Genomic DNA, 47445 nt, shown 5'->3' on the forward strand with positions numbered 1-47445 from the left:
TGGTTATCCATGATGTGCACGATGTTTTTGGAAGAGGTTTTACGTTGAGTTAGTTCACGAAAAGCGTAAAGAAAAGGGTGTAAGATTTTTTTTCTGTGCTGACAGCAAAGCTGTAGGCACGCAAAAAAACTTACACCCTTTTTTTTACGAGTATTCCTTCGTGAATTAGCGCCAACTAGGGGGCCGGTATGGGTTTTTTTGCTGGATTTTTTGGATGGGCTGGTGGAGGACTGGTATGGGTTTTTTTGTAAATTTTAGGTATTGGATGGCATTTAGGAAGGCAGTATGAGTCGGTTTTTTGTGTAGATGTTAATTATTGGAAGGAATTTGGGAGGCAAGTAGGGTGGGGATTTTTGGAAAAGATCGGGTAGAGGAATTTATAGAGGTAGGGTTTGTTTTTTTAAACGATGGGGGTTCGGTTATTGTTGCGCAGGGAGTCGAGGCGACGCATGAACATTTCGGCCATGAGGTTGGCACGGTGGATGGCTTCGGTAGCTTTTTCACCTTCGAAAAGGTTTAGGACGGTTTGGGAGAAGAGTTCGAGCCAGCGTTTGAAGTGCTGGGGTGCGATGGGAAGGCGGGCGTGTTTGGCGAAGGGATTTCCAGTGAATCCTGGTGCGCCGAAGAGGGCGGCATTCCAGAAGCGATACATCTGCTGAAGGTGGGGCTCCCAGTCGGAAATGGCTGCAGAAAAGATGGGTCCGATCAGTTCGTCATGCTGGACTAGTTGATAGAAGTCATCTACCAGAAGCTGGATGTCTTTGAGGTCGCTGATATCACTTTTTGTTGCTGCCATGCCTTGTCTGAGGTTTGTTTAGCTGTTAGATTGAATGGCAAAGATAGGGAGAGCGATACTGATTATCAGCAGATAAGGATTTTATAATTTGTTTATATGAATAAAATTTAGAAATTAGTATAAGCTAACCCTTCAGCCTCCCTGAGGCTGTTCAAGGAACAAAGCGATTATGACTAACCAAAAAAAGCATAGAACGGACCTTTTCAGGTATGAAGTTTCCCTTTCCAGGGAGATGGAGACAACATTTATGATGTATGCTAAACGTGTGGCCGTTCATTACCACTTTGGTTATTTCTCACGCACAACCTGTAAGGACTTTATCAGCTAAGCCCCAAGCCAACAATTGGTTTGGGGCTGTAGGAAATCAATTTTTTACGCCTGATAAAGTATTTATGAAAAAATTCCCGATTCACTCCGCGGCTGGAATCAGCCTATGGCTATTTACGGTCAATATCGTACTGGTTATCGCCTCCTATTTACTGGAAAACACTTGGTTAGCTACAGCAGCAATAACCATGTCATCCATGATGTTCTACCTTCAGATTCGTCTGAGCAAGTCGATGAGCAGCCCCCAGCAGGAACATCTTCAGGAAAGAAAAGAGGCTGGCCAACACTTCAGAGTTTAACCCGCTCTCCCTTCCGTACAGATTCATCACATGCAAATGCAATCCTCAGGCTGTTTACTGCTTCTTCAGTTGCCTCCTGAAGATCTACATCTTCAATAATGGCTTTTAAAAATGCCCGTTGCTCCCTGTTGCACAACTCCTGGTGACCAGGTTCATCACGCATATCTATCCAGGTATCGGGCTTTGCAAAGTGTCCGGCAGCATCTAATTCTGCATGGTGAACTTTAATAGATTCGGTACGGGTATGCGAATCTATATTATCTGAATTACCGGATGCCGCAGCTTCCCGTGCAACGATGGAAACTGCGCCCTGCGGACCAATTACATCTTTGATAAAGAATGCCGTATCACTCATCATCGGTCCCCAGCCAGATTCATACCATCCCACAGAACCATCTTCAAACCTGATCTGCAGCTGTCCGTAATTATAATTACCGGCCGCAATAACATCTGAAAGTCTCGCCCCGATAGCGCTTACTTCAATCGGCCTGGAACGGGTCATCTGACACATAACATCCAGATAATGAACTCCGCAATCAACAATAGGGCTTAAGCTTTTAAGCAGGTTCTGATGCACGGCCCATTTTTCAGCCTGGCTTTGCTGGTTTAGATTCATCCGCATGACCAACGGTTTACCCAACCCTCTGGCAAGCTCAATAAACTTCTGCCAGGAAGGATGATAGCGGAGTATATAGCCCACGAGTAGTTTCTTTTGATACTTCTTAGCAGCAGCAGCAACCCGCTGTGCACCAGCGACCGAATCGGCAAGTGGTTTCTCTATGAATACATGACAACCACTTTCCATCGCCCTGATCGCAAATGCTTCGTGAGTGTCTGGATAAGTGGAGATACAGACTGCATCAGGCCGGGAGGTTTGAATTGCATCCTCAAAATCATCAAACAAGGGGTAATCAGCCCCGAGCTTATCATTTAATTTTCTTTTACTATCCCCTTTCGAGACCAGTCCGCAGATTTCAAATCCATCCAGATGATGGTAGGCGGCAGCATGGGAAGAGCCCATGTTACCACATCCCACGACCAGTACTCTCAGGTTTTTGTTTCCTGTTTCCATGACGGTTATTTTTTAAGTACCAAGGCTCCAGCCTTGACGGTATTCTCTTTTTATATAAGCATTTACGGCATCAAAATTGGTAACTTTCAGCTGGTCTTTATCCCAGATCATTTTAATATCTCTTCCAGGGTACTCAAAACCGCTACCTGCTCTCGCCGTTCTTACATCGGTTCCCCGAATAGCCAGATTTGCAATTAATAAAGTCTCTGTCAGCGGACCTGCAATTTCAAAAGGAGAACTCAGCCTGATTTTTCCATATCCAGCTATAGCTGCTTCCGCCCATTGCCAGTAATGTCCTTCGACACCACCGTTTACCCGCTCGATCTTCTGTTTGGTATGCACCTGTTGGTTGCGTGAAAGAGGCAGTAAACGTGGATTTGAACCATACACGTCACACATCATTTTTCCTTTTGTGCCCTCAAACAAAACACCATTTGCACCAAAAGGTTCATTCGCGCCCAGCTCCTCCGGCCGGCCCGGCTTAATGCCACCATCCATCCAGTGTAACCTCAAATCGCCTTTAGTCTTATTTGTTTTCTTGAAAGTCATTATGATATGACTTGAAGGAGGACAGCTGTCCGGATAATATCCGCGCTTGAACTCATCTTCATAGATACTGCCAACGCTGCACTGCACATCCAATGGCGTATCAAGCCCAAGTACGCGGAAAGGAGGTTCGACCAAATGGCAGCCCATATCGCCTATCGCACCGGTCCCGTAGTCCCACCAGCCTCTCCAGTTAAAAGGAACAAGTTTATCAATGAAGGGTTTATATGGCGCGCTGCCAAGCCAGAGATCCCAATTGAGTTCCTTCGGAATTTCACCATTAATCGAAGGCCAGGTAATACCCTGTGGCCAGAGTGGCCTGTCCGTCCAGCAATAAACTGTATGGACTTTACCAATTACGCCCGCATCGCACCATTCCTGCAGTTGCCGCACACCATCGCCGGAAGAACCCTGATTACCCATTTGGGTAACTACCTGATATCTTTGTGCAGCCTCTGTCATTTTTCGAGCCTCATAAATATCATGTGATAAAGGCTTCTCCACATAAACAGCTTTACCTAACTGCATAGCTGCCATTGTGATCATTGCATGATTGTGATCGGGCGTAGATATGACTACCCCATCAATGTTTTTACTCTCTTTATCTAACATCTCCCGGTAATCCTCATAATATTTTGCCCGAGGATACTTTTTCACCGAATTGGAGGCTCTGCGCCTATCGACATCACATAGAAATGCAATTTCAGATTTACCGCCATTATGGATATTATTCAGATTGGATTCTCCCTTTCCGCCTACGCCGACTCCGGCAACCAATAAACGATCGCTGGGTGCCAGAAAGCCTTTACCACCCAGAACATGGCGCGGCAGGATCATAAATCCTGCTGCAGCCAATGCTGTTGTTTTTATAAAATTCCTTCTTGAATTGTCATTGCTGTCGATGGACTTTCTGTCCACGATCTTTTCTTCAGGAAGTTGATTAGTTTCAGTACTCATGAATAAAAAATTAATGCTGGACGGATTATTTTTTTGCTTTGCTCAGGTCTTTTATCCTGATATTCCGGAAGTCTACCGGAGAACCATGTCCCAGGAATCCGATATAACCCTTATCCCTGGATAAACCAGGGTGTGGCTTACCGTCGGCGGCCCCATTTTTACGTGCCTCCGTCAAATCACCATCAAGAATTACAGTTCCGTTCAGAATTACTTTGATCTTCGGCCCCTTAACGACCACTTCTTCGTAGTTCCATTCTCCGACTGGTTTCAAACCGCCACGTTTCGCAGCCAGCGTACCATATACAGAACCATGGTATTGATATTTCTCCAGCTCTTTATAGATGGGTGCATCATCATCAAGAATCTGCAGCTCCATTCCTTCATACGCAGCATCACCAGTTAAAGGAGCACGGATTCCCAAACCATTATTCGCACCGGGAGTCAATTTAAACTCAAAACGGAAGATAAAATCACCATACTCCTTTTTAGTGAACAGGTTTCCGCCAGACCCTTTTCCAGGAACTGTGCGAATGGCCAGATTGCCATTTTCAATAATATAATCCGTGGTATTTCCCTGCCACTCATGCATGTTGGTTCCGTCAAAAAGAACTTTAAAGCCTTCCTTTTTCTCATTTGCACTTAATACAAACGGCTGAGGTCTCGGGATTTCCCGGATATATAAATCACGATAAGCTATCGGAGATCCATGTGCCTGCAGTTCAATCTGTTCCTCTGCAAAGATGGCCATGCTTCTGTCCCAGTAGTTTTCCAGAATTACATTATCAGTTACGAGTACCCCATTCAGATATACAGTTACACGGTCACCTTTCATAATGATGCGGAAAGTATTCCATTCGTCCAGTTTATTGTCTGCTATTTTTAAGGGTATACTTTCATTAACCTGATTATTGTAAAGGCCACCTGAACCAACCTGCGCACCCACATTAGTCATAGAATTATCCCAGATCTGCACCTGAGGGGAACCCCGCAGATAAATTCCGGCATCACCTTTCTGTTTACCATCATCAATAATTTTCCAGTCTACCAGCATTTCGAAATCACCATATTTTTTTACAGTCGCCAGGTTTTCTCCATGAGCTGTGAACTGAATCTCTCCGTCTTTAACCTTCCAGCTATCCAACATCGCTATATTGGCCTTCTGCTGTGCTGCCGCTAAAGTCTTCGCATTCATTTGTGCACGTTTAACCGGATTTTCAACCAGCCCTTGCCATCCGGTCAGATCTGTCCCATTGAACATAGTTACGAAACCTTCCCCAGCTGGCATTTCAGCCAATAATTTGCGCAAACCTTCTTTTTCATAATCACTATCGCCCCCTGTTAAAAGTCCCATCGTTTTTTCTATCAGATTACGAACAATAGAACCGTTGAGACTTTTGTCTGCGATAGCAATATTCATAATCGCTTGTGCAGCTGCCTGCTGTAGTGCAGGATCGTCCAGGTACTTTCCAGCAAAGACCAATGCATTAAATGTTTTGGCAGAGCCTAGTTGTCTGAGGAATTGCTGTTTTTGTTCAGGCTTAACCGCTACAGCCATTCCCTCACGGACGAGTAATAATTTTTGTTCCGGCGTTACATCCAAAACGCCTATCAACCTGAGGTATCCGCCGATCGCGGTCTGATTAACAGATTCGTCTTTATTTGCAGCTGCGATTTTAATCAGTTCTGTCATTGCCCCCTGATCAGACCAGCCAGCTAGTGCATTCAGGGCAGCTTTTTGCTGATCCGGAGTACCCGAAGTATAGTCCTGCTTCACTGCTGCAAGCGCTTTCTGACCGCCAACACTTGATAAAATATTATAATAAAGAGCTTTTCTGTCAGCTGGTGCTGAATTCATTTCAGTCAAAATCTGATCTGTTTGCTGCTCCCCCTGCACGTTACCTTTTAATGCGGCAATAATACCATCACGCACACTTTCCAGTTCCTGCGGACTGTGACTGGCTTTCAACATTGCAAATAAAGCAGGAAGATTTCCAGAATTAACCGTTGCATTAAGCGTTGCATAGGCGGCTGTCTTCACATCATGATTGCTACTTCCCATCAGCGACTGTATATTGCTCACCTGCGAATTAGCTCTCCTTAAAGCCAGAACCTTGAGTAAAGGAATCTGCACTTCAGGTTTTGCTTTAGGTATGTAAGCAGCAATATCATTAATCAACTGTTCACCCTTGATTTTGTTTAATGCTGCGACAATGGCATCCGTCTCCTGTGCATCTTTTCCCGGTAGTGCATCAAGCAGCGCAGGAACGGCATTTTGTTGTCCCACAATAGCTGCCGTTTGTATAGCTCTATTTCTCAATTGCTGATCCTTACTATTGATCGCTTTCAAAACCACCGGCAATGCATCTGCATTTTTTCCGCTGGCAAATAAAGTCAGCAATTCAGTCTGCCTGGCGGCATCGTATTTATCGAATTGTTTAACCCATGACTGCATATCAGCAGCATTTTTATCATTCATAGCCAACTCTATCACGGCACCACGGTACTGTGCATCCTTTTCTTTCAGAGCCTTTTGTAAGATTTCTGTTTTCTGCTCAGGCTCTGCGATGATTCTGATAGCCAAAGCAGCGGTCCTAAGGTCTATTAAACCAGCTTTTTGTGCAGCTCCGTCTATTTTCTTCACTAAACCAGCAGCAGCTTTTCCATTTCCGCTCCGGGCAAGGTTAGTTGCATAAATTAATAAAGATGAAACAGCGTAACTATCTTCAGATACAAACTGGGCTTGTTTCGCAGCATCCAATAAAACAGTTTCACTGGAAAGGTCTCCGATACGGGCCAATGCAAGCAGACTCATCTTTTTCAGCTGGCTGTCTTGATCTGCAGCAGATTTTGAAATTTCAGCAACTGCAGCCTTAACTTTACGGTCGCCCAAAGCATTTATCACCGCTAATCTGGGCTGACCAGTCGAAGACGCAAGCGCGGTTAGTAAAGCCTGGTCGGCTTCAGCAGATTGAATCTTAACCAACGCACGTGCCGCTGGATCTACCAAATCCTGATCTGTTAAATAAGGCGTTAAAATTGCGATAGCATCATTTTTTGCTACGAGATCGAGCTGGCTGAATAAAAAGGATTTATTCTGCTTATCTTGTAAATTGCCTATTGCGTTCGTAAACGCTGCGACACTCATTTTCCTCGCATTTTCTTGCTTACCACTGCTTGCAAAAGCAGCAAAACCACCGGCAGCATATTCTATTAAAGCATTATTTCCTGCACCGGGAGCTTTCAAACCCATAATTAATGCAGCCAGCCCAACATCTCCGAGCTGTAAGATATCATTCATATTTGCTGCAAGAAGCTTTGCATCATTTGCAGGTAACTGTGTTAACAAATCTGCGATCCGGGTAGATTGCGTACGCTGATCGCCCTGGGCTTTTACCTGCATTGCCGGATTCAAAAGCAATAGTGCAGCTGCCAGGATAAAGTATTTATTTCTTATCATGTTTTTTTTTCAATAAAAGGTTAAGGATTCAGACCGGATCAGATGGTAAAAGGAGCACGCATGACAGGGTTGATTAACCTGTTCGCACCTTCGTCATCAACGAACTCCTGTTTTACGGGATCAAATTTTAATGATCGGCCCAGCCTTAAAGCAGCTAACCCTATATTGATAATATTACATGATCTATGTCCATTTTGCTCATTCAATGCAAATTTCTGTCTGTTACGAACGGCGGTCGAGAAATGAGTGACCTGTTCTTCCGGATCAGGAAAAGCGGCGAGTTTACGCTCCAGATCCGGGATATCCGATTTAAAACCTGGATATAATTTACCATTCGGGCCTTCTATATAAGCCGAATTAACATCTTTACCTTCTCCATCGAGAATGATCTGGCAACCATCAGCGTAGGTATAAGTAATTCTTCTCCAGATTCCAACAGCATCTGTATGTTGCTGAGGAGCATCAATCTCTACAGAAACCGGATTTGTATCATCTTTCCCAAGAAAATACTGAATAGGGTCCAGATAATGCTGGCCCATATCGCTTAGCCCGCCACCATCATAATCCCAATATCCGCGAAAAGTCTGGTGTACTCTATGTGTACTGTATGGTTTATAAGGTGCTGGTCCAAGCCATGAATTATAGTCAAGTTCTGCAGGTACTGGTTCAGGAGGAAGATTATCTCTTCCAACCCAATAGAATTTCCAGTCAAAACCTGTATGCCGACTCACAGTAACTTTTAAAGGCCAGCCCAACATACCGCTGTCGACCAATTTTTTAATCGGTTTAACCGGGGTACCCATCCCATAAAAGGTATCCTCAAATCTAAACCAGGTATTTAATCTGAAAATCCGGCCATGCTGCTGTACAGCCTCCATTACCCTTTTCCCCTCTCCAATAGTATGTGTCATTGGTTTTTCGCACCAGATATCCTTTCCGGCATTCGCCGCATCTACCGCCATAATCCCGTGCCAGTGTGGCGGGGTTGCAATATGGACAATATCAACTTCCGGTAACCGGATGAGTTCCCTGTAATCACTAAAAGTTTTAACTCCCTTATCGAGCATAGGCAACGCCTTATCGATGTGCCTTTTATCCACATCGCAGATGGCCACTACCTGTGTCCCGTCATATGGAAAGTGATTCCGGCCCATTCCCCCTACGCCTATTACAGCTTTGGTTAGTTTATCGCTGGGCGCGATAAACCCATTTCCACCAAGAACATACCGCGGAACAATGGTAAAAGCAGCCGCTCCTACCGCAGTCTTTTTGATAAAGTCTCTTCTTGAGTTGGGTTGATTTGGTTTCATATTTTGTTTAATTAGTTTAAAGCTGGATCTAGGGGGATCCTTTCGGGCTTTAGCTACGGTTTTATTTGGTTAGGTGAATAATTGGTTAATTATTATTCCATGAATATAAGATTATTGGATTAAAAATCACAACCTGTTTATTTACAAATACAAACAAATGGGTTCTTCTTATTTGATACATTTATGTTAATTTCGGTTTTCAAACCACAATAGACTGCCAGATCCACCATACCATTATCCGGTTAAAGGCGTTATGTCTAGTAATTAATATTAAGCAAAGAAATAATCACTTAAAATAATATCAAACAAATGAAATCTATTAAATCAATTCTGATCCCTGTTCTGGCTGTATTAATCTCCCTGTCTTTCTATTCTTGCAAGACTAAAAAGATAGCTGCAAAACCAGCGCCTATGGAGCGTGTTAAACAAGAACCCGCGCCGGTAAAAGAAGAGGCTCCAGTTAAACAGGAACCTGTGCAGGAAAAACCTGCTGAAGAAGCGAAACCGAATTTCAGTTTCAGTGGTGTACATTTTGAATTTAATTCTGCTGTATTGAAAACAGATTCTTTTTCCCTGCTTGACCAGACTGCTGCAGAAATGAAGAAATCACCAGATGCTAAGTTTGTCATTAACGGACACTCCTCTGCAGAAGGTTCAGTAGAACATAATATGTCACTTTCGGTAGATCGTGCGAATGCTGTAAAATCTTACCTGGTTAACGCTGGACTCAACGCTGCGAATTTCACGATCAAAGGATTTGGGGCGTCACAACCGGCAACTAGTAATGATACCGAAACAGGAAGAGCACTGAACAGAAGAGTAGAGATTAAGCCTGCACAATAAAAAAATCAGGTTATAAAAAAAGGGGACAGTTGAACAACTGTCCCCTTTTTTTATAACCTGATTTTTGCCCGAATGGTATAGTTTAAAGAAAGTTCTGTTCAGCTATTATTCGTTTTCTGTTTAAATATGGTCCAATGTTCCTTCGTTCCTGATTGAAGAAACAATGGACAAACAATGAAGGAAGTATGAAGGAAATTGGAACAAACGCAGAGCATCACTAACACAAGACTAGCATTAACTCTTAGTTTATGGATGTACAATTGCCCAGCCATCGTAATGCCTGATAATGATTTCGCCGTTACCGCTGGGTACATAACTGATAAAATCGAAAAGTTCTTCTTTTGCTATCTTTCGCTCTTTAATTGTATTTTCACACTGGGCGAGAATAACTCCTCTGCCTTTCAGATCCAGCAGCGTTTTCTCATAGGCGTTTTCTTTGTTATAAACTGCAACCCCATCACCAAATACAATAAGCTCCACTTCTAATTTCCCCTTGAGCCTGGGATCTTCCAGTGCATTTTTAATATTTCTTAGTGTTCCGGTTATCTTTTTGTCTTCACCACTGTTCAGCACATAAAGCGCCTTATAATGTTTTAGGTTCGCTTTGGCTCCGGTAAACTGTCCGGTTACCTGCTGCGCAGAACTATTAAAGGAAAAGCCAGTACATACTAGCAGGCAGCACACATATACCCATGTCAGTTTTCTCATTTTGTTTTTTTTTAGATTTGCTATCGGCCCGCATGGACCGTATTTATGTTGTTTTTCAGAAAAATTCATTCGCATAGGGGCCACAAGGCGCATTAATAAGTTTGATACTCAAATCAAATATGGGCTTTGTATACATCACAAAGATGAGACATTATTTTTTGGGATATAAAGTCTCTGACATCAGCCTGACACCATTACGATAAGTTGTCGGCCTAAAATCAAAAGCCTTTTCGAATTTCGACGAATCCAGGTTATAATCATGGTCATACTGATAATACAACTCTACTGTTCCAGCTGCAGTCTTTTCAAATAATCCGGCCAGCCGCAGCAGAAACTTGTTAATGTTAAAAGCGCGGGGCTGCACATTGTAAATCTCTGCGGCCAGCTCGATAAATTCATTACCGGTTAAAGGAGCTGCAGTTGGCAGATGCCAGATCTGATTACCAGATTCCGGATTTTTGCCCAGCAAATACATTGCTTTTCCGGTATCGGGAATAAAAGTAAAATTATGTAAAACCTTGGGGTCACCAATCCACTGCGCACGCTGTCCGGCTGCATATTTATTCAAAACCATCATATCCAGAAAACTATTCATTGAATCTGTCCCATAAAAATCAGCGGCCCGGACAATCGTCGCCTGTATATTTCCCGCTTTAACTTCCTCCATCAGCTGAGTTGCAATCTTTGCCCTGACTTCTCCCTTCTTACTTAAGGGGTTATAGGGCGTCGTTTCCAGCATCGGCCCTTTAACCAAGCCATACATATAAACATTATCGAAGAAGATAAGCCTGGCACCGGCTTGCTGAGTAACTTGTATCAGGTTTTGCATAATAACCGGCCACTGCTGTTCCCAGATACCTGAATCATAAACCAGGCCGGCGCACATATAGATAACAGTACTACCCTGGCAAGCCTTTAGCAGCTGTTTATAATCCAACAGATCCGCTTGCTTCCATTCTATTTTTTCATCTGTAAATTTGGAAGGTCTTCTGCTTACCAGCCGAATATTCTCACCATGTGCCAGCAGTTCTCTGGTTAATGCATTTGCCGATGGTCCGCCGGCACCTAATATTGTATTCATGTCTTTTTCATTTAATGTCTGAGACAAAATTACAGTGGCAGCCCCATAGTAAACGTTAACAAAAGATATGGGTTTAAAATTTTTAGGTCTCTTAGAAACCTCCTGCGGAATCAGGCATGCATTAAGGTACGTCTTCTGATACGGGAAAGCGATACTGGCGTAATTCCAAGAAAGTTTGCAATATAGTGCTGCGGAATTCGAAGTAAAACAGATCCGTTTGTTTCCAACATTTGCAGATATCGTTCCTCCGGCGTTTGCAGAATAAATGATGTGACGCGGTCTTCGTAACAGCAAAGGTAATGCTCTGCGACCAGACGACCGAAGCGTTCCATTTTACAGCCCAGTAACGGGTTTTCCAGCATAAGCTGCATATTTTGGTAAGAGATCAGTACCAACTGCGTTTCTTCCAGTGCCTGTATATAAGTAATACCGGGCTGCTGCGTCAGATAACTTTTATAGGAACTTACAAATTCATTTTCAAAACAAAAATATCCGGTGATCTCTGTTCCCTCTTTAAGGTGGTAAAACCGCACGGAGCCTTCAACAATAAAACCAAAGTGTTCGCACACTTCCCCGTTTACGGCAAAATGATCTTTCTTTTTAATCGTACAGCTACTCAAAAAAGGAATAGCCGCCTCCCACTCTTTATCAGTAAAATTAACATAAGGAACTATTCCCTGACGAAAGGCTTTCAGTTCATTTACGGAAACAGATTGATGATACTTCATCCGGTGATTGTTTGAGGTTTATGCTAAAATAACATCTGAAGACCACAAAACATATTTCTTTCCCACCATTTTATAGTAACTCCTACATTTGCTCATGAATTTTAATAAAGAGGTAAGACTTGTTGTCGAAGCCAACAACAGCGTTGTACACCATACTAACCGGAAAAAATGAATCAGTTAGAATCTAAGAAAAGTCATAATGATGTGAATGACGAAATGAAATACATTAAAGCTGTAAGATTGTATAATACTCCTGATGGCGGATGCGATTTTGAAATCGGTAAAATTCCGACGGTCACACCTATGGATGTGACTACATTCTGGGTTCAGAATCACATCGATAAATATGAAAAAGCTGCTCACCCTGCACCAAGGAGACAGTATGTAGTAACGTTAAAGGGCTCTCTGGAATTCAAAGTAACCAACGGCAAGGCCTTCCTCATAGAACCTGGCATAATCCTCATTGCGGAAGACACCACAGGCGAGGGTCACACCTGGGAGCTAATTAAAGGGGAGACTTGGGAAAGACTGTATATTCCGCTCGCAGCGAATGCAGAAAATCATTTTATATCGGACTACTGATATTGGCTGACTTCAACCCGGATTTCTGAATCCGATCTATAAATAAAACGAAAGACCGGTTTCTTACAGAGACCGGTCTTTCGTTTTATTTTTGTTCACCATCAGCTATGGCGACGGCAACTCTGGAATCTGCACATCCGTAATACAGCAACCACTTATCCTGATGATAGACCAAACCTTCAATAAACACAGTACCAGCCGGATACTGTCCGCTTTTCTCAAAAGATTCTGTCGGCACAAAGAATGGACGATCCAGCCTCTCTACAAAAACAGAAGGGTCATCTGCACTGAATAACATCTGACCGGCACAATAAGAATTGGCCGTATAGTTCGGGTCGCTGTCCTCACCAGACAAGTTCTTACCGTTATAGAGTAACACAATTCCTTTATCTGTTAAAATTGCAGGTGGGCCACATTCTGTGAGATGGCTGTCGAAATAACCTTTACGCGGAGAAACCAACTCTTTAAGCTGGCCACTTTCGTTGACAACCGGAGTCCAGTCCTTGAGGTTCTCTGAAACCGCAGCATAGACATGGTTCTCTCCCCAGTACATCCAGTATTTGCCCTGATGTTTGGTAATCACCAGTTTCCCATCTTTCAATGTAGTTAATATCGATGCAGATTTTGAAGCTATATCGTGAAATTTACCGTTATAAGCGTCTTGAAAAATTGGCCCGTGTTTTTCCCAATTCACCAAATCTCTGGAAGTCGCCGCACCTAGTCTTGGCAATTTTTTGTTCCATTGTGTATAGAACATTACATAAGTGCCGTCTTCGGTAACCGCTACACGTGGATCTTCACAACCGCCCGGCCATTCGAATTCCCGCTGATCATCTGCTTGAGGGTAAAATACAGGTGTACTTCTTCTTTTCATGGTAATTCCATCTTTACTCTCCGCCAGCCCGATTCTCGAAGTCCGGTGTCCGATACCGACTCCCGATTTATCCTCTGCCCGATAAAGCACATATACTTTTCCATCCTTTACCGCTGCTGCAGGATTAAACGTATCATTACTTTCCCAGTCTACCTTTTTCTTTTGCATCGGGTCATAAAACCTGGTTTTAGCGTCCGGTGAAATAATAGGATTAACTCCCTGCGGACGTACAAAAGGACCGATAGCCCAATCCGGTAAATCCGTTAATGGTTCCTGCGCCCGGACACTGGGCTGTAATAGAAGGAAAAGACAAAAGATAGTCAGTAGTTTTTTCATGCTGGATGGTTTAAGCTGATTCTTGAACTGCAAAATAATGATTTATCATTTGTATTTTAAGAGATAAGCATCTGATTCAGAAAGCACCGCTTTATACAGAGAATCAAGCACAATAATTTTCTGCTTTTCGGCTTTGAAATAAACGGAAGCTTCTTCATTGGATTTCCCATCTATATCTGCCTTAAAGTCATGCATCCAGTCAATCATCTGCTCATCCACGCTATTCAGTTTCCCGATTAGCTGCCCAATCTGCCGCTTTTCTTTTACGGTGTCCGGCACTATTTTTTTACTGAACAGACTATCCATCTGGCGGGAAATTTTGTCAAGCTTCATTTTGCGGGAAATTGCTTTTTCACTATCTACCATCACCTGATCATGATAAGTCAAAACTTCCGTTCTGAAAGTTTTATACTCCTGACCAGACTGGCAGGCTATGCATATAAGTGTCAATGCACTAAAACGTAATATATTTCGCATAATAATAATCATTTAAAAAGGTAAAGAAACATGAACCATTACTCTGTTCCCGGCATTCACACGACCACCGGCTAAATCCTGAGCACGTACATTCTGATAATTCGCACCAAAGGAAATCTTCTTTGCTGCCACTTCAACACCGGCAACAGCGGAAAGGGAGTATCCGCCGGAAACAGCGACGTCGTACTTTTTATTTTCGACATCTTTTGCTGCACGTTCATAAAGTACACCGGCATTAGGTGCAATGGTAAGTGCATCTGCCACCCGGAATTTATAGTATACCAAAACATTCCCGGTAAATTTATTACCGTAACGGTAATCGTACTTATTTTCGGTATTCATCTTATAATTCACATTGGCATTCATACCCAAATCATTATACCGGATATCGTAAGCTGCATTTAAAGTAAAATCTGTACTTGCAGTTCCCAGCTGAAAATTATTAGGTGATTCCACCACGGCCAATCTTTCTGAAGGCTCATATTTACCTGTTGGTGCTTTCACCCCCCCACCAATCCATAAAGACTGGATAAGTAAACGTCCGGCTACCGTTGCAGACTGGTCAAACAACTTATAATAAGCCATCACTGCGACGTCTCCAATACCATTTTTACTTCCGGTCTCTGCCTGACTTTCACGCCGGTTAAAATTATAAGGGACAAATGCGAGGATCCTGAACCTGCTTCCTACATTCCAGCCGCCCCAGACTTCCATACTTTGATAAGTCTCTTCAGAAGTTAGTGGTGTCCGCTCACCAAAAGGACCTAAATGTGTAGTCAGGGACTTATGCTGATATCTCAACCCAATAAACCGCTTGTTGTATTCTGGTAAAATGCCCAGGTAATAGCTGCCAACTCCGCATCCGCAGATATCGCAGGCGAAGGCCGTTGCTGTTGTCAGAAACAACAGGCACAGGCTTATCCATATTTTCTTTTTCATATTCTATATTTTTTACAGGAAGCGGCCAGGCCGCCCCTTGAATTTTTATTGTTCTGATAAACTGATATTCTTAATAAACTCCTCATCATCCAATGTTTTGAGAAATGCAAGCAGATTTTTCTGATCATCGCCGCTCAAAGGAATCCCTACCCTGCCATTCTGCCGAAGTAGCGGATCAAGATTTGGAGTAGGCTGTACCTCCGAATTATAGTGTTCCAGCACGCCTGGCAGTGATAAAAACCGTCCGTCATGCATATAAGGACCAGTATAGGTCAGGTTTCGCAGAGAGGGCACTTTAAATTTATACTTGTCAGTTTCAATTAGCGTGGCCGTATATAAACCCAGATCGTTAACCGGACTAATACCTAGACCATTATTTCTGAATGCACCATCGGTAAATAATGGTTCAGCATGACAGGATGCACATTTTTCTTTAAAAAGATGATATCCATTCAGCTCGGCAGAGGTAAAACTTGCTCCTGCTTCTTTACGCATGATTTTGTCATACCTGGAATTACTACTGATACACATGACCATAAACTGCGAAAGCGCTTTCATAAAAACCGCTGTATTAATCTCCGCAGATCCGAATGCAGATCTAAAAAGTTGCTGGTATTTTGGCATGTCACGAAGTTTACTGTATACATTTCCCAGGCTTTCGTCCATCTCCTCATGCGCTGTAATAGGTGTGACCGGTTGCAGATCAAGATCGTATACTCCACCACCCCACATAAAAGCTTTATTCCAGGCAAGATTCATAATCGGCGGGGAATTTCTGGTACCCAGCCGGTCATCAATTCCGTGACTCACATCGTGTCCGTGCTGCGTGAACGCAGAAGACTGGATATGACAGGACCCGCAACTTATCGTGTTATTTCTGGACAGTCGCGGCTCATAAAAAAGTGCCCGTCCCAATTCAAACCCAGCCTTAGTTACCGGATTAGTTGCAAAATGATACGTCGGATCCGGGAAATTATCTGGTTTGTGAAACCCCAGGAACTGTTCTATTTCCTGCTTTAAGGGATTGTCCTTCTTACAAGCAGTAATGAAGATTCCCATGCACAGCAATACAAGCCAATGTTTTCTATTCATGGCCTTAATTTTCGGTATGATCATGTCTGAACATTCCTGTAAGATTGTTAGCCACCTTAGTGCTATACTCACTAAACATTACATTCGGATGCTCAGCAATCCTAAATGAGTTGGTCCCGTTAAAGACCTTCATGACATCGACAAAGAGGTGAATATTACTCTGACGGTCTTTTCTGACCCGTGCAATTCCTGCAGTCCGCAAGTCCAAAGTAACAGTCTTAATATTGTTAATGGTCGGTGCAGAATAACCTCCGAATCCACCTATATGATATTTAAATTGTTTTTTACCTGTAGGATCGCCATTTGCATCGTCAGAGATCACACTGGAATTACCCTCGAACCTGAAGAAAATATATCCTGAATTCCATCCCCAATACATTCCGCCTGAATCATGGCCGCCAGCAGCCGGGTCCAGTACTCCTGTTCTTTTATCTATAGGCATTGTACTTCTTAAACTATCTACCCCCATTGTAAAAGTCAAAGACGTGTAATCACCTTCAGGAACATTTACTTTAGCAAATCGCGTTGCTTTATCAGCTCCTGAAATCATGAAATAACTACTGTCCTGATTTACCGTATAGCTCTTGCCTTCAGCGGTAGTAACCTTAATATTACTAATAAAATACTGCAGCATAGAAATAGAGAATTTCTCTCCTGCGCCATTAGTGTACGGACTACCGGTGTTGTTGACAGAGAAAGTCCGGTCGCCAACAATGTTATCAAATTCTACAGACAGCGGAGCCAGATTCTGTTCCTGGAACTCTGGAGCAGGATCGCTTTTTTTACTACATGCTGTACTTAATAACAGTGCTCCCAGCATTAGGGAATATGTGATATGATTTAAAATGGTTTTCATCTTTAATTATTTGTATTGAATTCGGGCTTTAAAGGCTTTGGATTTACGGGACATACCAGTCCCCATAGCCAATGAATATTGCCTTTACAACCGGTTTAAGGGTGAATAATAAATTGTTTTAGAATGAATAAAGTCGTCATTAATAGGCAGGGCATAAAAATCCCCATATGCACTGCTAAACCCGCAGGATTAACATGCAAAAAATGACCTTTAATTAAAACCTAGGAAAATAAGGTGGGAGGGGGTACGAGTACTTCAGCATCGCGTACTGGCAAAGCTGAAGAGATTTCTGCAGAAGCACTCCTTTTCTGAGTGTAGGTTAAAGCCGGGAGGGTAACTGTTGTTTTCAGAATGCAATGTTCCTGAAAGCTTTTCTTTTGTCCGTCCTGTTCCTGCTTTTTCTCTTTTTCTTCTGCCTGCTTTAGTTTTTTTGCAAGGTAGCATTTACCATTACAATTCAACTCGGGCTTATCTCTGTTTTCACACAGTGTACTGGAAATGTACTTCTGATTCAGTTCAAAACCCGCGTAAATAAACTGGCGGCTGAATGTTGATAACATCAGGGCCGCGAGCAAAAATACCGCAATCAAGTTTCTGAATCTCATTGCCGCAAAGATATTGTTTAAAACCTTGTTTTTCCTATTCAGGACTAATTCTTTTATCCTCCCGCTGCCGGCTTAAGGGACAGGAGCCTATGCTAACTTATCTTTTTTCATTGTAGACTTCAAATTCTGATATCGTAATCTGTTTACCTGAATCTTTGATTTTCACCCTCACTTTTTCGCCTGTCACCTTATCAAATCTGTTTACTTTTACTTTTTTGCTATTCTCTCCATCATAGACTTTCTTCCAGGTCTTATTCTGATAATACTCTAAAGTATAGTTACTGAAATTAGCATCGTTCTGCGCAATAACAACGGTGTTAAAAGTTGTCGGCTTTCTGAAATCGATTTCGTACCAAGGATTCTTTACTTCTGAATTGGATACCCATGAAGAACGGAAATTATCATCGTTGGCAAAGTCCATAATATTATAATCATCACTCCAGCTGGAATTAGATGGTTTATTTTTAGCCAGGTTAGATGAAATGATTGGAGCTCCGGTCTCTGCAATTTTACCGACTGAACCCTCATTCTTCCAGATTTTACCAATCTCTTTTAACTCAGCCAAAGCATTTTCATCAATCAAACCATTACGGTTAGGCGCAACGTTTAAAATGAAGTTACAGTTAGCATTATTTAAAGGAATCAAAGTTTCGTTAACCAGTTTCGCCGCAGATTTAACAGGCACCTGAGGAAAATCTGTTTTCCAGAACCATGCTGTGTTAATCGGCAGACAAGCAAGAGCCGGCATTTTATTGGTTTCTTTAGATACCTGTTGTCCTGCTCCCATTTCATAAGTTTTAATATCTGTATAATACAGACCTTCAGCTGGATATTTTGCACCATTTAAGTCCATTAATAAACAGTTTGGCTGCAGCTTTTTAACCAGGTGATAGATTTCTTCGAATGGAATTTCATCGTACGTGATTCTTGACCAGGGCGCATCCCATCCATCGATCACCAAAGCCTCAATCGGGCCATAATTAGTTAATAATTCTGTAATCTGTTTTTTAACCATATCAATATGGTTAGGTGTAATGTCATTTGGTCTTAATTTATGGTGTGTATCCAGAATAGAGTAATAAAGCATAACCTTCAGGTCATTCTTACGGAATGCATCTACATATTCCCGTACCACATCTCTTTTAAAAGGACTGCTCTTAATACTGTAATCTGTTGTTTTAGTATCCCAGATACAGAACCCGCTATGATGTTTTGTGGTAATACAACCATATGTCATATTAGCTGCCTTTGCTGCTTTTGCCCATTGATCACAATCCAGGTCTACCGGATTAAAAAGTGAAGCAGGTGCATCTGGATCCGGCCAGTCTGCATTAGCATATGTTGGAATGTTGAAGTGAATAAACATACCGAACCTCAAGTCTACAAACTGCTGCTGTAATTGGTGCAATGGTAGTGGTTTGGAATTTACATCCTGCGCCAGTAGCGTAGTGGTGTTAAAGCCAAGTATCAATACCAGGCCCAGAATAGCTTTTTTTAACATTAAACTAGATTTTAGATTAGCAATAAACTCACAATCCTTACAGGCTGCGCTCCCACTCGTAAACATAAAGAAGTTAAATATTTAAATTTCTTGTAATATTATCCAGTTTAGATATTATTTTAGCCTATTAGAGCCATAAATCGTTTTAGTAACTTAAACCATTATAAACCCAATTACATGTCATTTAAAATTTCATTGAGATTCTTAATCTGCCTTGCCCTCACTTTTCAACTCAGCACGGTCACAAATGCCCAGCAAAAAGACAATCTGCTGGATTATGTGAATATATTAACAGGAACCTCTTCCAGCTATGGACTGTCTACCGGTAATACCTATCCGGCTATAGCGATGCCATGGGGTATGAATTTCTGGGTTCCGCAAACGGGAAAAATGGGAGATGGATGGATCTATACTTATAACGCAGAAAAAATAAGAGGATTTAAACAAACTCACCAACCAAGCCCATGGATGAACGACTACGGTCAGTTCTCCATTATGCCGGGTACCGGAGAGGTTCAGTTCGATGAAGATAAACGGGCCAGCTGGTTTTCCCACAAATCAGAAATTGCAAGCCCCAACTATTATAGCGTCTATCTTGCTGATCACGATGTCAAAACCGAAATCACACCGACAAGCCGTGCAGCGATGTTCAGGTTCACCTTTCCCGAAACTAAGCAGGCCTATATAACTATTGATGCTTTTGATAAAGGATCTTATACTAAAATAATTAAATCTGAGAACAAAATTGTTGGCTATACAACCAGAAACAGCGGTGGTGTACCTGACAACTTCAAGAACTATTTTGTAATTGTTTTCGACAAACCATTCACCTACCAGGCAGCAGTTTCAAATGGCAATATCAATGCTGGCGGTGTGGAAAGTGAAAGTAAGCACAGTGGCGCAATAATTGGTTTTTCAACTCATAAAGGTGAGCAGGTACATGCCCGGGTCGCCTCATCTTTTATTAGTCCGGAACAGGCAGAAATAAACCTGCGGGAATTAGGTCATGACAACTTTAACCAACTGGTCAAAAAAGGTGAAAGTACCTGGAACGAAGTGCTGGGCAAAATCCAGGTAGATGACCAGAATATAGACAACAAAAGAACATTCTATTCCTGCCTCTACCGTTCTTTGCTATTCCCAAGAAGCTTCTATGAAATAGATGCCACCGGAACTCCTGTTCACTACAGTCCTTACAACGGAAAAGTATTACCGGGTTACATGTTTACTGACACGGGTTTCTGGGATACTTTCAGAAGTCTCTTCCCATTTCTTAACCTCATGTATCCTTCGGAAAGCATAAAAATGCAGGAAGGGTTAGCAAATGCCTACAAAGAAAGTGGCTTTTTACCTGAATGGGCAAGTCCGGGACATAGAAACACAATGATTGGCAATAACTCTGCGTCTGTAGTATCAGACGCTTATCTGAAAGGGTTGAGAGGCTATGATATTCAAATATTATGGGAAGCACTTAAGAACGGAGCAAATAATGTTCACCCGACAGTAGCTGCATCGGGACGGACAGGTTATCAGGAATACAATAAATATGGTTATATCCCTAACGATGCCGGAATTACGCAGAATGTGGCCCGTACTCTGGAATATGCTTATAATGACTGGACAATTTATAAGCTTGGCAAGGCATTAAAGCGTCCGGCACAAGAGATAGATATCTACGCGAAACGGGCAATGAACTACAAAAATGTATTTGATCCTAAATATAACCTGATGCGTGGTAAAAAGACCGACGGAAAGTTCCAGGACTATTTTAAAGCGACAGACTGGAGTAAAGATTTTACAGAAGGTAACAGCTGGCACTACAGCTGGTCAGTATTACATGATCCTCAAGGGCTAATTGACCTGATGGGTGGTAAAAAAACATTTAACCATATGCTTGATTCTGTATTTACCATGCCTGGTTCATTAGGTATGGATAGCAGAAGTATGATTCATGAAATGAGGGAAATGCAGGTGATGAATATGGGCCAGTACGCACATGGCAACCAGCCTATACAACATATGATCTATCTGTACAACTACTCTGCCGAACCATGGAAAGCGCAATATTGGGCAAGGGAAGTAATGGATAAGTTATATTCCTCGGCCCCTGACGGATATTGCGGTGACGAAGACAACGGTCAGACATCGGCCTGGTACGTTTTCTCGGCGCTCGGCTTTTATCCGGTATGTCCCGGAACAGATGAATATATCACTGGTTCGCCTTTATTCAGCAAGGTAAGGCTGAACTTCGAAAACGGGAAGCAAATGACCATTAGCGCGGGTAATAACAACCGCAAAAACAGGTATATAAAATCCATGAAACTAAATGGTAAGAGCTACACTCGTAATTACCTGACCCATCAGGACCTGACTAAAGGAGGTAATATCAGTTTCGAGATGTCGGAAAAACCTGAAAAAACAAGAGGAGTAAATACAGCAGACCTGCCGTATTCATTCTCAAATGAGCTAAAGAAATAAATTACATTACCAGAAAGACCTTCATCAATGAAGGTCTTTCCTATTTACTACCGAATCACCGGTCAGCGTATTCCAGATTAGCTCATAAACTTCTGTCGCTTTCAGGTTCTGAGAAATCAAACCGTTATCAGTAATCAGCACAGGATGATAGACTTTCGGTACTGCGGGGCTTCCGTGAGACCCTTTGACCAGGCTTGCATCCAATGGAATAACATCCATAATGTAGCGAAATCCCGCTTTCTTTCTCAGTAATTTATACCCTGCCCTGGCTTTAGAAGACATAAACATCTCAACCGGATCATATCCTGGTTTTTTATGAATATCAACACATCTGGCGTAATCTGGTGCCTTGGCATCATCTAACCAGAAATAATAAGTGAACCAGCTATCCGGCTCTGCAATCAGAACCAGTTCGCCTGCGCGTTCATGGGCAATCCCATATGCCTTTTGACCTGCTTCGTCAAGTACGGCAGCAACACCCGGCAGGCCTTCAAAAAGCAGTTTAACCTGATCCATTTTATCCGTGTCATTGAAATAAATATGAGCGATCTGATGGTCTGCAACCGCAAAAACGGCAGAGGCACCTGCATCCAACAGCTCGAGTCCGCGTTCGACACGAATCTGTAGAAAGTTATTCTCCCGCAAAACCCTGTTCACGTGAACCGGGCGGCTTACAGGTGCTATTCCATATTCAGAAAGAATAATAAGCTCTACATCTTGCTGCTGCTGATAATATTCTATCAGTCTTTTTAACACCAGGTCAATTTCCCCGAGCTCCTGTTTTATATTCACAAAGTCGGGCCCGAACTTCTGCAGGCAATAATCAAGATGAGGCAGATAAATGAGTGTTAAGGTTGGATTATAACGCTGGTCTGTAAGGATAGATGCCTCTGCAATCCAGGCAGTAGATTTTATATTGGCTCCTGGCCCCCAGAAACTAAATAGAGGGAAAGTTCCCAATTTTTCCTGTAACTCGTCCCGCAACGATGCAGGAGCAGAATAACAATCCGGCATCTTTCTGCCGTCGGCCAGATAGTTAGGCCGGGGTGTTACAGAATAGTCGGCGTTGGAATACATATTGTACCACCAGAACATATTGGAACAAGTAAAATCAGGATTTTCGCGTTTAGCTCTATCCCATATTTTCTCTGCAAGCACCAGTTTATTTGATTGCTTCCAGAACTTAATTTCGGCGTCAGTGCGGTCATACCAGCCATTACCGACAACACCATGCTCCTCTGGCAATTTACCTGTCAAATAAGTAGACTGCACGGCGGTAGTAACTGCAGGCAGCATTGGTTCAATAACCGACACATTTCTTGTCTTTACATAATTATTTAGAAATGGGGTAAACTCCCCGATCAAACCGGATGATAAGCCTACCACATCAATAACTACTGTCTTTTTCATAGTTGATCGATTTGATTAATTACCCAGTTCAGTTCTTTACTTATAGAGGTACTTATTGGTAGTTTAATTGCTTCCGGCAGTACCTCCCAGGTATAAGTTTCCACCTCCAGATGATTCGTGAACTGATATTCCTTCTGAAGTTTCAGTACCTCCATGATATCACTTTGTGTGGTCTGAAGAACATTTATATTGGACAGCGCAACGGGAACATGAAAATGCGCGCGCCATTCTCTGACATCGGCATGGTCAAAATCGGCCAGTGCTTCCGGCAGATCCGGATAACGCAAAAGCGTACAATCTTCTTTTACAGCGACTACCTGATGCAGATAAGTTGGCTCATTAAACTCCGCGAAACTATTTTTGATCGCCTGGCGTTCTTCAATACCAGTCTTCAGGTTAGCTTTAAGTGCTGCACTGATTTGTATTTTGCCTACCCGCAAATCTTTTGCTTTCAATGCAGCAATCATCTCCCGATGGTTTTCATAACCGATGGAAAAATGACAGACATCATAGCATAAACAAAGATGCTTTTTAAGCAACGATTCCGCCTCTACTGCAGAAACCTGAAATTCGGCTATGATTTCCGGAATTCCCAAAACCAGCAGTTCCTGTTCAAACCATGCTATATATTCCAAACCGGTTTCAATGATGCCATCTGGTTCAGGTTCTAAATCCAGATGAAGATATTTTCCAGTTTGCTGCCCGATACGAACCAAAGTTTTCAACACAGCTATAATATTCAGCGTCGCCGCTTTACTCGCTGCTTTCAGGTCCTCCTGCGTTTTAAACCAGTGACGGTAACTTAGTGGTGAAGTAGAGATCCCGCCTTCCTGTTCATCTGGTAACAAGCGGCTCAGAATTTTGAACAGGCGGATGGTATATTCCCTGCGTTCTGCAGATGTCCAGTCTGGTGTATGCACATCAGCTTTGACCACCGTATGATGAAATTCGCCATAAGGAAAACCGTTCATTGTAAAAACGTAGGCATTCTGCGCTTTCAGCCAGGCAATAAAAGCCGCTAGTTTATCTTCATTTTGAAGCTCCAGGCTCGCCGAATGAGAAAGCCTTAGGCCAATACCCAATGGGGTTTCTGCTGATACAGACTGTTTGATTTCGGGGTAATGTTGCTGTAGAATCTCAAAATCTTCTGCCCAGTTCTTACCTGCATGAATATTTGTGCAATAGGTTAAATGTCCTAGTTGAGTTTTCATTTTAAAGGGATAAAGATTGTGGTTGCCTGGTAAACTCCATGACATAATTGCTTGCGGCAATCAATAGATCGGAGTCAATCTGATGGACCTCCTGCCCTTTACCGATATCAGAAAGAAGCGTAATGGTTAACTCCCCACCTAAATGTTCCTGAAATTCAGCCAGGCCTTTCAATACCGGAGCATTTAGATCTTGTATCTGAATCAAAGGGTGGGTAAGTTCGAAGAAGACCTGTAATACGTTTAAAATCCGCTGCAGCTTTTCTTCGGTTATCAAACCAATCAGATAGGAATAGGTGCTATCAAGTGCAATCCCCATCGCAACTGCTTCGCCATGGAGAATACTGAAGTGACTCAGCTGCTCTATTTTATGTGCGGCCCAATGACCAAAGTCCAATGGTCTGGACGAACCCATTTCAAAAGGATCGGCACTGGAGATATGGGCAAGATGCAATGCAGCGCAACGCTTAATAAGCACATTCATTTGCTTACTATTCCTTTCGGCTAAAGACGAGGCGTGGGCTTCCAGCCATTCAAAAAATGCTTCATCTTTAATCAGCGCTACCTTAACCGCTTCAGAAATACCCGCATAATAATCTCTGTCAGTTAGGCTCAGTAAAAACTCAGCGTCATTGAATACTGCTGCGGGCGGAGAAAATGTTCCGGTAAAATTCTTCTTTCCTTTAAAATTGATCCCATTTTTAACACCGACACCGGAATCATTCTGTGAAAGTACCGTAGTGGGAATCCTGATATGTTTTACACCACGATGTGATACAGCAGCTGCATAACCAACCAGGTCAAGTACCGCTCCTCCTCCAATCGCTGCGATATAGGAATGCCGGTCGATGCCGTAGGTATCAACTGCGGCAATCAGTTTTTCAAAAAGCTCCGGATTATTTTTAGCAGCTTCTCCTCCGGGAATAATCAAAATGTCTTCAATAAGCTGAATTTCCTGATATACTTTAAAATATTCCTTAATGGAAGCCTTCAGGTCAGGGTGTGCAAGCGCGACACCTTCATCCACAACAAAAAGGATCTTACGGCGGATTTTAGCGGGCACACTTAAAATAAAATTAGCAAGTGTGAAATTGTCAGGTTTAAAGAGTGAGGTCGTAAAAAATACTTTATAGTCAAATTTTACGCTGAAAGATTGTTCTAAATATTCCATAATTAATTCAAATTAGGTAACGGCAAATAATTTACTCAGGCCCATTGAAAGCGGCAAAAGAAGGACTATGCATAATGCTACCTGCCAGTTACCGAAAGCAGCCGACCAGGTGGCGTTGAGCAGAATCAAAGCGATTACACCAGCTTTGACCGCTTTACCGATATGTCTCCCTTCCGGGTTCCTGAAAGCTGCAAGCAAAGGCCTGTAGATCATTAAGCCGAACGGCACAATAAATACGAGTATCAGTAGAAAATAATGCTGTGCAACTGCTACATACAGCAGACAGCTGATAACCACCAAGTATAACAAGGCGGCAAATACCATTGTCTTTTTACTACCGCCATGAACTTCACCGCGGCTGATCATGGTAATTGCGAAGATATAAACCACCGGAATTAATGCTAAAAACCACCAATCTGCCAGACCGGTCGTTAAAATACTCATACCTAATAGTAAATTAAGCCCGCGGCAAATACCCATATTCAGCGGCCCCAGGATAAAATGATGTTTCAGCCATTTATTATAGGTTAGGCAGGCAATTACTATCGCAATAGCAAGCAGAATAGAAACCGGCTGATAAAGTCCCGCAGCAAATATTCCTCCAGCGAAACAGACGGACCCAAAAATTATGGCTGCTCTCAACGGTATTAGCCCTGAAGGAATAGGTCGTTCCGGTCTTTCGACCCGGTCAAGTTCTGCATCAAAAACGTCGTTAAATATAATACCCCCGCTATATAAGCCTATAGTAGAAAGACAGATGAGAAAAACTGGCCATAAATCTACCTGCACCAGAAAATATCCGGATATAACCATTCCTGCCAGTACATCAGCTACAGCAGTAATTACATTTGCGGGCCGGGTTAAACGCAGATATCCCAGAAGTTTCTCCATTTTTCCGGGATTAAGAGATAATGATAGAATTTTTATCGATCCTTGGTTGCTGCCCACCTCTTAAGATAGAGTTGCTGGCGAACTTTTGTGCCTGATCAACCGGCTGCAGCTGTTCAAAATCTTTTTCATCTATTTGTCCGCTTTGTGCGAAAGCTGTAATTGCATTGCGGTACGTAACCAGTTCTATATCGGCCAGGCTGATTCCCGACCTTTTCATTAAAGCAGCAGATTTAGGCACTGCAAGCGGGTCACTGATACCCCAGTCGGCAGCAGAATTGATCATGATGCGTTCAGAACCATATTGCTTCACAATTTCCACCATACGTTCATTACCCATCTTCGTAAATGGATAGATCGTAAAGGCCGCCCAGAAGCCTCTGTCCAGTACTTCTTTCACCGTTTCTTCATTATTATGATCGATGATTATGCTGTATGGATCCAGTCCCTGCTCCAGCGCAATATCCATACTCCGCGTTGTACCATTTTTCTTGTCCCTGTGCGGCGTATGGATCTGTACCGGCAAACCAGCTTCTTTAGCTAGTTCCAGTTGCAGACGGAAATACTTTTCTTCCGCAGGAGTCTGGTCATCAAAGCCAATTTCACCAATCCCTACTACGCCTTCTTTAAATATAAAATGCGGCAGGATTTCCATGACCTGTTCGGCAAGTTTTTCATTATTCGCCTCCCTGGAATTTAGCCCGATTGTGCAATAATGCTTAATGCCAAACTGTGATGAGCGGAACCTTTCCCAGCCAATTAAGCTGCTGTAATAGTCGGTAAAGCTATCCACTCCGGTCCTGGGCTGACCTAACCAGAAAGCGGGTTCAATAAGTGCAACTACTCCCGCATCTGCCATGGCCTGGTAGTCATCTGTAGTTCGCGACGTCATATGTACGTGGGGATCAAAAAATTTCATCCCGCTGATCTCACTTAAATCAAGGCTGCTTTGCTGTACAGACCCTGCTATTCTTTCTTTTATATTTTCATTACAACACATAGTCAAATTCTATTTGGTTATTAATAAATCAGGGTGTATATACCGGGCTGAACTATACGCCCGGCCGCAACCCGCTCCTCTATATAGTCTTTCAGCGTTGATTGGAGAACAGAATTATTTCTTTCTTTGAGCCCAATGATCGCTTCCACGTTTTTATCTGTAAAGAACGCTTTCAGAACCATCTGATTCCATGACGCTTCCGGCAGAAAAGCCGCAGGATAAGGATTGCCATACATTATAGCTTCCAGCACAATGCCGATATTGCTGCGTATTCCTTCTTCGCACCGGGCAATCCATTGCGTAGAATGTTCTAGAAAAGGTAAAGCCGTATAAAGGGCAACCAGTTCGTTCATCTCTGCAGCGGTAAACAATCCTGAGATCTTTTGCAGATACAGCTCTGCTCCCACATCCTTAACGCGCATTATTAAGGCTATTCTGCAAAGCGTCGCTACAGACCAGTTACTGGGGTCGCATCCAGGTACTAAGCTGCCGATCGCCTCTATTTCGGGTGCATCGCGATCCAACTGTATTTTTGGGGCATATCTGGAAACCTGCGCAAAAGTCATACTAAGCTGGACAGCCCCTTCTTCCTGCTCAATAAGTACCGATTTCGTACTGATCCACTCAAAGGATTGAGCAGATAAACACCTGTTCAACAACTGATTGATTAAATTTTTAAGTATACATTTGTTTTGATCTGTTATTAAATTCATAGCTTTCCGTTAATGAATAAAATAATTCAGCAGCAGTGCAGCACTGATAATCAGCAGACCGAAAAATTCCCTTGCTTTTTCAATATAAGGCTTAGTCGCCTGCATACTCTCCACCAAGCTGGGCTTTCCGTATTTAATGACCCAGTCTTTAACACCATCTTTACTAAAAAACAGGACTACTGCATAGACCAGGTAAAAAGTTACTGCAACCAAATACAGGTTAGGGTAGACATAGTGGAAGGCAGCTAATCCGCAGGCGACAGCAGCAACCATATAGATTGGCACCCAGAGCCAGGAATCATTATCATTAAGATTTACGTAAGCAAACAGGAGAAAGGCAATACAAAAGACGATGTTCAATATACTTAACAGCAGGTCCATAAATATTCATTTGGTTAAGGCTCGTAAGAAACAGATAATTCCTTGTATCTAAATTAACTGTGTGTAACAAATAATATACACGGTGGAATAATCTGCTTAAAAAACAAAATCCGATTGCAGAAAATCCGGTGCCTGGCACCACCGTTTTTCCACAATCAGATTAAGCATTTTAGGATTTATCTTTAGAGTTGTTTAATCTTAATACTTCTGTAGGATACTTTATTTCCATGATCCTGGATAAGGATATGTCCCTGTGGAGCCATTCCAAAATCTTTCCAGTCTTTGTATTTGCTAGCAGCAACTAGTGCTTTGAATTCTGCTGAACCTCTTGTATAAGTTACCACTTTAAACCCGTTAAGCCAATGTTCAACCCTGTTATCGGGATAAACGCGGATCAATCCCTGGTTCCACTCTCCGATCTTGTGGATCGCATTTCTATCTTTTTTACCGGTAATCAGGTCATACAACGAAGCCAGTGTACGGTTTCCGTCACGTCCTAATTTTGCATCAGGGTGTTTCTCGTCATCCAGAATCTGGTACTCCAAACCAATAGCTGAACCCTGACTTTGTTCTTTCAAGGTCACAAAATACTTAATACCACTATTGGCCCCTTCGGTTAGTTTAAAATCAAATTTAAGCTCAAATGCTTTATACTGCTTTTCTGTAACAATATCGCCGCCATTAGTAGATTCCGCTCCATTTGATTCCTGTACAGTTAATTCTCCGTTGGAGATTGTCCACCCTGTTTCAGGAAATTTCGTTTTATTAGCTCCTATCCATCCTTTAGCTGTTTTTCCGTCCCACAGCAATCCATAACCCTGCGCTTTTTCTTGTGCAGAAACGGAATTCGGAACCAGGTTAACTACATAAATATCATCAATCTTTGAGGGTACAAGATTTGCAGTCTGAATACGAATATTACGCCAGCGAATCTCAGTTCCTGGTTTCTGATCACCATAAATCCCATGCACCTGCAAAGCGATAAAGCCTTTTAATGTCATTGCATCTACGACATTAGCTGCAGGCACACCATTAATCCAGGTACGGATCGAACTACCGATACATTCTATCCTGTATTTATTCCATTCTGACTTTTTAAAAGCCGTCTGAGCTTTAGGGTTAATATTAAGTGGATACAACCACCCTCTTCTGGCTTCATCATAAATACCACCGCTCCAGGCACGGTCAGAAGGATCTACTTCCACCTGATATCCATGTACACGGCCATCCTGATAATCTGCGGTACTTTCACTTCTGATCTGTATACCGGAATTCATGGAGTTGTCTACCAGCAACTCCAGCTCGAGAATAAAATCGCCATACTTTTCTTTAGTTGTCAAAAAAGAATTCGGCTCCTTAGGCACAGTAGTTCCTATAATTTCCCCATTTTTTACTTCATATTTTGCTTTTCCGTTCAGTTGTTCCCAACCTGTCAGGTCTTTACCGTTAAAAAGCGATTTCCATACTGGTTTTTGTTGTGCAGTGACACTGCCGGAATAGCAGAACATGGCAACAACTAAAAATTTCGAGATATTCATATTTACATTTGATTAGGTAATACAATTTATTAATTAATACGGCTCAGTTCTTCAACTGTGAAGGCTTTATCCCTGCCTTTATATAGATTACGAATGGCCGTAACTTCGCTTTCAGTCACTTTATATGCTTTATTCTGCCAAGAATTCCGGATATAATTCAGCAACTCGGCAATATCCTTATCATGAAACTCTTCAGTGGCCCCAATGCCTGGCATATCGGCCATAATCTCAGGTTTGGTATACAAATGTCCATTTACGGGTACTGGACCCGTCAGGCCAAAAAGTACAATTGGAATTAATTTGTCTTTATTACCATTAACCCATTCCGATTTATTCAGCGGCGGTGCCAGCGATTTTATTCCGTTCCCATCTGGTCCGTGGCAGGTCTGACAAGTAGATTTATAGATCAATACTCCTTTTGGATAACGCGCTTCGATAACCTTCGGATCTTTATTAAGCAACTCGTTTGCCTTATTTAAAGCAACCTTGGCCAACTGTGTATTAATAGCCAGGTTCGTATCCGGATACTTTTTTAATAATTCTGTGTGGAAGGCGGCCTCTTTATCTTTCAGGTTACTTACAATTGCACCAGCTACATATTTATCATTGGCGTATAATTTAATCAGCGCCTGGGTCAGATCTGAAGCGGCTTTAGGGTTTAAAGGCTGAATGAATTGTACTAAAAACCCAATATAAGGTGCAGCACGTTTGTCGCCGATTAAGGCTTTTTCATTTAAAGCAGCGATATAAGCACCGGAATTCTGCTTATTAATAACCGATGGAATTACACTCAATCCCTGCATCCTGATTGCCCAGGAATCAGACTTAACTGCTGCCAGAACTTCTTCGGTTGTCAATTCATGTAAACCCTCCAATGTCCAGAGCGCATGTACAGCCTGCAATTTGTTTGATGAGCCCAGTGCTTTCTGTAAAGCAGGTACGACATCTTTATTTTTACGGTCAATCAGCATTTGCTGTGCTTTATCACGAATCCATCCATTCGGATCTGCCAGTGCTGCGACTAACTGCTGCGGGTCCTGCGGCATGGTTTTCATTACTGGATTGGCACCCTCAGGTACTATTCTGTAGATTCTTCCGCAAACCAGCGGCAAAGTGAGATTACGTTCTTTGATCTCATTTTTCAAATATGGCGTTAGATAGGTCTTATGCTGGATAATACCTCTGTACATATCCAGGACATACAAAGCGCCATCAGGACCATCATTCAGGTTAACCGGCCTAAACCGCTCGTCCACACTGGATAAAAACTCTTTCCCCTGATAAGCTTGTTCTCCGCTTACGATGTAACCATCTTCCTGTTTTAAAATATTACGCTTAATCAGGTTGGCCGACGGTTCAGCTACAAAGCCGTTTTGTACATAGGCTTCCCCAAATAAATTGCCCCTGTAAATCAGTGGTCCGCAGGCAGCAGTAAAATTCACCAATCTCTGGTTACTGTCCAGAATACCTTCCATATAACCACGGTTTACACCAGGTGTAGCATGAGCCGGATAAACCCTGTTATCTGGTACTACAGCCACATTATAACCCGCAATTTCTTTCTGATTCGGATTTTGCGATCCTAATCCAGGTGTGAAATAATCTCCAAGGATATTGGCAGAATTGTGGTTATAATACAGTCTTCCGGAGTTGTCCTGAGAAACGCCCCACTGTCCCCGGAAATGCGTACTTTCTTTTTTCCATTGATCTCCGACTTTACGATATCGCGTACTCGATTTAGCATTATAAATCCAGTTGTCCATTGCTCTGAGCAGACCATTCGGCTGATGTTCAACATTACCGTCATCTGCATAAGTACTGTCCACCAAAGTCTTTTTACCTGCTTTATCGCCCTTAATTTCATAATACCATAAATACGGAGGCTCAGCTACGAGCGCTCCGTTCTCTATCAGACAAATGGCCCGCGGCAATTGCAGCGAATCCAGAAATATTTTGCGGTTATCTGCAACCCCATCATGATCGGTGTCTTCAAGGATTACTATTTTTCCACTTGGAGCATCTTCTCCTGTACCAAGCGTATCCGGCATAAACCCGTTCATTTCCACGACCCACATCCGGCCACGGTCATCAAAAGTCATGGCTACAGGCGCACTGACCAATGGCTCTGAAGCTGCTAGTTTCACCTCAAAACCCTTTTCAACCTCCATTTTCTTCAGGGAAGCTTCTGCGGACATTTCATCATTTTTACACTGATAAAACAGGCTGCTGATGCAAAGTACTGAACAAAGCAGCAGGCCTTTTCTCCATTTCGATTTTCGGTTAGGTTGTTGTAAATAGCTCATTGTATTAAAATATATATTTGGTATGGAATCCAGAATTCAAATTAGCGACAATTTCTAATAAATTGGTATTTACCGCTTAATAGCCTGGATTTTGTTTCAAGGTAATTTTACCATCTTTAAAACTGTTCTCAACAGCTTGCTGGGGGATGGGGATAACAGCATCAGGCGCACGTGTATAGTTTGCTCCGGAAACAAATCCTCTCAAAGTAGACTCGTACTGAAGATAACCATTCAATTCATCCAGATCTGTTGTCTGATCTTCTGCGCCAAATCTTATTGCATCATAAGCTCTGTGTCCTTCCAGACCTAACTCCAGTGTACGCTCAAAGAAAACAGCTTTTAAAGCATTGGTTTTACTATCGAACGGAAAAGTTCCTGCGCTATACAAGCCAATTTTATAATTAGCCGCCGGTACACCATTCCTCAGGACCCAGTTCTCAGGATCAGCTGTGTTATTTACCATACGATTACGAACCATATTTACATATTCCATCGCCTTCGCCTCACTTCCGATCCGCGCCTCTACTTCTGCTGCCAATAATAAGACATCGGCATAACGAATAATATCAATATTCAGGTTATTGTATGGCGTTCCCGGTGCAGTATCAACGCCTTCCCGAGATTTCAATGTAAAGAATTTCTTACTGATATACGGCCCACCATAAGCCTGATCGCGAATCCAGGCCTTTCCTGGCATTAAACCATAATCAAGATAAGGAATACCACGGCGTCCAACTGTCCAGTCCAGCCTTGGGTCGATCAAACCTGCGTCAGGTGTAAATGGTGCAGTAGATTCAATTCCATCATCATTTTTCACGAAGGCGGCATTACGCGCCGTGTGATTAAAGATAGGCAGTCCATTCGCATCTACTCTGAATTTATTTACAAACCATTGGGAGGGGTTGAAATAAGCATATCCGCGTCCTAAAGTCGGGCCATCACTAGCCTGCAAACCTGTAAAAAGTGTCTCCAAATTTGCGTTTGCCCAATTATTTGTACTTCCGTCATTGACAGAATGCTGAACCTGGAAGACAGATTCAGGTCCGTTCTCTTTCTGTGTATTGAAATTATCATGATAATTTGGGTTCAGCGCATATTTTTGCCCCTTCACATTTACACCATTAGCAATCAAGTCGTCGAATTCTACCTTCGCCAGCGTATAATTCGCATCATCCCCTTCATTACCCATATAGACCAGAGTTTTGGCATAATATGCCTTTGCCGCCCATTTATTCGGTCTGCCGAAATCAGCTTGTGTCTGCGGAAGATTATCCACTGCATATTTGAAATCCGCAGCAATTTTCGGCCAGATATCAATGAAGTTACCACCATCATCAGTGTTGGATACTTTTGGATCATTCAGACTTTCTACGTCCAGCCATGGCGTATTCTTGAATACCCTTTTCATCATAAAATGATAATGAGCTCTTAAAAATTTAGCTTCCGCTTCGATGTTTTTAGCATCCTGCGGATCCATACCTTCTACCTGGGGAAGGTACTTTAACACCAAATTTGTGCGGGCGATTGCATCTGCAAAATGATTGAAAAACAAAAGTACCGAGCTGTTACTTGTATTCACTTCGAAACGTTGTATTTGAGACATCTGAGGCTGCACACCATTCCCGGAACCCCTGTTGGCTTCGCCCCCGCGAATACTGCCAAACAGGGCCTGAGCCGGCGTCCTCTCTAAGCCTTCGGTACCATTCAGCGAGGAGTAAGCACCAACTAATGCTTTTCGGATCCCATCAGGTGTTTTAAGGACACTTTCGGGGAAGGAACCAACCGGCCCCTGCTCTATGAAGTCCTTACTGCAGGAAAAGAACATACTGCAGCAGATCATTATAAATATTATCGATTGAGACTTTTTCATAAAATTATTTTTTGTTTTTCAAAAATTAGAATCCTACACTTATACCAAATAAAACCTGTTTCGGCGTCGGTAAAGTATTGGCAATTACACCCATAGAAGTATCAACATCACCATTTAATCCTGCATCCGGATCCAGTACTGTCGCTTTAGAAACAGTAAATAAGTTCTGCGCCTGAACGTAGACTCTCACTTTTTCCATCTTCAGTCTGCTTACCAGCCGCGTTGGAAGTGTATAACCTACCTGCACAGTTTTTAAACGTAGATAAGAGGCGTCTTCCAGGTAGTAATCTGTCACATTTGAATTCGAATAAGTATCCAGAACATTCAGCTTAGGCAGTTTAGCATTATTACCCAATTCCGGTGTCCATGATTCCTTAAGCATTCTTTCACTTCTGTTAAACTGAAAAGTATTGAAGTCGGTATTGAAACGGCTCAGGTTAAAGATCTGACCACCTTTACTGTAAAATAAAAAGGCTGTAAAATCAAAGTTTTTATATCCCGCCGACAGATTCAGACTGCTTTGGAAATCTGGATGAGGGCTACCGAGAATGGTTCGGTCCAGTGCATTAATAATTCCATCTCCATTCACATCTTTGATCTTCCAGTTTCCTACTTCTGCAGGGATCCATGGTGTAGTGGTACCGTTCGGATTGTATTTTGCATTAAAAACATCTACATCTGCCTGGGAATTATAAAATCCGTCCAGCTTATAGCCATAGAAAGATCCTATCGGCTGTCCAACCATAGTAATACTCGGACTTCCGTTCAAACGCGTCGATTCACCGATTATAGTTGCTAAAGGATTATCCATAACTCGGGTAACCTCGTTTTTGTATTTAGAGAAAGTTAATGCTACATCATAGGTGAAACCAGACTTAAATTCACCGTTCTTAGAAATTCCCAGGTCGATTCCCCTGTTTCGCATGTCTCCTGCATTAAGAAAAGGCTGTACCGCCATCGTACCGGTAACTGGAGCCTGATTTCGAACCAGCAGATCTTTCGTATTCTTCTGATAAACCTCTACTGTAAAGTTCACCGTTCCGTTAAACATAGATGCATCCAAACCAATATTTGTAGTGGTATTCTGCTCCCATTTGGCATTGGGATTACCTACACTGCCCAAAGTATAACTGTCATTTGCGACAGACTGTGCGCCTGTAAGCGGATAGCCCTGTCCTAAGCTGGATACATAAACATTGTATTGATTTTCATTTGGCAGACCGCTTTGATTGCCGATAATACCATAACTACCGCGTAGCTTCAGGTCCGTCAGGAATTTAACGTCTTTCATAAACTCCTCAGAACTAATTCTCCAACCCGCTGCGACTGCAGGAAAATATCCTACGCGATTGTTTTTTGAGAACTTGGATGATTCATCACGACGTACTGTCGCATTCAACAGATATTTTCCGGCATACGAATAATCTACTCTGGAAAACATGGAATATAAAGTACTTCTTCTGAATCCTCCTGAATTGGTCTGCGCACCAACCCCTGCATTAATAATCTGGAAATTCGGATCATCTTCCAGATTCAGGGCTAAGCCTAACCGTTGAGCAAACAGATCTTCAGCATACGATTTAATCGCTTCTGTACCTACCAGGACTTTTAAATCATGCTTTTCTTTAAATGTTGTTGCATAGGTCAGGGTATTTGACCAGGTCCAGGTATTACTGAAATTCTTTCTGTTTGAAATGGAATTTGTCGCCGTGTTCTCCGCGTGTTCATAGGTAACCGGATTTACATCTTTCGCATTTCTGGCAGAATAATCTATACCAAATGATGTCCTTGCGGTTAACCCTTTAATGATATCTACTTCTGTATAAACATTACCGAAAATACCGTAGTTTTCTGTGTTATCGAAACGGTTCCGGTAAGATTCTGTGATTGGATTCCGTCCCGGATCATTAGTAGAAACCAGCTGTGGCGCTGCACTACTTGCCGGGTTACCCATAATATCATAAACAGGAATCAATGGTTGCATTACCCAGGCAGCGCGCGGGCCTGCCCCATCGGGGCTGCTATTTCCACTCATTTTACTATATGAAATCTGGATGTTTTCACCAAACCTGATGTTTTCCTTAATTTTGAAATTGGAATTTGCCCTTAAGGTATAACGGTCGAAAGTATTGGTTTTAGCCGCAGTATTTTCACGTGTCATATAATTTAAACTCAGCGCATAATTCCCATTATCCGATCCACCTGTCGCACCTACTTGTATATTGCTGATCGGCGCAGGATTATAAACTTCATCAAACCAATCTGTATCTGCAGATCTCACAATCTGGTGTGTCCTCAGATTATAATTAGCTGGGTTCGTCAGAGATGCAAATAAGGCTGGGTCACTGGTTCTCATTTTCTCCAGTGCTGCACCTCCGATACGTGATCCGTTGTTGTTAACTAAGATAAACTCAGGAATTACTGGCCTGGCACCTGACCCGTACTGGTCATGCTTCCAGCTCGCACCGCCCGGCTGATAAGCAGGGTTACCGGTTGAGGCATAGGCCCCCTCCATTTGTTTCCAGTATAAATCTCCCATCTGCTGGGCATTCAGTAACTTCGGGAAGCTGCCCGAACTCACATAGTTTATACCTGTATAAGCATCTACCGATACTTTCGCAGCACCGGATTTTCCTTTTTTCGTTGTAATAATAACAACTCCATTGGCGGCCCGGGCTCCGTAAATAGAAGCAGATGCTGCATCTTTTAGTACCTGTACGGATGCAATATCATTAGGATTCAGATTGTCGATTGCAGAAGTTGTACTCCCTGCCCTTGAACCTGCAGTTGCTGTATTGGGTGAAACAGGAACTCCATCAATTACGTAGAGTGGTTCGGAACCTGTAAAGGACCCAAATCCACGAATACGTACTTTAGCACCTCCATCCAGGCTACCGTCACCACTTACCGTTACACCTGGTGAGCGTCCTTGCAGCTGACTGGTTACGTTTCCGGTGGGTGTAGACTGCAGATCGGCAGCATTAACTATGCTCACAGAGCCCAGAATATCTTTCTTTTGTTCTGTCGTATAACCTGTTACCACAACCTCGTTCAGATTGCCGACATCTTCCAGTATTTTAACATCCAGTGCTGTTTTGGTGCCGACAGTGACTTCCTGAGCAATATAACCTATATAAGAGAAGACCAATATGCTGTTTGGTTGGGCAGCGATACTAAACTTACCGTTCATATCTGTTATAGTTCCGGTTTTAGACCCCTTGATAACCACGCTTACGCCCGGAACTGGTTGGCCACTGCCATCTCTGACGACTCCGGTAACCGGAGTCTGAATATAGAAGCCGCCTGGGTTTGCCGCCCTTACCTGCCCTGTAAATGCTGCTGATATACCTATAATAAATAGGGCAGACATTAAAGGGGATATCGCAACCTTAGTTACTTTAAACCGTTTTAAAGGCTTTTTTAAATTTAGATTCATACATTAAGTTTATTCGGTTTGAGATTAAGAGCGGGTGAGGTGTGGTTTGGAGATCCGGAAAGCACGGAAGAAGAGATTTTGATCGCAGAAGGCGTCGAAATTCCGTCATAGCAAGCATATTAGCTTCAAGGTATAATACCCCTGAAATTCCTTCCTTTTGCATATTGATATCAGCTTATATTTGGTTATTGCAATTGTCTGCAAACGATTGCAGATACATAATTATATAAAAATTTCAGAATAACAAAATTATTGAGCACTTATTTATGTGTCCTATAATCAGCTAATTATTAACGTAACTGATATTAGATTAACATAAAAAACATTAGTTCAGCCAAATCAATCTACAGCGTACATTATGAAGCATGATCAATTTGTGTAACTTTATTTTTATATTTGAATAATGATCGTTTTGAGAACGATTGCATAAATATGAAAAAGCAACAGCAAGTCACCATTAAGGACATAGCCCTGGAAGTAGGGATGTCTGTATCCTCTGTATCCCGAGCCTTAAGTGATCATCCCCATATTAGTGAAGAAACCAAACTTAAAGTAAAAAATGCAGCTGAAAAGCTGGGTTACAGGTATAATGCACTTGCTGCAGCACTCAGAAGCAGCCGGTCTAAAACCATCGGCCTTATCGTTCCCCGCATCTCCATGTCTTTCCAGGCTGCAGTGATTACCGCCATTCAGAATAAGCTGCACACAGATGGTTATAATTTGATGATATTTCAATCAAATGAATCGCCTGAGCTGGAGAAAACCTTAGTTAAATTATTGATGGCCACACAGGTAGAAGGTTTAATTGTCTCTACCACGCTCTATACTAAAGATTATTCCGTCTTCGATAAAAGTGCTGTAGGTGGTGTGCCTGTTGTATTTTATGACCGGGTGCCTATTGACAAAGCCTGCCATAAAATTGTCGGCGATGAATTTAGTGGTGGTTATCAGGTAACGAAGCATTTAGTGGAACAGGGATGCAAACGGATCGCGCATATCAGCGGGCCACTTAGCTGTAGTATCTACTTGCAACGTCTGAATGGTTATAAAGAGGCTCTTAATGAATTTCAGATTCCTTATGATGAAAACCTGGTCTTTTTCCACGAATTAAACAAAGAAAACACCCTGCAGAGCTGCGAAACCTTATTTAAAAACGAACAGGTTCCTGACGCAATTTTTGCCTGTAATGATACTGCAGCACTGGCCGTACTGGAATTTGCCAGAGTAAATGGGATTTCTGTTCCGAAAAACCTTAAAGTGTCCGGTTACGCGAATGATAGCCGTACTGAAATTTCCAGACCCGAGATTACATCGGTGGAACAGTTTCCGCATCTGATGGGCGAAGGCGTCGCTAAATTAATTATGGATCTTATTCATAATCAAGACAATCAACGCAGTTTTCTTTCGCTCACTACACCGGTTGAACTGATCAAAAGAACATCAACGTTTTCGGAGCTATCTTCATAAAGAAACAAAATTTTGTTCCCGATTCTTTTTGATATGCTAATTATTTTACATAATTATGCGTATGCAATCGTTTGCAGTATCTTATGAATACCTGGAATCTGCAAAAGACCCGCATCCATATTGACCAAATATAAAGCTATGAACAAAAGAATCACTAAGGCCGGGATAATTGGGTCCGGTTTTGCCGCACGATTCCACTATGACGCACTTAAACGGGTGTTTAGTACCCAGGTTGAAGTCGCCGGCGCCTATTCTACCGGCACTGAAGAGTTACAACAATTCGCAGAAAAACGCGAAATCAAAGCCTATACAAATCTCGAAGAGCTCATTGATGATTGCGATGTCCTGCACGTCTGTACTCCCCCGGTATCACATGAGCCACTCGTTATAGCTATTCTGGCAAAAAACAAGCATGTTATCGTAGAAAAACCTTTTACCGGTTATTTTGGTGACGGCACTGCAAATTTTAACGGCGATCTGTTTCCAAGGGAAACCGGTCTCTCCCATACTTTAGAAAGCCTGAAGAGAATGCTCGATGCGGAAAAAGCAAGCAGCGGCAAAATCATGTATGCTGAGAACTGGGTTTATGCCCCCGCCATTCAAAAAGAAAGAGAACTACTCGAAAAAACAGGTGCGCAAATCATTTGGATGCTGGGTGAGCAGTCTCATTCGGGGTCTCATTCATTAGCCTACGGACAATGGAAATACTCTGGCGGAGGCTCTATGGTCGGTAAAGGGTGTCATCCGATCACTGCTGCTATTTATCTGAAACACGTGGAAGGCAGGGTCCGCAATGGAAACCCAATCCGACCGAAAACAGTTTCTTCACGTACACATGCAATAACACGTATGCCGGGTTATCAGGACCAGGGTCATTTGCAAACTACTTATAAGGATATAGAAGACCTGGCAATGGTACATATTGTATTTGAAGACGGGACTGTTGCTAATCTGTTTGCCAGCGAACTTGTACTGGGTGGTGTCAAAAACCGGCTGGAAGTAAACACCAATAATCACAGGACGATTTGCAATATTGCCCCAAATGATGCCATGCAGGCATATACACCGAACGGTACTAATTTTAAGGATGTTTATGTTGTAGAAAAAACCGAAACCAAAGAAGGCTGGTCCTCAATCTCTCCAGATGAAGGATGGTTTAATGGTTATCAGCATGAGATGGATGCTTTCTACCGTTCTGCAGTATATGGAACGCCTATAGAAAGTAACAGCAGTCTCGCCGCCGATGTAATGGCTACCATTTATGCAGGTTACGTATCTGCAGAACGTAAAGGTGCAGAAGTCACAATTACAGCTTTGTAATCATCTTTTATCCTTAAATACAGCAACATATCATGGAAAAAGTTAAAACTGGAAATTATCGTTGGGTAGTCTGCGCCTTACTGTTCTTTGCCACAACTATTAATTATATTGACAGACAGGTAATTGGTTTACTCAAGCCAACCCTGGAGAAAGAATTTCACTGGACCGAAGCCGACTATGGTTATATCGTCATGGTCTTTGCCGGTATGTATGCGCTGGGTTATGTGCTCTTCGGCAGTTTTATCGACAAAGTGGGTTCAAAAATCGGCTACGGAGTTTCTGTACTCGTATGGAGCATTGCCGCTATTCTGCATGCTTTTGTAAAAGGCACCGTAGGTTTTGGTTTTGTAAGAGGTCTTTTAGGACTGGCAGAATCAGGTAATTTCCCTGCAGGTGTAAAGGCCGTCGCCGAGTGGTTCCCTAAAAGAGAGCGGGCATTGGCCACAGGTATTTTCAATTCCGGAACCAGTATAGGAGCGGTAATAGCCCCGATAATAGTGCCCTGGCTTCTGGGTTTATACGGCTGGCAGGAAGCTTTTGTGATCACCGGGGCAATCGGGTTTATCTGGTTAATATTCTGGTGGATATTCTACGAAATCCCGACCAAACAAAAACGCCTTAAACAACCCGAATTGGATTATATCCTGAGTGACAATGAAGCAATAGAGGAAAACCCGGTCAAGCTAAAATGGGGTCAATTACTCCGCCTGAAACAAACATGGGTTTTCATAGTAGGAAAAGTGCTCACCGACCCAATCTGGTGGTTTTTCTTGTTCTGGCTTCCTTCTTATTTTGCAGATACCTTCGCCCTGGATCTAACCAAACCGAGTTTGCAGCTTGCCGTTGTTTACGCTGCAACAACCCTGGGTAGTATTGGAGGGGGATATTTGTCTTCTTACTTCATTAAAATCGGCTGGCCGGTACTAAAAGCCCGTAAAACAACGCTTCTAATCGTCGCTATTGTTGTTACGCCGATATTTCTGGTCCGTATGATGGACGATATCTGGGTCGTGGTAGGAATTATTAGTCTGGTTACCGCAGCCCATCAGGCCTGGAGCGCAAATATCTTCACCATTGTATCGGATATGTTCCCGAAAAATGCAGTGAGCACGGTAGTTGGAATCGGAGGTATGTCCGGTTCTATTGCATCTACACTTTTTCCAATCTTTGTAGGAACGCTTTTAGCTTATTATAAAGGTTTGGGCAATATCACAGCGGGCTATAACATTCTATTTATTATTAGCGGCTGCGCCTACTTTTTAGCCTGGGCCATTATTCAGCTACTCACCAGAAATATGAAACCAATTGAAAATTTAAACCCTTAATCAACGAAATATGGACTTCGGATCGTTAAAAGATAAAGTAATAGTGGTCACTGGCGGAACCGGAATTCTTGGTGAATCCTTCGTGAATTGTATTCACGCCATGGGCGGAACAGTTGTAATCATTGGAAGAAACAGCGAAATTGCGAATCAAAGAGCTGAAAAAATTAACGCTGAGGGCGGAAATGCAATGGCCGTTGTGGCCGATGTGATGGACATGGAAAGCCTGGAATCAGCAAAAAAAGTTATCCTGGAAAAATACGGTCATATAGACGGGCTGGTCAATGCAGCAGGAGGCAATATGGCCGGAGCAGTTATAGAGCCCGAAGACAACTTGTTCAGCCTGGATCTGGAGGCTTTCAGTAAAGTACTGAATCTTAATTTATTAGGCACAGTACAAGCAACCCAGGTATTCGGAGAAGAAATTGCCAAAGCGAAAAGTGGAAGTATTGTAAATATCTCATCCATGACCTCGCAAAGGGCTATTACGAAAGTAATGGGCTACAGTATTGCGAAAGCAGCGCTGGATTCCTATACCAAATGGTTTGCCGTAGAACTCTCTAACAGATATGGTGATAAGCTGCGTATGAATGCTATAGCACCTGGCTTTTTTATCACAGAACAGAACAGAAGATTGCTGACGCTCCCTGACCAAAGCTATACAGAAAGAGGTAAATTAGTGATTAAACAAACGCCGTTTAAAAGATTTGGTCAACCTGACGAATTAGAAGGTGCATTGATCTGGCTCTTAAGTGATGCCTCTAAGTTTGTAACGGGGACGGTAATTAATGTTGATGGCGGTTTTGCTGCATTTGGCGGCGTATAAAATAGATTAATATGAGTTTGGAACAAACCTGGAGGTGGTATGGACCACAAGACCCGGTATCATTGAGTGATGTTAGACAGGCAGGTGCTACAGGAATAGTAACTGCTCTGCATCATCTTAAAAACGGAGAAATCTGGACAAAGGAAGAAATTCTGCAAAGACAGGAACTGATTAAGACTGCTGGTTTAAACTGGTCGGTCGTTGAAAGTGTCCCGGTACATGAGGACATTAAAACAAGAACCGGAAATTTCCGCCAGTATATCGAAAACTATAAAACATCTTTGCTGAACCTGGGGGCATGTGGTATTAATATCGTTTGTTATAATTTCATGCCCGTACTGGACTGGACCCGTACAGACCTGGATTATCTGATGCCCGATGGATCTACAGCTTTACGTTTCGAGGCGGCTGCATTTGCTGCATTTGAATTGTTCCTGCTGAAAAGACCCGGCGCGGCAATCAGCTATACAGCGCAGCAGAAAAAAAGTGCAGAAGACTGGATTAAAAGTAAATCGGATGCCGAACAGCAATTATTGGTCAAAAACATAATTGCAGGTCTGCCAGGATCCGAAGAAGGTTATACTTTAACCGAATTCCTGACCGTTTTGCAGGGTTATGATAAAATTAGCCCGGAAATACTGCGTGATAATCTCATTTCATTCCTGAAGGAAGTTGTTCCAGCAGCCGAACAGGCAGGTGTACTGCTCTGCATTCACCCGGATGACCCACCTTATCCTATCCTGGGTCTACCGCGCGTAGTAAGCACGGAAGCAGACATTCAGGCAATTTACGAGGCTGTTCCTTCGCCCAACAATGGTCTGACTTTCTGCACCGGTTCTTTCGGTGTAAGGGAAGACAACGATTTGCCGGGTATGGTGAAACGCCTGGGTGAAAGAATACATTTTATTCACCTCAGAAGCACCAGCAGAGATGAGCAAGGCAATTTTCATGAAGCTAATCACCTGGATGGCGATGTTGATATGTATGCAGTAATGAAAGCTTTACTCGAACAGCAGCAGGACCGGATCGCAGCAGGCCGGACCGATACCCGCATGCCATTCAGACCAGACCATGGACATAAAATGCTGGATGACCTGCATAAGAAAACAAACCCGGGATATTCTGCTATCGGACGCTTAAGAGGTCTGGCAGAATTACGAGGCCTGGAACTGGCTATTAGCCGTCAGCTCAAGTCATAAGACAACGGATTTCATTAAAGCTCAAGAAAAATCAAATGAAAGAATTTTTAGATGATAACTTTTTATTAAAGACCAAAACTGCGCAAAGGTTATATCATGAATATGCCAGCCACATGCCTATTATAGATTACCACTGTCATCTGCCGCAGCAAGATATCGCGAAAGACACACGTTATGGCAATCTAACCCAGATCTGGTTATATGGCGACCATTATAAATGGCGTGCCCTGCGTGCAAACGGCGTAGACGAAGCTTATGTCACGGGTAATAAAACAGATTACGAAAAATTCGAAAAATGGGCAGAGACCGTGCCCTATACACTGAGAAACCCTTTATATCACTGGACTCATCTCGAGTTAAAAAGATACTTCGACTGTAAGGAAATCTTATCTCCGGACACAGCAAAACATATTTATGAAAGCTGCACCGAAAAGCTGCAGTCCCCTGAATTTTCAGCAAAGAGCTTGCTGCTGAAAATGAATGTGGAACAGGTTTGCACAACGGATGATCCGCTGGATGATCTGGCATACCATCAGCAACTAAAAAAAGAAGGGTTTAAAATTGGTGTAGCTCCTGCGTTCAGACCAGATAAATCAATGAATGCAGACGACCTGACGGCGCTGAATACCTATATAGATAAACTGGAAGCAGTCAGTAATATTTCCGTAACGGACTACGATACCTATCTGAAAGCACTTAAATCGCGTCATGATTATTTTGCAGCTAATGACTGTACGGTTTCGGATCATGGTCTGGAGCAGATCTATGCTGAAGATTATACAGACAGCGAGATCAGCAATATTTTTATTAAGATTCGCAGCCAGCAAAGTTTATCGTCTTCAGAAAAACTCAAGTTCAAGTCTGCTATGCTCTTCCAGTTTGCCCTTTGGGACCACGAAAAGGGTTGGGTGCAGCAATATCATTTAGGTGCCCTACGCAATAACAATCTCCGTGCATTGCGTCAGCTCGGTCCAGATACAGGCTGGGATTCAATCGGTGATTTCAGTCAGGCAAGTGCATTATCCAGGTTCCTGGGTAAACTGGATCTGGATAACCGTCTTGCCAAAACGATTATCTATAATTTAAATCCCTCGGATAACGCGATGATCGCTGCAATGATTGGAAACTTTAATGATGGCTCTGTAGCAGGTAAGGTCCAATTTGGTTCTGCCTGGTGGTTTAATGATCAGAAAGACGGTATGATTGACCAGCTCAATGTCTTATCGAACATGGGTTTGCTGAGTAAACTGGTTGGTATGCTAACCGATTCCCGCAGTTTCCTTTCCTTTCCGCGTCATGAGTATTTCAGAAGAATTTTATGCAATCTCTTTGGCGACGATGTGGAAAACGGTGAATTGCCGAACGACATCGCCTGGATCGGTAAAATTGTACAGGATATTTGCTATTACAATGCTAAAAATTATTTTAACTTCCGGGCAGGCAATCCGTCGTCTTAAATATGGTTAATATCTTAAATATGATTGAATTTGATCCTGCTGGAAAAGGGGTCCTATGTTTCGGAGAGCTCCTACTCAGAATGAGTCCGGATGCCGGTGGAGCATGGCTGAATACTCATCAGCTACCCTGCTTTTTAGGAGGTGCAGAGCTAAATGTAGCGACCGCTCTGTCTCTATGGGAAATTCCTGTGACCTATTTTACTGCTTTACCCGATAATATCCTGGCCGAACAATTGAAGAATTCAATTGCAGGCAAGGGAATTGGAACCGATAAAATTCTGGCTCGGGGTGAGCGTGTAGGCATTTACTATCTTCCACAAGGAACGGATGTTAAAAATGCAGGTGTCATCTACGACCGAGCAAATTCATCGTTTGCAACGCTTCAGCCCGGTACTATAGACTGGTCTGCGGTCTTTAAAGGAGTTTCCTGGTTTCATTTCAGTGCTATTTGTCCTGCAGTGAGCGCATCTGCTGCCGAAGTTTGTCTGGAAGCTTTAAAATATGCTTCTGCAAATGGAATCTTCATTTCACTTGACCTTAATTACAGGGCCAAACTCTGGCAATATGGCAAACAGCCGGCAGATATTATGCCTGGACTTGCTGCATACTGCGATCTGATTATGGGTAATATCTGGGCAGCAGAACGGATGTTAGCTATTCCGATTCCTCTGGATTTTCAGGATAAGACGAAGGCGGAATATCTTAGCCAAGCAGAACTAAGTTCAAGGGAAATCCGCAGGCAATTTCCGAAATGTAAAGTAATCGCCAATACCTTCCGCTTTGATGCGGGAGAGAAAGGTGTGAAATATTTTACCAGTCTGCATACCGCAAATGGTTTCTATCATTCGGCCACTTACCAGACTGAAGAAATTGTAGATAAGGTAGGCAGCGGTGACTGCTTTATGGCAGGCCTGATCTACAGCATCAATCAACAAAAACCAGCGCAGGAAAGCCTTGACTTCGCAACCGCAGCTGCCTTTAACAAATTGTTTATAGCCAGCGATGCAACAAGCACTAGGGCTGCCGACATTTACGATTCAATTCTTCCTCATGAAAAAAAATAAAGAAGCTATTTTAGCTACGCTTAAACAACAGGGCTTATTGCCGCTATACTATCTGGAGAGTCAGGAAGAGTCGGCTGCAATACTTCAGGCAATGTACAATGCCGGAGTAAGAATAGTAGAATATACAAATCGCGGACATGCGGCATTGAAAAACTTCAGCTACCTGTCCGGCCTTGCAAAGCGTGAAATGCCAGATTTGCATCTGGGTATCGGCACCATCAAAACTCCGCAGGATGCCGAAGCGTTTATTAACGAAGGCGCAGACTTTATCGTTTCACCAATAGTAAGCGCCGAGGTTGCATCTGTAGTGAATGCTGCTGGCCTGCTATGGGTTCCCGGCTGTATGACACCTACTGAAATCCATTTAGCACAGCAAAATGAGGCTATGCTCATTAAATTATTTCCTGCAAATGTCCTGGGTACAGGTTTTATGTCTGCCATTAAAGAATTATTCCCAGGCCAGCTATTTATTCCTACCGGCGGTGTAGATACCACACAGGAAAACATCACTTCCTGGTTTCAGGCCGGTGTCTGTGCAGTAGGAATGGGAAGTAAACTGATCACAAAAGAAATCACCGCCAATAAAAATTATAGTTTACTGGAACAGCAAACCAAAGTGCTCCTGGAGCTGATTGGCAACTGCAGGTAAAACTTTTTGTCCATTCCTGAAAAAGCTATACACTATAAAACAGTGTATGGAAAGAGAAGAAGAGTTGTTCTACTCAGAAAGAACGAGTAAAAATCAGAAGTTTGACAAGCGACTGATCGCTCATGTTGTTAAGCTGGCCGAAGAAGGGACGCCCCGGAGGGATCTGATAAAGACTTATAAAATGACCGGAGAAACCCTTGGGATGTGGTTGGACAAGTACAGTTCAATTTTGCATAAACGCAAGCTTCACAGTACTGCAGAAAAACGATCGATTGTTCGAGCTATCCATGGGGGGATGAGTATAAAGGAAGCCGTTATCGTATACAATATCAGCTCAAGGAGTACCATACGAAACTGGA

41 protein-coding genes (1 of these 41 cut by a window edge) are annotated in these 47445 nt (G+C 42.7%); 15 read left to right on the forward strand and 26 right to left on the reverse strand.

What is annotated here, in order from left to right; translation table 11 throughout:
• A protein-coding gene (locus BLR53_RS17550; protein WP_051759532.1) for a YitT family protein crosses the window boundary here: on the forward strand, positions 1–53 show its 3' end. It extends 796 nt beyond the left edge of the window; only the last 53 of its 849 coding nucleotides appear in the window; its start codon lies beyond the left edge, outside the window; it ends in the stop codon at positions 51–53.
• A 347-nt stretch (positions 54–400) separates the two neighbouring features.
• On the opposite strand, the gene BLR53_RS17555 is transcribed toward BLR53_RS17550, so the two are convergent.
• A complete protein-coding gene (locus BLR53_RS17555; protein ID WP_074591527.1) occupies positions 401–796 on the reverse strand; it encodes a group III truncated hemoglobin in 396 nt (131 codons plus the stop codon).
• Positions 797–965: 169 nt separating this feature from the next.
• Between BLR53_RS17555 and BLR53_RS20000 the strand changes: the two genes are divergently transcribed.
• On the forward strand, positions 966–1124 hold the full coding sequence (locus tag BLR53_RS20000) for a hypothetical protein (protein WP_157282755.1): 159 nt from the start codon (positions 966–968) through the stop codon (positions 1122–1124).
• Positions 1125–1188: 64 nt separating this feature from the next.
• Positions 1189–1422, forward strand: a complete 234-nt coding sequence (locus BLR53_RS19850) for a hypothetical protein (protein ID WP_139218411.1) — start codon at positions 1189–1191, stop codon at positions 1420–1422.
• Here the strand turns inward: BLR53_RS19850 and BLR53_RS17565 are convergent.
• The 4 genes from BLR53_RS17565 to BLR53_RS17580 are packed head-to-tail and all read right to left on the reverse strand — an operon-like array spanning position 1412 to position 8764.
• Positions 1412–2494, reverse strand: a complete 1083-nt coding sequence (locus BLR53_RS17565; RefSeq protein WP_037438087.1) for a Gfo/Idh/MocA family protein — start codon at positions 2492–2494, stop codon at positions 1412–1414. The two genes, BLR53_RS19850 and BLR53_RS17565, sit on opposite strands and share 11 nt — an antisense overlap.
• A 12-nt stretch (positions 2495–2506) precedes the next feature.
• Positions 2507–3997, reverse strand: a complete 1491-nt coding sequence (locus BLR53_RS17570) for a Gfo/Idh/MocA family protein (protein ID WP_083332120.1) — start codon at positions 3995–3997, stop codon at positions 2507–2509.
• A 25-nt stretch (positions 3998–4022) separates the two neighbouring features.
• Positions 4023–7454 carry a DUF1080 domain-containing protein gene (locus BLR53_RS17575; RefSeq protein ID WP_074591531.1) on the reverse strand — a complete coding sequence of 1144 codons (3432 nt, stop codon included), beginning with the start codon at positions 7452–7454 and terminating at the stop codon, positions 4023–4025.
• A 38-nt stretch (positions 7455–7492) separates the two neighbouring features.
• Positions 7493–8764 carry a Gfo/Idh/MocA family oxidoreductase gene (locus BLR53_RS17580; protein WP_037438088.1) on the reverse strand — a complete coding sequence of 424 codons (1272 nt, stop codon included), beginning with the start codon at positions 8762–8764 and terminating at the stop codon, positions 7493–7495.
• A gap of 309 nt (positions 8765–9073) precedes the next feature.
• On the opposite strand from BLR53_RS17580, the gene BLR53_RS17585 reads away from it, so the two are divergent.
• On the forward strand, positions 9074–9607 hold the full coding sequence (locus tag BLR53_RS17585) for an OmpA family protein (RefSeq protein ID WP_037438090.1): 534 nt from the start codon (positions 9074–9076) through the stop codon (positions 9605–9607).
• Between the two features lie 246 nt (positions 9608–9853).
• Here BLR53_RS17585 and BLR53_RS17590 read toward each other — a convergent pair whose 3' ends face one another.
• From BLR53_RS17590 to BLR53_RS17600, 3 genes are all read right to left on the reverse strand, one after another.
• A complete protein-coding gene (locus tag BLR53_RS17590; RefSeq protein ID WP_037439994.1) occupies positions 9854–10315 on the reverse strand; it encodes a DsrE family protein in 462 nt (153 codons plus the stop codon).
• Between the two features lie 151 nt (positions 10316–10466).
• The gene (locus BLR53_RS17595; protein ID WP_074591534.1) at positions 10467–11396 is read right to left on the reverse strand and encodes an NAD-dependent epimerase/dehydratase family protein; all 930 of its coding nucleotides are present in this window, start codon (positions 11394–11396) and stop codon (positions 10467–10469) included.
• 110 nt (positions 11397–11506) lie between these two features.
• Positions 11507–12124, reverse strand: coding sequence for a Crp/Fnr family transcriptional regulator (locus BLR53_RS17600; RefSeq protein ID WP_083332121.1), 618 nt, complete (start codon positions 12122–12124; stop codon positions 11507–11509).
• Positions 12125–12292: 168 nt separating this feature from the next.
• On the opposite strand from BLR53_RS17600, the gene BLR53_RS17605 reads away from it, so the two are divergent.
• Complete coding sequence (locus tag BLR53_RS17605) at positions 12293–12706, forward strand: cupin domain-containing protein (RefSeq protein ID WP_074591536.1); 414 nt, start codon at positions 12293–12295, stop codon at positions 12704–12706.
• An 85-nt stretch (positions 12707–12791) separates the two neighbouring features.
• On the opposite strand, the gene BLR53_RS17610 is transcribed toward BLR53_RS17605, so the two are convergent.
• The 7 genes from BLR53_RS17610 to BLR53_RS17640 form a co-directional block, all read right to left on the reverse strand.
• On the reverse strand, positions 12792–13916 hold the full coding sequence (locus tag BLR53_RS17610; protein WP_037439946.1) for a glycoside hydrolase family 130 protein: 1125 nt from the start codon (positions 13914–13916) through the stop codon (positions 12792–12794).
• A 45-nt stretch (positions 13917–13961) separates the two neighbouring features.
• Positions 13962–14393: a hypothetical protein gene (locus tag BLR53_RS17615; RefSeq protein ID WP_037439999.1), complete on the reverse strand. Its 432-nt coding sequence runs from the start codon at positions 14391–14393 to the stop codon at positions 13962–13964.
• A 12-nt stretch (positions 14394–14405) separates the two neighbouring features.
• Positions 14406–15332: a transporter gene (locus tag BLR53_RS17620; protein ID WP_074591538.1), complete on the reverse strand. Its 927-nt coding sequence runs from the start codon at positions 15330–15332 to the stop codon at positions 14406–14408.
• 45 nt (positions 15333–15377) lie between these two features.
• Positions 15378–16424, reverse strand: coding sequence for a cytochrome-c peroxidase (locus BLR53_RS17625; RefSeq protein WP_074591585.1), 1047 nt, complete (start codon positions 16422–16424; stop codon positions 15378–15380).
• A gap of 4 nt (positions 16425–16428) precedes the next feature.
• On the reverse strand, positions 16429–17280 hold the full coding sequence (locus BLR53_RS17630; RefSeq protein WP_074591541.1) for an MbnP family protein: 852 nt from the start codon (positions 17278–17280) through the stop codon (positions 16429–16431).
• 221 nt (positions 17281–17501) lie between these two features.
• Positions 17502–17885: a hypothetical protein gene (locus BLR53_RS17635; RefSeq protein WP_037439952.1), complete on the reverse strand. Its 384-nt coding sequence runs from the start codon at positions 17883–17885 to the stop codon at positions 17502–17504.
• Positions 17886–17982: 97 nt separating this feature from the next.
• The gene (locus BLR53_RS17640; RefSeq protein ID WP_074591543.1) at positions 17983–19386 is read right to left on the reverse strand and encodes an alpha-L-fucosidase; all 1404 of its coding nucleotides are present in this window, start codon (positions 19384–19386) and stop codon (positions 17983–17985) included.
• Between the two features lie 177 nt (positions 19387–19563).
• Between BLR53_RS17640 and BLR53_RS17645 the strand changes: the two genes are divergently transcribed.
• Complete coding sequence (locus BLR53_RS17645; protein ID WP_143007903.1) at positions 19564–21864, forward strand: GH92 family glycosyl hydrolase; 2301 nt, start codon at positions 19564–19566, stop codon at positions 21862–21864.
• Positions 21865–21888: 24 nt separating this feature from the next.
• On the opposite strand, the gene BLR53_RS17650 is transcribed toward BLR53_RS17645, so the two are convergent.
• From BLR53_RS17650 to BLR53_RS17700, 11 genes are all read right to left on the reverse strand, one after another.
• On the reverse strand, positions 21889–23274 hold the full coding sequence (locus BLR53_RS17650; protein ID WP_074591546.1) for an alkaline phosphatase family protein: 1386 nt from the start codon (positions 23272–23274) through the stop codon (positions 21889–21891).
• A complete protein-coding gene (gene eboE, locus BLR53_RS17655) occupies positions 23271–24485 on the reverse strand; it encodes a metabolite traffic protein EboE (protein ID WP_074591548.1) in 1215 nt (404 codons plus the stop codon). The genes BLR53_RS17650 and eboE overlap by 4 nt, the downstream gene beginning before the upstream one ends.
• A gap of 1 nt (position 24486) precedes the next feature.
• Entirely contained in the window at positions 24487–25653 is a 1167-nt protein-coding gene (locus tag BLR53_RS17660) for a 3-dehydroquinate synthase (RefSeq protein ID WP_074591550.1), read from the reverse strand.
• A gap of 12 nt (positions 25654–25665) precedes the next feature.
• Entirely contained in the window at positions 25666–26544 is an 879-nt protein-coding gene (gene eboC / locus BLR53_RS17665) for a UbiA-like protein EboC (RefSeq protein ID WP_074591552.1), read from the reverse strand.
• 10 nt (positions 26545–26554) lie between these two features.
• Complete coding sequence (locus BLR53_RS17670) at positions 26555–27541, reverse strand: TatD family hydrolase (RefSeq protein ID WP_037439967.1); 987 nt, start codon at positions 27539–27541, stop codon at positions 26555–26557.
• Positions 27542–27561: 20 nt separating this feature from the next.
• Positions 27562–28254 carry an EboA domain-containing protein gene (locus BLR53_RS17675; RefSeq protein WP_074591554.1) on the reverse strand — a complete coding sequence of 231 codons (693 nt, stop codon included), beginning with the start codon at positions 28252–28254 and terminating at the stop codon, positions 27562–27564.
• A gap of 9 nt (positions 28255–28263) precedes the next feature.
• Complete coding sequence (locus BLR53_RS17680; RefSeq protein ID WP_234797515.1) at positions 28264–28635, reverse strand: transmembrane 220 family protein; 372 nt, start codon at positions 28633–28635, stop codon at positions 28264–28266.
• Between the two features lie 182 nt (positions 28636–28817).
• Positions 28818–30173: a 3-keto-disaccharide hydrolase gene (locus tag BLR53_RS17685; RefSeq protein WP_083332122.1), complete on the reverse strand. Its 1356-nt coding sequence runs from the start codon at positions 30171–30173 to the stop codon at positions 28818–28820.
• Between the two features lie 29 nt (positions 30174–30202).
• A complete protein-coding gene (locus BLR53_RS17690) occupies positions 30203–32476 on the reverse strand; it encodes a DUF7133 domain-containing protein (protein ID WP_037439973.1) in 2274 nt (757 codons plus the stop codon).
• 76 nt (positions 32477–32552) lie between these two features.
• Complete coding sequence (locus tag BLR53_RS17695; protein ID WP_074591556.1) at positions 32553–34346, reverse strand: RagB/SusD family nutrient uptake outer membrane protein; 1794 nt, start codon at positions 34344–34346, stop codon at positions 32553–32555.
• Positions 34347–34371: 25 nt separating this feature from the next.
• A complete protein-coding gene (locus BLR53_RS17700; protein ID WP_083332123.1) occupies positions 34372–37782 on the reverse strand; it encodes a SusC/RagA family TonB-linked outer membrane protein in 3411 nt (1136 codons plus the stop codon).
• A 432-nt stretch (positions 37783–38214) separates the two neighbouring features.
• Here BLR53_RS17700 and BLR53_RS17705 point away from each other — a divergent pair, with 432 nt between their 5' ends.
• The 9 genes from BLR53_RS17705 to BLR53_RS17745 all read left to right on the forward strand — a co-directional run.
• Positions 38215–39249, forward strand: coding sequence for a LacI family DNA-binding transcriptional regulator (locus BLR53_RS17705; protein ID WP_074591558.1), 1035 nt, complete (start codon positions 38215–38217; stop codon positions 39247–39249).
• 120 nt (positions 39250–39369) lie between these two features.
• Complete coding sequence (locus BLR53_RS17710) at positions 39370–40569, forward strand: Gfo/Idh/MocA family protein (protein WP_280513391.1); 1200 nt, start codon at positions 39370–39372, stop codon at positions 40567–40569.
• 32 nt (positions 40570–40601) lie between these two features.
• Entirely contained in the window at positions 40602–41894 is a 1293-nt protein-coding gene (locus tag BLR53_RS17715; RefSeq protein ID WP_037439982.1) for an MFS transporter, read from the forward strand.
• A gap of 10 nt (positions 41895–41904) precedes the next feature.
• A complete protein-coding gene (locus BLR53_RS17720) occupies positions 41905–42717 on the forward strand; it encodes an SDR family oxidoreductase (RefSeq protein ID WP_037439984.1) in 813 nt (270 codons plus the stop codon).
• An 11-nt stretch (positions 42718–42728) separates the two neighbouring features.
• Positions 42729–43916 carry a mannonate dehydratase gene (uxuA, locus tag BLR53_RS17725; RefSeq protein WP_037439986.1) on the forward strand — a complete coding sequence of 396 codons (1188 nt, stop codon included), beginning with the start codon at positions 42729–42731 and terminating at the stop codon, positions 43914–43916.
• A gap of 35 nt (positions 43917–43951) precedes the next feature.
• Positions 43952–45373: a glucuronate isomerase gene (uxaC, locus tag BLR53_RS17730; RefSeq protein WP_074591563.1), complete on the forward strand. Its 1422-nt coding sequence runs from the start codon at positions 43952–43954 to the stop codon at positions 45371–45373.
• A gap of 2 nt (positions 45374–45375) precedes the next feature.
• The gene (locus BLR53_RS17735) at positions 45376–46437 is read left to right on the forward strand and encodes a sugar kinase (RefSeq protein ID WP_244889566.1); all 1062 of its coding nucleotides are present in this window, start codon (positions 45376–45378) and stop codon (positions 46435–46437) included.
• Entirely contained in the window at positions 46424–47086 is a 663-nt protein-coding gene (locus BLR53_RS17740; protein ID WP_074591566.1) for a beta/alpha barrel domain-containing protein, read from the forward strand. Before BLR53_RS17735 ends, BLR53_RS17740 begins: the two co-directional genes overlap by 14 nt.
• A 46-nt stretch (positions 47087–47132) precedes the next feature.
• On the forward strand, positions 47133–47445 hold a 313-nt coding region (locus BLR53_RS17745), incomplete at its 3' end, for a helix-turn-helix domain-containing protein (protein WP_139218414.1).

The organism is Pedobacter antarcticus, assembly GCF_900103515.1.
Classification (GTDB): Bacteria; Bacteroidota; Bacteroidia; order Sphingobacteriales; family Sphingobacteriaceae; genus Pedobacter; species Pedobacter antarcticus.

Bases quoted from the DNA above. Each gene is read 5' to 3' on its own strand.
- BLR53_RS17700 (WP_083332123.1), bottom strand. From the start codon at position 37,782: ATGAATCTAAATTTAAAAAAGCCTTTAAAACGGTTTAAAGTAACTAAG.
- BLR53_RS17675 (WP_074591554.1), bottom strand. From the start codon at position 28,254: ATGAATTTAATAACAGATCAAAACAAATGTATACTTAAAAATTTAATC.
- BLR53_RS17715 (WP_037439982.1), top strand. From the start codon at position 40,602: ATGGAAAAAGTTAAAACTGGAAATTATCGTTGGGTAGTCTGCGCCTTA.
- BLR53_RS17635 (WP_037439952.1), bottom strand. From the start codon at position 17,885: ATGAGATTCAGAAACTTGATTGCGGTATTTTTGCTCGCGGCCCTGATG.
- BLR53_RS17625 (WP_074591585.1), bottom strand. From the start codon at position 16,424: ATGAATAGAAAACATTGGCTTGTATTGCTGTGCATGGGAATCTTCATT.
- BLR53_RS17605 (WP_074591536.1), top strand. From the start codon at position 12,293: ATGAATCAGTTAGAATCTAAGAAAAGTCATAATGATGTGAATGACGAA.
- BLR53_RS17590 (WP_037439994.1), bottom strand. From the start codon at position 10,315: ATGAGAAAACTGACATGGGTATATGTGTGCTGCCTGCTAGTATGTACT.
- BLR53_RS17555 (WP_074591527.1), bottom strand. From the start codon at position 796: ATGGCAGCAACAAAAAGTGATATCAGCGACCTCAAAGACATCCAGCTT.
- BLR53_RS17630 (WP_074591541.1), bottom strand. From the start codon at position 17,280: ATGAAAACCATTTTAAATCATATCACATATTCCCTAATGCTGGGAGCA.
- BLR53_RS17735 (WP_244889566.1), top strand. From the start codon at position 45,376: ATGGTTAATATCTTAAATATGATTGAATTTGATCCTGCTGGAAAAGGG.
- BLR53_RS19850 (WP_139218411.1), top strand. From the start codon at position 1,189: ATGAAAAAATTCCCGATTCACTCCGCGGCTGGAATCAGCCTATGGCTA.
- BLR53_RS17695 (WP_074591556.1), bottom strand. From the start codon at position 34,346: ATGAAAAAGTCTCAATCGATAATATTTATAATGATCTGCTGCAGTATG.
- eboE (WP_074591548.1), bottom strand. From the start codon at position 24,485: ATGAAAACTCAACTAGGACATTTAACCTATTGCACAAATATTCATGCA.
- BLR53_RS17640 (WP_074591543.1), bottom strand. From the start codon at position 19,386: ATGTTAAAAAAAGCTATTCTGGGCCTGGTATTGATACTTGGCTTTAAC.
- BLR53_RS17645 (WP_143007903.1), top strand. From the start codon at position 19,564: ATGTCATTTAAAATTTCATTGAGATTCTTAATCTGCCTTGCCCTCACT.
- BLR53_RS17580 (WP_037438088.1), bottom strand. From the start codon at position 8,764: ATGAAACCAAATCAACCCAACTCAAGAAGAGACTTTATCAAAAAGACT.
- BLR53_RS17670 (WP_037439967.1), bottom strand. From the start codon at position 27,541: ATGTGTTGTAATGAAAATATAAAAGAAAGAATAGCAGGGTCTGTACAG.
- BLR53_RS17660 (WP_074591550.1), bottom strand. From the start codon at position 25,653: ATGGAATATTTAGAACAATCTTTCAGCGTAAAATTTGACTATAAAGTA.
- uxaC (WP_074591563.1), top strand. From the start codon at position 43,952: ATGAAAGAATTTTTAGATGATAACTTTTTATTAAAGACCAAAACTGCG.
- BLR53_RS17720 (WP_037439984.1), top strand. From the start codon at position 41,905: ATGGACTTCGGATCGTTAAAAGATAAAGTAATAGTGGTCACTGGCGGA.
- BLR53_RS17585 (WP_037438090.1), top strand. From the start codon at position 9,074: ATGAAATCTATTAAATCAATTCTGATCCCTGTTCTGGCTGTATTAATC.
- BLR53_RS17690 (WP_037439973.1), bottom strand. From the start codon at position 32,476: ATGAGCTATTTACAACAACCTAACCGAAAATCGAAATGGAGAAAAGGC.
- eboC (WP_074591552.1), bottom strand. From the start codon at position 26,544: ATGGAGAAACTTCTGGGATATCTGCGTTTAACCCGGCCCGCAAATGTA.
- BLR53_RS17650 (WP_074591546.1), bottom strand. From the start codon at position 23,274: ATGAAAAAGACAGTAGTTATTGATGTGGTAGGCTTATCATCCGGTTTG.
- BLR53_RS17575 (WP_074591531.1), bottom strand. From the start codon at position 7,454: ATGATAAGAAATAAATACTTTATCCTGGCAGCTGCACTATTGCTTTTG.
- BLR53_RS17620 (WP_074591538.1), bottom strand. From the start codon at position 15,332: ATGAAAAAGAAAATATGGATAAGCCTGTGCCTGTTGTTTCTGACAACA.
- BLR53_RS17705 (WP_074591558.1), top strand. From the start codon at position 38,215: ATGAAAAAGCAACAGCAAGTCACCATTAAGGACATAGCCCTGGAAGTA.
- BLR53_RS17565 (WP_037438087.1), bottom strand. From the start codon at position 2,494: ATGGAAACAGGAAACAAAAACCTGAGAGTACTGGTCGTGGGATGTGGT.
- BLR53_RS20000 (WP_157282755.1), top strand. From the start codon at position 966: ATGACTAACCAAAAAAAGCATAGAACGGACCTTTTCAGGTATGAAGTT.
- BLR53_RS17595 (WP_074591534.1), bottom strand. From the start codon at position 11,396: ATGAATACAATATTAGGTGCCGGCGGACCATCGGCAAATGCATTAACC.
- BLR53_RS17740 (WP_074591566.1), top strand. From the start codon at position 46,424: ATGAAAAAAAATAAAGAAGCTATTTTAGCTACGCTTAAACAACAGGGC.
- BLR53_RS17570 (WP_083332120.1), bottom strand. From the start codon at position 3,997: ATGAGTACTGAAACTAATCAACTTCCTGAAGAAAAGATCGTGGACAGA.
- BLR53_RS17615 (WP_037439999.1), bottom strand. From the start codon at position 14,393: ATGCGAAATATATTACGTTTTAGTGCATTGACACTTATATGCATAGCC.
- uxuA (WP_037439986.1), top strand. From the start codon at position 42,729: ATGAGTTTGGAACAAACCTGGAGGTGGTATGGACCACAAGACCCGGTA.
- BLR53_RS17600 (WP_083332121.1), bottom strand. From the start codon at position 12,124: ATGAAGTATCATCAATCTGTTTCCGTAAATGAACTGAAAGCCTTTCGT.
- BLR53_RS17680 (WP_234797515.1), bottom strand. From the start codon at position 28,635: ATGGACCTGCTGTTAAGTATATTGAACATCGTCTTTTGTATTGCCTTT.
- BLR53_RS17610 (WP_037439946.1), bottom strand. From the start codon at position 13,916: ATGAAAAAACTACTGACTATCTTTTGTCTTTTCCTTCTATTACAGCCC.
- BLR53_RS17685 (WP_083332122.1), bottom strand. From the start codon at position 30,173: ATGAATATCTCGAAATTTTTAGTTGTTGCCATGTTCTGCTATTCCGGC.